The 53146-nt window shown below is 29.6% G+C and carries 43 protein-coding genes and 2 tRNA genes; 20 read left to right on the top strand and 25 right to left on the bottom strand.

Annotated elements, in window-relative coordinates; all coding sequences use genetic code 11:
- Positions 1-422 precede the first annotated feature (422 nt).
- Positions 423-1310 (top strand): hemolysin family protein, encoded by an 888-nt coding sequence (locus EHF_RS04505; protein WP_044195710.1) that lies wholly within the window; start codon positions 423-425, stop codon positions 1308-1310.
- Here EHF_RS04505 and EHF_RS04500 read toward each other — a convergent pair.
- Both EHF_RS04500 and EHF_RS04495 read right to left on the bottom strand, forming a co-directional pair.
- On the bottom strand, positions 1293-1826 hold the full coding sequence (locus EHF_RS04500; protein ID WP_044195708.1) for an HK97 family phage prohead protease: 534 nt from the start codon (positions 1824-1826) through the stop codon (positions 1293-1295). The genes EHF_RS04505 and EHF_RS04500 overlap by 18 nt on opposite strands.
- A gap of 147 nt (positions 1827-1973) precedes the next feature.
- Positions 1974-3155 carry a phage portal protein gene (locus EHF_RS04495; protein WP_044195706.1) on the bottom strand — a complete coding sequence of 394 codons (1182 nt, stop codon included), beginning with the start codon at positions 3153-3155 and terminating at the stop codon, positions 1974-1976.
- 269 nt (positions 3156-3424) lie between these two features.
- On the opposite strand from EHF_RS04495, the gene EHF_RS04490 reads away from it, so the two are divergent.
- Both EHF_RS04490 and nadA read left to right on the top strand, forming a co-directional pair.
- Positions 3425-4174 (top strand): methyltransferase domain-containing protein, encoded by a 750-nt coding sequence (locus tag EHF_RS04490; RefSeq protein WP_044195703.1) that lies wholly within the window; start codon positions 3425-3427, stop codon positions 4172-4174.
- Between the two features lie 21 nt (positions 4175-4195).
- Positions 4196-5137 (top strand): quinolinate synthase NadA, encoded by a 942-nt coding sequence (gene nadA, locus EHF_RS04485; protein WP_044195701.1) that lies wholly within the window; start codon positions 4196-4198, stop codon positions 5135-5137.
- Positions 5138-5301: 164 nt separating this feature from the next.
- Here the strand turns inward: nadA and EHF_RS04480 are convergent, their stop codons facing one another.
- Entirely contained in the window at positions 5302-5679 is a 378-nt protein-coding gene (locus EHF_RS04480) for a ferredoxin family protein (RefSeq protein ID WP_044195698.1), read from the bottom strand.
- 282 nt (positions 5680-5961) lie between these two features.
- On the opposite strand from EHF_RS04480, the gene EHF_RS04475 reads away from it, so the two are divergent.
- Entirely contained in the window at positions 5962-7716 is a 1755-nt protein-coding gene (locus EHF_RS04475; protein WP_044195696.1) for a hypothetical protein, read from the top strand.
- Between the two features lie 676 nt (positions 7717-8392).
- On the opposite strand, the gene EHF_RS04470 is transcribed toward EHF_RS04475, so the two are convergent.
- The 11 genes from EHF_RS04470 to EHF_RS04420 form a co-directional block, all read right to left on the bottom strand.
- Positions 8393-10534 (bottom strand): type IV secretory system conjugative DNA transfer family protein, encoded by a 2142-nt coding sequence (locus EHF_RS04470; RefSeq protein WP_044195693.1) that lies wholly within the window; start codon positions 10532-10534, stop codon positions 8393-8395.
- Between the two features lie 37 nt (positions 10535-10571).
- The gene (gene virB11, locus EHF_RS04465; protein ID WP_044195690.1) at positions 10572-11570 is read right to left on the bottom strand and encodes a P-type DNA transfer ATPase VirB11; all 999 of its coding nucleotides are present in this window, start codon (positions 11568-11570) and stop codon (positions 10572-10574) included.
- A 14-nt stretch (positions 11571-11584) separates the two neighbouring features.
- Complete coding sequence (locus EHF_RS04460) at positions 11585-12895, bottom strand: TrbI/VirB10 family protein (protein ID WP_044195687.1); 1311 nt, start codon at positions 12893-12895, stop codon at positions 11585-11587.
- 21 nt (positions 12896-12916) lie between these two features.
- Positions 12917-13732 (bottom strand): P-type conjugative transfer protein VirB9, encoded by an 816-nt coding sequence (gene virB9, locus EHF_RS04455; protein WP_198015092.1) that lies wholly within the window; start codon positions 13730-13732, stop codon positions 12917-12919.
- Positions 13719-14423: a VirB8 family type IV secretion system protein gene (locus tag EHF_RS04450; RefSeq protein ID WP_044195963.1), complete on the bottom strand. Its 705-nt coding sequence runs from the start codon at positions 14421-14423 to the stop codon at positions 13719-13721. The genes virB9 and EHF_RS04450 overlap by 14 nt, the downstream gene beginning before the upstream one ends.
- Before the next feature lie 139 nt (positions 14424-14562).
- On the bottom strand, positions 14563-15663 hold the full coding sequence (locus EHF_RS04445) for a GTP cyclohydrolase II (RefSeq protein ID WP_044195682.1): 1101 nt from the start codon (positions 15661-15663) through the stop codon (positions 14563-14565).
- A 19-nt stretch (positions 15664-15682) separates the two neighbouring features.
- Positions 15683-15771, bottom strand: a tRNA-Leu gene (locus tag EHF_RS04440).
- A 407-nt stretch (positions 15772-16178) separates the two neighbouring features.
- Complete coding sequence (locus EHF_RS04435) at positions 16179-17246, bottom strand: methyltransferase domain-containing protein (protein ID WP_044195681.1); 1068 nt, start codon at positions 17244-17246, stop codon at positions 16179-16181.
- A 74-nt stretch (positions 17247-17320) separates the two neighbouring features.
- Positions 17321-17800 (bottom strand): hypothetical protein, encoded by a 480-nt coding sequence (locus tag EHF_RS04430; protein WP_044195678.1) that lies wholly within the window; start codon positions 17798-17800, stop codon positions 17321-17323.
- A gap of 84 nt (positions 17801-17884) precedes the next feature.
- Complete coding sequence (gene dapF / locus EHF_RS04425; protein WP_044195675.1) at positions 17885-18691, bottom strand: diaminopimelate epimerase; 807 nt, start codon at positions 18689-18691, stop codon at positions 17885-17887.
- Positions 18692-18960: 269 nt separating this feature from the next.
- On the bottom strand, positions 18961-19392 hold the full coding sequence (locus EHF_RS04420) for a hypothetical protein (protein ID WP_044195671.1): 432 nt from the start codon (positions 19390-19392) through the stop codon (positions 18961-18963).
- A 760-nt stretch (positions 19393-20152) separates the two neighbouring features.
- Here EHF_RS04420 and EHF_RS04415 point away from each other — a divergent pair.
- Positions 20153-21337: a phosphoglycerate kinase gene (locus EHF_RS04415; protein ID WP_084475747.1), complete on the top strand. Its 1185-nt coding sequence runs from the start codon at positions 20153-20155 to the stop codon at positions 21335-21337.
- A gap of 444 nt (positions 21338-21781) precedes the next feature.
- On the opposite strand, the gene xseA is transcribed toward EHF_RS04415, so the two are convergent.
- Complete coding sequence (gene xseA / locus EHF_RS04410) at positions 21782-22948, bottom strand: exodeoxyribonuclease VII large subunit (RefSeq protein ID WP_044195669.1); 1167 nt, start codon at positions 22946-22948, stop codon at positions 21782-21784.
- Positions 22945-23613 carry a zinc-ribbon domain-containing protein gene (locus EHF_RS04405; RefSeq protein ID WP_044195667.1) on the bottom strand — a complete coding sequence of 223 codons (669 nt, stop codon included), beginning with the start codon at positions 23611-23613 and terminating at the stop codon, positions 22945-22947. The genes xseA and EHF_RS04405 overlap by 4 nt, the downstream gene beginning before the upstream one ends.
- Positions 23614-23817: 204 nt before the next feature.
- Here EHF_RS04405 and dapD point away from each other — a divergent pair, with 204 nt between their 5' ends.
- Both dapD and mnmE read left to right on the top strand, forming a co-directional pair.
- Positions 23818-24657 (top strand): 2,3,4,5-tetrahydropyridine-2,6-dicarboxylate N-succinyltransferase, encoded by an 840-nt coding sequence (gene dapD, locus EHF_RS04400; RefSeq protein WP_044195664.1) that lies wholly within the window; start codon positions 23818-23820, stop codon positions 24655-24657.
- Positions 24658-25131: 474 nt separating this feature from the next.
- On the top strand, positions 25132-26451 hold the full coding sequence (gene mnmE / locus EHF_RS04395) for a tRNA uridine-5-carboxymethylaminomethyl(34) synthesis GTPase MnmE (RefSeq protein WP_044195661.1): 1320 nt from the start codon (positions 25132-25134) through the stop codon (positions 26449-26451).
- Positions 26452-26640: 189 nt separating this feature from the next.
- Here the strand turns inward: mnmE and EHF_RS04390 are convergent, their stop codons facing one another.
- A complete protein-coding gene (locus EHF_RS04390; protein ID WP_044195660.1) occupies positions 26641-27192 on the bottom strand; it encodes a phosphopantothenoylcysteine decarboxylase in 552 nt (183 codons plus the stop codon).
- A gap of 140 nt (positions 27193-27332) precedes the next feature.
- Between EHF_RS04390 and EHF_RS04385 the strand changes: the two genes are divergently transcribed.
- Positions 27333-29342: an ATP-dependent DNA helicase RecG gene (locus tag EHF_RS04385; protein WP_044195957.1), complete on the top strand. Its 2010-nt coding sequence runs from the start codon at positions 27333-27335 to the stop codon at positions 29340-29342.
- Between the two features lie 399 nt (positions 29343-29741).
- A complete protein-coding gene (locus tag EHF_RS04380) occupies positions 29742-30704 on the top strand; it encodes a complex I NDUFA9 subunit family protein (RefSeq protein WP_044195657.1) in 963 nt (320 codons plus the stop codon).
- A gap of 112 nt (positions 30705-30816) precedes the next feature.
- On the opposite strand, the gene EHF_RS04375 is transcribed toward EHF_RS04380, so the two are convergent.
- On the bottom strand, positions 30817-31275 hold the full coding sequence (locus EHF_RS04375) for a TraR/DksA family transcriptional regulator (protein ID WP_044195653.1): 459 nt from the start codon (positions 31273-31275) through the stop codon (positions 30817-30819).
- 110 nt (positions 31276-31385) lie between these two features.
- Here EHF_RS04375 and EHF_RS04370 point away from each other — a divergent pair, with 110 nt between their 5' ends.
- From EHF_RS04370 to EHF_RS04355, 4 genes are all read left to right on the top strand, one after another.
- Positions 31386-32048, top strand: coding sequence for a heme exporter protein CcmB (locus tag EHF_RS04370; protein ID WP_044195651.1), 663 nt, complete (start codon positions 31386-31388; stop codon positions 32046-32048).
- 308 nt (positions 32049-32356) lie between these two features.
- Positions 32357-32430 (top strand) — tRNA-Val (locus EHF_RS04365).
- Between the two features lie 28 nt (positions 32431-32458).
- A complete protein-coding gene (locus EHF_RS04360; RefSeq protein WP_044195648.1) occupies positions 32459-33379 on the top strand; it encodes a cation diffusion facilitator family transporter in 921 nt (306 codons plus the stop codon).
- Positions 33380-33755: 376 nt separating this feature from the next.
- On the top strand, positions 33756-34337 hold the full coding sequence (locus EHF_RS04355; protein WP_232228942.1) for an MlaC/ttg2D family ABC transporter substrate-binding protein: 582 nt from the start codon (positions 33756-33758) through the stop codon (positions 34335-34337).
- Positions 34338-34714: 377 nt separating this feature from the next.
- Here EHF_RS04355 and rpsT read toward each other — a convergent pair whose 3' ends face one another.
- Together rpsT and EHF_RS04345 are read right to left on the bottom strand one after the other, a co-directional pair.
- Positions 34715-35002, bottom strand: a complete 288-nt coding sequence (rpsT, locus tag EHF_RS04350) for a 30S ribosomal protein S20 (protein WP_044195643.1) — start codon at positions 35000-35002, stop codon at positions 34715-34717.
- A 212-nt stretch (positions 35003-35214) separates the two neighbouring features.
- On the bottom strand, positions 35215-35925 hold the full coding sequence (locus EHF_RS04345; protein ID WP_044195641.1) for a lysophospholipid acyltransferase family protein: 711 nt from the start codon (positions 35923-35925) through the stop codon (positions 35215-35217).
- Between the two features lie 1026 nt (positions 35926-36951).
- Between EHF_RS04345 and def the strand changes: the two genes are divergently transcribed.
- Positions 36952-37509, top strand: a complete 558-nt coding sequence (gene def, locus EHF_RS04340) for a peptide deformylase (RefSeq protein ID WP_044195638.1) — start codon at positions 36952-36954, stop codon at positions 37507-37509.
- Between the two features lie 15 nt (positions 37510-37524).
- Positions 37525-38310: a uracil-DNA glycosylase gene (locus EHF_RS04335; protein ID WP_044195635.1), complete on the top strand. Its 786-nt coding sequence runs from the start codon at positions 37525-37527 to the stop codon at positions 38308-38310.
- A 628-nt stretch (positions 38311-38938) separates the two neighbouring features.
- On the opposite strand, the gene recF is transcribed toward EHF_RS04335, so the two are convergent.
- The 3 genes from recF to EHF_RS04320 all read right to left on the bottom strand — a co-directional run bounded on the left by recF (position 38939) and on the right by EHF_RS04320 (position 42136).
- Positions 38939-40060, bottom strand: coding sequence for a DNA replication/repair protein RecF (gene recF, locus EHF_RS04330; RefSeq protein ID WP_044195633.1), 1122 nt, complete (start codon positions 40058-40060; stop codon positions 38939-38941).
- A gap of 459 nt (positions 40061-40519) precedes the next feature.
- Positions 40520-41431: an ornithine carbamoyltransferase gene (gene argF, locus EHF_RS04325; protein ID WP_044195630.1), complete on the bottom strand. Its 912-nt coding sequence runs from the start codon at positions 41429-41431 to the stop codon at positions 40520-40522.
- Between the two features lie 342 nt (positions 41432-41773).
- Positions 41774-42136, bottom strand: a complete 363-nt coding sequence (locus EHF_RS04320; protein WP_052349286.1) for a hypothetical protein — start codon at positions 42134-42136, stop codon at positions 41774-41776.
- 323 nt (positions 42137-42459) lie between these two features.
- Between EHF_RS04320 and polA the strand changes: the two genes are divergently transcribed.
- The 5 genes from polA to EHF_RS04295 all read left to right on the top strand — a co-directional run bounded on the left by polA (position 42460) and on the right by EHF_RS04295 (position 50282).
- Entirely contained in the window at positions 42460-45039 is a 2580-nt protein-coding gene (gene polA / locus EHF_RS04315) for a DNA polymerase I (protein WP_044195628.1), read from the top strand.
- Between the two features lie 526 nt (positions 45040-45565).
- The gene (gene rpe, locus EHF_RS04310; protein WP_232228941.1) at positions 45566-46252 is read left to right on the top strand and encodes a ribulose-phosphate 3-epimerase; all 687 of its coding nucleotides are present in this window, start codon (positions 45566-45568) and stop codon (positions 46250-46252) included.
- A gap of 593 nt (positions 46253-46845) precedes the next feature.
- Positions 46846-47643 carry an MlaE family ABC transporter permease gene (locus EHF_RS04305; protein ID WP_044195947.1) on the top strand — a complete coding sequence of 266 codons (798 nt, stop codon included), beginning with the start codon at positions 46846-46848 and terminating at the stop codon, positions 47641-47643.
- Between the two features lie 11 nt (positions 47644-47654).
- Complete coding sequence (locus tag EHF_RS04300; RefSeq protein ID WP_044195626.1) at positions 47655-48371, top strand: ATP-binding cassette domain-containing protein; 717 nt, start codon at positions 47655-47657, stop codon at positions 48369-48371.
- Between the two features lie 60 nt (positions 48372-48431).
- Positions 48432-50282: an ankyrin repeat domain-containing protein gene (locus EHF_RS04295; protein WP_044195623.1), complete on the top strand. Its 1851-nt coding sequence runs from the start codon at positions 48432-48434 to the stop codon at positions 50280-50282.
- Positions 50283-50364: 82 nt separating this feature from the next.
- Here the strand turns inward: EHF_RS04295 and EHF_RS04290 are convergent, their stop codons facing one another.
- Positions 50365-51342 carry a polyprenyl synthetase family protein gene (locus EHF_RS04290; protein ID WP_044195621.1) on the bottom strand — a complete coding sequence of 326 codons (978 nt, stop codon included), beginning with the start codon at positions 51340-51342 and terminating at the stop codon, positions 50365-50367.
- Positions 51343-51550: 208 nt separating this feature from the next.
- The gene (glnA, locus tag EHF_RS04285) at positions 51551-52960 is read right to left on the bottom strand and encodes a type I glutamate--ammonia ligase (protein ID WP_044195618.1); all 1410 of its coding nucleotides are present in this window, start codon (positions 52958-52960) and stop codon (positions 51551-51553) included.
- Positions 52961-53146 lie beyond the last annotated feature (186 nt).

Below are 53146 nucleotides of genomic sequence, written 5' to 3'. Positions count from 1 at the left end.
ATCCACTCTCATAGAAATTATATGTATATTATATCCTTATAGATAGTTTTTATAGTTAATCCTGTGAATTATGTTGATAAAACTCATTTTTGAAAAATGCATGTCAAAGTTTTACTAATGTTTTTTTGTGAATAACTCTGTTAATAAAGTATGTATTATATTGATTTTCTAATATAACATGTGTGTATAAGTAATATGTGAATTATGTTGATAACTGTAGTTTTAATTGGGACCTTATACGACAGTTATTGCTAACTTCATCTTCCTAATAACTCTGTGGATAACTATGTAATGGAATGTGGGCAACTTTTATTGACATCTCTCATGCTGGGTTATTAACAAGTTTATTAACACAAACTTTATATAGAAAATAAAGTTTTGAATAGTATACTTAAGTAATAATAAAGAATTATACATTGTATATGAGTGACAAGCTTTCTGATAATAGCGATAGTGAAGATATGTTTTCCTTAGGAGAATCGTTAAGTGTTAGGTTAGTTTCATTTATGTTAAAAAAAATGCCAAAACTAAAAAAGATTATCGAAAATAATTTGATCAGTAGTAACGAGTGTTTTACCAACTCCAGAATGTTTTATAACCTTATAAAATTTAATGATTGCTTGGTAAGGGATGTAATGATTCCTAGGACAGAAATCTACGCTATAAATATTACAGACATGTCTAATAGTAAACACTTGATAGATAAAGTAATAAGTGGACAATATACTAGAGTTTTAGTATATGAGAATAATTTAGATAACATAATAGGATTTATTCACATTAAAGACATAATCTCAAATTTTTATAATGATTTTAATGCAGGGAATATAATCCGTGAGGTCATGTATATCCCTCCATCAATGAAGGCAGTTAACTTATTCATAAAAATGCAATCTTCTCACATACATGTTGCTATAGTGATAGATGAATATGGAGGAACAGAAGGATTGATTACTATGGCAGATCTTATTGAGGAAATAGTAGGTGATATAGATGATGAACATGGTGTTCCTACCGTTCCGAGTATTGTGAATATCTCTGATAACAAGATTGAAGTGAATGCTAGAGTATTAGTTAAAAATTTAGAAGAAACTTTTAACATTGATTTTAGGGATTGTGAGGAAGACGATTATGTAACAATAGGTGGACTCATTTTATCTATGATTGGTAGGGTACCTGTTACAAATGAAGTTTTTAAGCACAAAAATGGAGCTGTATTTTCTATTAAGGAAGCTGATGATAGGTGTATTTATAAAATTGTTATTGATTTAAGTGATGTGAAAAGGACTGACTTAAAAATCGATCATTGAACTCAACTTATCTAAGGCAAATTTAGCTTCTGTAAAAGATATGTCTAAATCTTTATGTATATCCTTAACATTAGTTACCTTCGAATGTATATTAGCAGGGAATGTGACTAAGCTAATTTCCCATAAGGATACTTTTTTTAGTATTCTTACACCTGTGTTGTCATTCATGTGGTCATCTATAACACTATATCCTATTGATAGTGCGTTGATTATACCATTTTTAAGCATTAAATATGCTTCTTTTCCTTTTTGTAAGTCTAGTAATAAATTTGCTGTTATGTAGAGTCCTATGTTATTTTCAACCATACTGGTAATATTGCCTATAGGTTCTGTTGAGTTATGCTGCCATAATAACTTTATTTTATGTATATTTTTTATAGAGCTGCTAAATGCTCCTGGTAATATGACATGTTTTTGCCTGTCAACAACATTAAATACGCTTGCATATCCTGAGAAAGTCCCGGATTGTTTTATATTTTTTTCAGATAAAAGTAAGTTACATGTTTTCTGTTGCATAAGAGAATTTCTATAATTGTTATTAATAAAATTGGTTATAAAATTCTGAGATTTCAAAATATTTCTTATATATTATGTGTTTTTTAATTGATTAAAATTTGCAAGATCTCAGAGATTATTAAAATTGTTGTGTGTTTTGGTAATATGTTATAGAGTATTTCCATTCTCTATTGGTGGTAATCCAAAAGCTGCTCTTTTTTCATTTATAGTCATAAAAGTTGCATTTTCTACATATTGCCAAAGCTGTTTTCTTTTTTCTGTTAATACAGAAATGGAATCTTTATCGTATGATAAAAATATATTATTTCCAAATTTAGGAGCTAGCCAATTGTTGAAATGTGAAATAATATTATCTAGATGAGGCAATATTGTTTGTTCCCATAATGATAGTCTTGCTTCAATAAGATTGCTATAGGTATTATCTCCGGGAATGCCAAGTAATTGGGGGGGTACGCCGAATGCTAGTGCAATATCACGTGCTGAACTGTGCTTTGAATCAATAAAATCCATATCTTTAGGAGATAAGCTCATTTCTTTCCAATCTAATCCTCCTTCAAGTAATATTGGTCTTCCAGCATTTCTTGGTCCAGAATAGAATTCATCTACTTGTGATTTTAAACGAATATATTGTTCTTGAGTTAAACTTCCATTATTGCTACCTTTTGCATTTACAATTAATGCTCCACTTGGTCTAGCGCCGTTTTGTAACATTGCTTGATTCCAAGATCCAGCCTGGTTATGTTGATCTATACTATATGAGGCTGCCTCTATAGGAGATAGACCATAATAATCATTTAGTGGGTGGAAATTTTTTATGTGTAAGATTTGTGAATAATTTGTTAATTTATTAATTTTATAGTTGTAATTGCAGTTATTTATCGAGTAGCGATATGAATATGGTCTATTGTCTTTTCCTGAAATGATTTCAACTCTGTCTGGTCGCAAAAGATGTAATTCCTTAGGCACCATATCGTGATTTTCTATCATTAAAATGTAAGCGTTACCACCAATCAATTTATAAGTGAGGATTCCTTCAATGAATTCTGATTTTGATGTAGTGCTGTTTGGTCTAGATATTAATTTTAATAAGGCATGATTTTTTACTTGAAATGTGTTATTTTTTTCAATTTTATTTAATAGTATAGGAACAGATGCTGCTGCCGACGCAATCATGTGGATAGATCTAAATGCAATTACATTTTTTATATAACCATTTTCTGCAAAATTTGCATAACTTCTGTTTTTCCATACAGCTTCTGTAAACAATTGTATAGGGATTGAAAAAGTGTAAGAGTTATCTTGTGTTGATTTTTTTTGAAAGAAATTCATTGGTAAAACTCTTTGTATGTAATTTTTTATTGAGTTGGATTTATTTAGTAGTATGCTGGTAGTATAAAACTTACTAAGTAATTTACAGTATAAGTTACATGTAGATACTAAGATAGTTATCTGTTTTAAACTGTGTATAACATAATACATCCTATATCGATAGATGTGGAAGCTATTTTTTATAATGTACAGTACAAGTGTGTTTTTTTTGTCAGTTTATAGTGACGTTTTTGTCTATGCTATTTTTATTGTTATAGTGATTATGCAGTATGGATCTTGTTACTCAAAAAATACAGAAAGCATTTGATGGTGCAGCAAATTCGTATGATAAATTCTCTGATATACAAAATGTGATTTTGCGTGAATTGTGTAGTACTGTGACATTGAAAGATTGTGATAAGAAAAACATACTAGATGTAGGATGTGGTACTGGAAATATAGGTAAACTCTTAGATATTACACACCATAATTTTATTCAAGTGGATTTATCTCAGGAAATGTGTGTTTTGGCTAAAGAAAAAAATAATGCATTATCAATAAATTGTCATATGGATATAATGCCATTTTGTGAAAACTTTTTTGATATTATTATTACCTCAATGGTTTTACAATGGTCTTGTAATATTAGTGTTTCTCTGTTGGAATTACTTCGAGTTGTGAAATCAGATGGTGTATTGTATATATCAATACCAATATTTGGAACTCTAATAGAATTGAACAATGTCATTGAAAAAGCAGGAGGGTCTTTTAGCAAATTTTATCAAATGGATGAACTAATAAATATTATAAATTCTTTTAATGTTAAAATACAATATGTATTTTGTTGTAATTATCGTCAATACCATAAGTCATTTCGTTCTTTCCTGTTAAGTATGAAATTGACAGGTGTATATACGAAGAAAGTTAGTGATAAACAGCATGATATATTTAATATAAGCAGGGTTTATAAGGAATTATATTCTTTTCAAGATTGTATTTTTAGTTCATGGAACATTATGTATTTGATTGTTAAAAAGTAATTTTTTTGTCATAATAATTACATGAAAGAACTTGATATTATGAAGCTGCTACAAGAGATACGTCATTTAGCTCAGGAAAGTAATGCTATAATTCTTGCTCATTACTATCAAGATCCAGAAATACAAGATGTTGCTGATTTTATTGGTGATTCGTTGGAGCTTTCTCGAAAGGCAGCCACAACAACAGCTGATGTTATTGTATTTTGTGGTGTATATTTTATGGCTGAAGTTGCAAAAATCATTAATCCTACAAAAAAAGTTTTGTTACCGGATTTAAATGCAGGATGTTCTTTAGCTGATTCTTGTGATGCTGAAAGTTTTAAAAAATTTCGTGAATTGCATAAGGATTGTGTATCAATTACTTATATTAATTCTTTAGCAGAGGTTAAAGCTTATTCTGATATAATTTGTACATCTTCAAGTGCCGAAAAAATAATAAGACAAATACCAGAAGAAAAACAAATTCTATTTGCTCCAGATAAATTTCTAGGAAGTTTTTTAGAAAAAAAAACAAACAGAAAGATGATTTTATGGCCTGGTACTTGTATGGTGCATGAGAGCTTTTCTGAGCGCAAATTAATTGACATGATGGTTAGACATAGCAAAGCATATGTTATAGCTCACCCTGAGTGTCCTGGTCATTTATTAAGGCATGCTAATTTCATTGGATCAACAACTCAGTTATTAAAATTTTCTTCTGAAAGGCCTAATTCAGAGTTTATAGTTCTAACTGAGGAAGGCATTATTCATCAAATGAAAAAAGTATCCTCTGGCAGTACTTTTTATGTTGTCAATTCTTCAGATAGTGGATGTGTTTCATGTAGTAAATGTCCACATATGCGTTTAAATACTTTAGAAAAATTATATTTATGTTTAAAAAATGGTTATCCTGAAGTTACTCTTGATGTTGAAGTTAGTAATATGGCTAGAAAATCTTTGGATGCTATGCTCAGTATGAGTTGATTTTTTAATTAGTGGGTTAATTTAACAAAAGTAGAGGATATCATGTAAATTTTTAGTGCAGCATAAAGTTACATAATGTCGAAGTACAACACCTAAAATGTTGTGTAATATTAAAATTAATATAAACTTGCTAAGTGTAAGTTTATATGATGTAAAAACATATACTATTCGCTTAAGTTTTCATCGAAATAAATAAACTTATTTTTTGTATACTTATAAGATTCTGCTTCTGGATTAGCAGGTTTAGCAGATGTTATGTTTTTCCATTTTTTAGAAAATTTTTTATTTATTTCATAAAATTTTTTAAGATTTTTCTGTTCTTCATTTAAGGCACTATCACTGAATTCTAGTACATCTCTTATGGAGTCATCTGGGACAATTGCATCGATAGGACATTCAGGGACACACACACCACAATCTATACATTGGTCAGGATCTATTACTAACATATTCACTCCTTCATAGAAACAATCTACTGGACATACCTCAACACAATCAGTGTATTTGCATCTTATGCACCTGTCCGTTATAAAGTGTGTCATTACAGAATAATTAATGATAAAGTAACCAGTTCTATTGTAATGTTTTTTCTTGCCAAGTTCAATTAATATTTATTACTTTTATAAGTTATGGATATAAATTACAGTTAAACATATACATCATAATATATATCATGGAATTGAAAGGCTGGTTGGTGTTTAGGTTGTATCCTAATACATATATGAGGTATCAATTCTTATCTAGTAGTATTATTTTATAATAAAGGAACTAGTTTTTTTGTAAGTCGAGTTTGTGCAATACATTTGAAATTAAAGGAGATTTTTATGGATATTGATAATAATATTGATAATAATGAAGTAAGTGTTGATACATATAGTAAAACTGAAGATTTGTTAAGCATATTTGTGCGTGCAATTTTGGGTGATAGTAAGAATAATCCTGTTGTAGAAGCAGGAGATCATTCTGGAACTCATCAAGAAGGTAATGAAATAATATCTCAACCTTCATCAGCACCAGCAGCTTCAGTTATTGCAGAAGAAGAAATTTCTAAAACCCACCAAGGAGAAGATAACCTTAAAGAAGACTTACATTCAGCTGTTACAAGTGATAATCTTGTTACATTAGATCAAACAGTTCCAGTTTCTGTAGGAGGAGAAAAAGAAATTTCTGAAACTCACCAGGGTCAGAATTTGTTAAACATGATTATGCATGCAATTTTGGGTGATAGTAAGAATAATCCTGTTGTAGAAGCAGGAGGTCATTCTGGAACTCATCAAGAAGGTAATGAAATAATATTTCAACCTTCATCAGCACCAGCAGCTTCAGTTATTGCAGAAGAAGAAATTTCTAAAACCCACCAAGGAGAAGATAACCTTAAAGAAGACTTACATTCAGCTGTTACAAGTGATAATCTTGTTATATTAGATCAAACAGTTCCAGTTTCTGTAGGAGGAGAAAAAGAAATTTCTGAAACTCACCAGGGTCAGAATTTGTTAAACATGATTATGCATGCAATTTTGGATGATAGTAATAATAATCCTGTTGTAGAAGCAGGAGATCATTCTGGAACTCATCAAGAAGGTAATGAAATAATATTTCAACCTTCATCAGCACCAGCAGCTTCAGTTATTGCAGAAGAAGAAATTTCTAAAACCCACCAAGGAGAAGATAACCTTAAAGAAGACTTACATTCAGCTGTTACAAGTGATAATCTTGTTATATTAGATCAAACAGTTCCAGTTTCTGTAGGAGGAGAAAAAGAAATTTCTGAAACTCACCAGGGTCAGAATTTGTTAAACATGATTATGCATGCAATTTTGGATGATAGTAATAATAATCCTGTTGTAGAAGCAGGAGATCATTCTGGAACTCATCAAGAAGGTAATGAAACAATATTTCAACCTTCATCAGCACCAGCAGCTTCAGTTATTGCAGAAGAAGAAATTTCTAAAACCCACCAAGGAGAAGATAACCTTAAAGAAGACTTACATTCAGCTGTTACAAGTGATAATCTTGTTACATTAGATCAAACAGTTCCAGTTTCTTTAGGAGGAGAAAAAGAAATTTCTGAAACTCACCAGGGTCAGAATTTGTTAAACATGATTATGCATGCAATTTTGGATGATAGTAATAATAATCCTGTTGTAGAAGCAGGAGATCATTCTGGAACTCATCAAGAAGGTAATGAAACAATATTTCATAATGAAACAATATTTCAACCTTCATCAGCACCAGCAGCTTCAGCTATTGCAGAAGAAGAAATTTCTAAAACCCACCAAGGAGAAGATAACCCTAAGTTCTTAGTAAAAGAAAACTTACATGTTATTATAAATGTAGATTCTATGAACTTACCTGCAAATGAATGTACAATATTACCAGATTCTATAAACAAAATATTGTGTCCTGTATCAGAACTAATCGATGAAAAATATGTTTATGAGTTTCAAAATGTAGAAGATTCGAGCAGTTTATTGGATAATAGTCATGTATGTTGTTGCCTTAATCTTTATTTTGTAGGATATAATCATTTTCTTACTCAAGAAAATGCTGATAATAATGCAGTTAATAGCATTATATAATTATAGGATTTAGTTGTTTTTAGATAGCAGGTGATACTTTTAAGTGTCGCTTGCTATTTTTTTTTTTGTTTGCTTGTTGCTTTTTGTATGTAGAGAAATAGAGTCCTATTCAAATTGGAGGAAGTGAGTTTTTATTAATGTTGAAAAGTAAAGTCTAAAAAATATGTATAGAAGACTTGTGTAATATTTACTTATTGTTTAAATATAAACATCTGAATTCTATTATTTATAGGGTGGACCTTATGTTGTAAGGTATGTTGACTTTTTAGAGAAAGCTTACTCTGGAAAAATCTTTTTTTTGTACTAAAGTAATTAAAATAAAATTGATAGTGTATTGATAAAGTTAGTAACAATTTGTAAGTAATAGCATAAAACATGGATTTTTCAGGATATGGTTATATAACTATTAAATTCAGTTTAAGATATAAAATCAGTCATAACATATAATGTTATAATATCTAAAAAGTTTGGTTCAGGTTGATTTTGCCAGGTTTTAATTATTATTAGTGATGTGAATTTCAAATTACTAATCTGTGTTTGACTTATATTAGTATGTTTCTGTATGTTCCATGTATAGTAAGGTAAATTTCCCTATAATATAGTTTAGTGAATGCTAAGTTTTGGTTAAATCTTTTGTGCTTTGAATAATTTCTGTTGTTATAAAGAAATTTATAAGTTATTTGTCTTCATTTTTGGAATCTTGATTCTCAGATTGTTCTTTATCATTGTAATCATTTTCATAATCTAAATTGCTTTTATCTCTACTTTTATTCTCGTATTTGTCATCTTCATGACTGTTGTTGTTATGATCATCATCTTCTTCCTCTGTAGTGTAGTCATAGTCTTCAGATTCATCATTATACTCCTCATTCTCATCTTCATAGTCTTCTTCATCTATGTATTCATTTAGATCATCAAAGTTGAAGTCTTCGTCATCATTATCTTCATCTTCATCATAGTATGCTTCTGTGCTGTCATATATTGCATCTTCTTCTTTTGTGACGTTCTCGGTATTATCAGATTTGTTTTCAGGAATATCACTTTCAATACTAGGAATGGGATCTTCATTTTCTTTTTTTGTTGGTTTTATGTTATTAGGATCATAAGGTTCTTGAGTAGGTATAAAAGTGCTTTTTAATAATTTTTTTGTAAAGTTTTTGTCTTCGTAGTATTTTATTTTTTTTGATTTTATAGGATAAGTAGATTCTATTAAAAGAATTTGCTCATCTCTAGGTAACATTATCACTTCTTGAGGTAGTAATAAGGCTCTTTGTGTTTCTGATATGTGTAATGAGCGAGATGCAGGATTTAAATCTAAGAATTTAGGCCTGTTTAAGGATTCCTGATTAACAGTTTTATTTCCTATTAATTGTGATATTAAGTTTGCAGTTTCAATATTATTTGCTGCAAAAGTAATTCTATAGGTAGAGTTTGATAAAAATGAATTCATTCCTGCTTCTTCATATATACCTTTAAGCTGCTCAGTATCTTGAATAATCAAAAATAATCTGACTCTGTATCCACGGAAATACGCAATACCAGTCTGGAATTGCTCCATTTTTCCTAGTGTTGGAAACTCATCCATTAGAAATAATACACCGTAAGGTTCGTCATCTGACGGTAAAGTTCTACATAAAAATTCTGTTGCTTGTTGATAAAATACCTGCATTAAAGGTCTAAGACGAGTTAAGTTATCTGGTGTTAGCCCAACGTATACCGTTACTTTTTTCCTTTTAAATTCTTGAATGTTAAAATCACTTGAAGCTGTTGCTGTATCAATTAATGGATTTGCCCATAATTCTAAAGATGAGTTCATAGTTGACACTACACCTGAACGCTCTTTATCAGCTTTTTGTAAAAATGCAGCTATATTCATGTATGCAACTGGGTGGATTTTTTTTCCTATGGTGTCTAATACAACTGCCAAATTATATACTACATCATCACTACGCATTGTGCGTACAACTTCTCCAAAAGATTTTACTTTTTCTGGTACTGCTAATAGATATAATACTACTCCCACGAATAAACTGCGTGCTTCATTGTACCAAAAGTCTTGTTCAGGCATTATTAAATTGGCAATTTTTTGTACATCGTCTACCATTTGTCCTGGTTTAGAACTTATCCAATCCAGTGGGTTATAACAGTGGCTTATCCCATCAGGTTGTGCTGGATTCCAAACGAAGACTTCTTGTCCTCTTTTTTTTCTCCATCCACTTGTAAGATCATAGTTTTCTAATTTTATATCGTGCACTATTACAGAATCTTCCCAGAACAATAAATTCGGTATTACAAAGCCTACACCTTTTCCGGACCCAGTTGGTGCAAATAGTAAAGCATGTTGAAATCCATCAGCAATAAGGTAGCCTCTTTTGTCTTTTCCTAGTAATATGCCTCTTCTGCTGCGTAGTCCTATTTTACGAATGTCTTTTTCTGTTGCCCATCTTGAATCTCCATGTAATGATTCTTTCTTTTTAAATGGCCTCCAATCAAATAGTATATTTCTTAGATTCCATAATATTATACTTAGGATACCTATTGGGGTGCATAATGATGACAATAGCTTGACTAATAATAATGTGTCATATGAAGAAGGATTATGCCACCAATGTTCTACATAATTAAAAATGGTTGGCCAGATTCTGTCTGGAAAATTGCTGAAACTAGGATTTATAGAATTAAAATCTAGATAATCTGGTCCCCATACCATCAAGATAAATAGCACTCCTGATAAATAAAAGCAAAATTCCAGTCCGAAGAATGCACCTAAAACAAGGAATAAAATATTACGTATGTGGTTTGCACTTACACTATCCATAAAAACAACAACTTAATTATAAAAATTTACGTATCATTTAACCATTTTTCTGTAAAGATTTAGTGAATAGTATTTCTGATACATACCTTGTACCTTCTGATCCTCTTTTTAATTGGATTACAATATCTACTATATTGGTAATATAATTAATTATTTGATCTGGAGGTATGCCAAGGCCTGCTTGCATAACCATCAATTTTAATTGTTCTAGCGCCATCATTGGTGTGTCAGCATGTAATGTAGATATGGATCCAGGATGACCTGTATTAATTGCTCTTAAAAAACTAAATGCTTCAGATCCTCGTAATTCTCCTACTATTATCCTGTCTGGACGTAATCTTAGACATGCCTCTATTAAATCTTGAGTACTCACTTTAGCTCTACCTTGTCCTCCTTTCGAGGCGATTAAATGTACTCTGTTACGGTGATGACTTAAGACAATTTCTCTCGCATCTTCTACTGTGATTAATCTTTCATCTTTAGGTATACTTCGTAATGCTGCATTAGTGAAAGTAGTTTTTCCTGTTGATGTACCGCCACTTATTATTATATTTTTTTTGTTTATTACAGCATATTCTAAAAATTGTTTAATTTTTTTTTGTTTTAATAATTCTTTTAATTGATTATCTATATTGTTTTCTTGAGTTTCTGTTATAGCTTGATTAAATGCGCCCATTTTTTCATAGTCGTCTAATGAGAGTTCCATAGCTGATGGTTTTCTAATCGACATAACTACTGTAGTTGCTTCACAAGCTGGTGGAAATACAATTTGTATACGATAACCGTTAGGTAAAGTTGCTGATAACAAGGGGTTTTCTTCACTTATTTTCTGTTCTGTTGCTTGAGCTATTAACCTTCCTAATGCTTTTAAATGTGATAAATTAAGGGTTGGAATAGATTCACAACGTATGTTCCCTCTATTCTCTATCCATACTTCGCATTCCTGATTTATAGATACTTCATTTACTCCATCTTCATGAAAGATAGATTGTAATGGTTCAAGATACGTATCTAAAGCGGCATAACTTGTTGTCATATAAACCTTTATAATTAATTAACAATATCTACTCCATAAACTGTTGATTTTGGAAATATAATGTCTTTGTTAACAAATACTTTTAGCAGAGTACCTTGGTCTACGTATACTGTAGGATTGTTATTAGAGTATTTCTTTATTATATCTTTTATAGAGTTTGAAAAATCATCTACTGCTTGGGATAAAATTTTTACAGGTAATGTAGTTTTTGTGGATTTAGATTTATTAGTTGAATCATCATCTTGTTGATCTGCTTTGTCTTTACTATCTGATTCTAGAATAGGGTTATTATTTATCTCAGGGATTTTTGATGTAGCATAAGATGTCGCTATAGATACGCCAGCTAATAATATTGTAGAAGTTAATATGTTTCCTATTTTTGTATCGACGGTGCCTGAAGCTCCTTGTCTTCCTAGCTCGTCTGTTCCATTAGAATCAATGGCTATGTCAATACCATTAGGTAGGATAACCCTAGTCCAAGATATTTGAACTCTAGTTTTTCCAGGGCTGGCATTAAAAGAATAAGTTCCTATTAATCTCGATCCTTTTGGAATCATTACTGTATTGTTGGCTTCAGCATAAACATCTCGTGCTACTATTCCTCTCAATGTACCCTGTAGATCTGAATTAATAGCAGTTTCTAGTACGACATCAATTATTTTGCCTTGTAAAATTGTAAATTCTAAATTATTTACTTTTGTTGCAACTACATTAGGAGAAGATGTAGATTGTAAAGAAATAACGGAATTGGTCTTGTTAATATTTGGTTCTCCTTCTGCGCTTTCAGTAGTAGAAGATGTAAGGTTTTGTCCGTTTGAAATTGCTAACATTGATGTAGTTCTTCTTTCTTTGTCATATCCTGTTGGTGCATGTGCAATGGGGGGGGTAACTATATCTATTTTATTTTGAGTAGGTAAAGGTATTTTTGGTAAAGGCTTAGAAGGTTTAGTCTCAACAGATTGCTTTGGTTTTGTTTTTGGTACCTCTAATGTTTTAGGTTTTTCAACTGTTGGAATAGATGGTAAAGATGGTGATACTAAGGGTGGTAACTCTGGTAATTGAGGTGGAATATTTATAGGTGGAGATACTTCTTGAGTTGGTGGTACAGATTCTTTTAGTAATTTTTCTATGTCTGCTTCTTCTATTACTTGTGGTTTATTAAGATTGTCATCGGATTTTTTGTTTGTAAAGAAATAATAATAAGCAAACCCTAGTCCAACTATCATTACTCCTATTGTAATGAATTTTTTTCCTCTATTTACTCCAACAACATTTACACTATCTTCAATTTCTGTGTATTGGTTGTTTTGATGCTCTTCTGACATAGTGTACCATGGTAAGTTTTATTATAGTTTTTTATTAGTGATTTTCACAGATTCACTCTTATATTCTAGATATAGGTTCTTATGTACACCCTCTATTATTACATAATCTTGTAGTAATAACATTTTGCAAGGTATTTTTTTATTAAGATGATTATATATATAAACTTGAGGAATAATTTGATTGTTATTTGAAAATTTAAAGTATGTAAGTTTTCCGTCATCAAATAATTCTACAGGTGATGTTTTCTTGTTTTCTGATTTTGTATTTATAACATAGTGATCACTTGTATTATTAGGTTTTATTACAACGTGTTTTTTTGGGTCTTGTACTGTACTAAGAATAGAAATATCTGGTAGATTTGCCTGCTCCAACTTAAAATCTTCTTCAGTCTTTGGGTAGTAGAAGCGTACTATATATGCTAAATCTCTTAATTCAGAGTATCCTGCTTCATCATTATCATCACCAGATTCATTTGTGCTGCGGCATATAAGGTCAAAAGCATAACTTCTTCCCTTGTTTGTTTCTATTAACATGTTTGTTTTACCATTCTTTTCTAATGGCATTATAAAGAGCTTATTATCAACCGGTTTTACTTTCCATCCTACATTGTTACCCATTGCCAACATTTTTATAGTTTCACCTTTTGAAAACTCAATGTATGAGTGATAACCGTAGTTAAAGACCACATTATAAATTTCATTATTACTATATACAAAAGTTTTGATCCTACTATCTACTGTAATAGGATTATCAACTCTGTTGATGGCATACGCGCTGCCATTAAACATCATCACTAAGACTAGTAGTAATGTTATATAAATTTTATAGAAATTCATCATCTGCCCTATAGTAAGTTATCTGGAATCCTAAAGGATTAATTTGTCTTTCCTGTTCGTTCATTTCAAGAGTTGCGTATTCAAATGATAATGTAGCTATTCTATCTTTTTTTATTGTGCCGTTTGGATGGTTAAATTCTAAGGAAAATCTGATTTGTACATTTCCTGGACGTAAATGCTGTAAAGATCTGATTTTTAAGTGTCCTGATGTTACATTTGCATATAAATTTAAAGGACTTGCAGGGTTACTTAACCTTATCCAGTTGCGGAACTCACTGTATATTGTTTGGTTAGAAAATAAACGAACTTTTGTATAATAGTTATATTGAAAATTATTAGGATCAAAAAGTTCTCTAGATCTTACATATTCTATTATGAAATGGTTATTTAAAACCTCATCTGCTGAATATTGTTTTACTGATATAGGATTGACTAGAGTTGTGATCCCAGATTTTTTTTCTATTTCTACCACAAATGGTTCAATAGTTCTGTTTTTGCTGATATTAGAAATGACAAAAACACTAATTCCTACTGCGCTTAGTGCTAACGTAGTAAAAAACAGCAACATATTCCTTTGTACAACGACTGAGTTATAACGGCTAACATGCCAACTGTATGTTGTTTCTAAATTTGTGTCTGATGGTTTGTTGTTATCATTCTTATTATTGTTTTTTCTGAATTTACTAAACATACGTATCATCAACCTTATACCTTTAAGCTATGCTTACAAAAATAAAAACTTTTGTCAATCAATGGTAATTCTAGAGTGTATACCTTATTTATTTACATCAGATTAACATTAGTATGTAAAAGTAGCATAAAAAATACTTCTAGCAAACATGGCCTAATCTTTTAGCTTTAGTATTGATATAATTAATATTATGTTGGTTTGTGTCAACAAAAATAGGTAATATTTTTGTAACTTGTATGCCATTATTCTGAATTTCTGAAATTTTATTTGGATTGTTTGTAAGTAGTTGTAGTCTTGAAATTCCCAATTTCTGTAGTATTTTTACAGCTGGAGTAAATACTCTTTCATCATCTTCAAATCCAAAAAACCTGTTGGCGTCTACAGTATCAAAATTGTGCTTGATCTGCAATTGATATGTTCTTATTTTATTAGCTAATCCTATACCACGACCATCTTGAGCTAAGTATAAGATTATTCCACCTTTATTTTCTATCATTAATTTTATAGCTGTGTGCAATTGACATCTACAATCGCAAGATAAGCTATTCAGTAAGTCACCAGTATAACACGAAGAATGAATTCTAATGATAGGGTTGTTATAATCTGGACTTCCTATAATGATTGCATAATGTTCAAGCTCTCCGGTATGTGATCTATACACGTTTATTTTAGCGTTGGGACAGTCTTTTAAAAATAAAGGAGAACTGCATACTTCTTGAATTTCATATTCTTCATTATAGTTATCAATTATTTCTTGTTTTATAGGTGTTATATTATTTTCAGTACACCATTGTAGTATATTAGAACTGCTGATATCAATCGCAATTGCTGAAGGTAATAGCTTTGTTAGTTTTATTAGAGAGATAGCAGTTTTATCTAAGGGATTTGTACTTGTAATGAGATTGTCAATGGCAAAAGATCCTTTATTATGAAATTCTTGGCCTATTAGTAAAGAGGATATATATTCTAAATCATGAGATTCTTTGATTTTAATCCTAGAGAGTTGATTTCCTGAGGATTGAAAGATGAAATTTAACCTATTACCAGTTACTAGTATGTTGATATCTTTAAAATGTTTTTTGAGTGTGCTTAATAATAGATGATCTACTAATTCACTAGGAAAAATTAGTAAATTATTATTGCTATTATATAGTAATACTGGGATACCACACCTTAATTCTGTAATAGACTTTTCTGTAATATACTTATTGGAGTGAAAGCTGTTAAATAAATTTTCCATATTATACTCAAATATTACATGGTGCGGTCGAGAAGACTCGAACTTCCAAGGTCTTTATCAAACCACAGCGACCTCAACGCTGCGTGTCTACCATTCCACCACAACCGCGTATAACCTTTAATCTTAAATAAATTTACTGTGCATGTCAACGTAACTTGTTAACCATAAATTAATAGCTTTTTTTTGATTTTTTAAAAGATATTTTATACATACATAATGCCTATTATAATTGAAATTGAATTTATTGTAAAAGAATTTATTCTTAATGTAAGTTAACTATTACTTTGTTAATAAAGTATCATGCATAATAGTAAGCTTTTTTAGGCTGTAAAATATTTAGAAAAATGTATGAATGTAATGTTGATAACGTACAAGGTTGTACAATATGGATTTGTTGTGTAATGGTAAACTTTGATTGTAAGTAAACTATACATATACTTATAACTTTAAATTAATGTAAGAATTTTTCTTTGATCTTATAGATGTTTATATTGGCTAATTATATAATAATGTTACTAACTGCTGGTGTAAGATTGTGCTACGAAAAGTACTCCTTCAACTTGTGATCCATATATTTTGCAATAACTGGAATAGCTACACTGTAACCCTGATTTTGTAATGGAAGATTTTATGTACTCATCTGAATGGCAGAAGAAATCTCCTTCGTTGATAAATTGAAACCCTGATCCTTTCTTTCTTCTTGCAAGTCCAATAATAATACCGTTTGTATCTAACATTGTTTTCAATAATTTAAAGATAGGATTTAAGCTACCGGTGTACTGCAGTACTTCTGTTAAGATAATAACATCATATTTTTTCTTATCTTGATTTTTCTTTAGAAAATCAAAAATGTTTATATTTATTAGTTCATTGTAAGCTTGTTTTCCATTTACAAAACAACTTCTTGCTATATGGATCATTTTATTTGATAAATCGATACCTGTTATGTGATTACCTATGTTCTTCATTTTTAGAAATTGACCACATATACCAGTACCGCATCCTAGGTCTAAGATATTCAGATGTGACGATTTATTACCGAAAAAGTTTATTATTAAAGATTTGACATATTCGTGAGCTTTGTATTGTTTTGCTATGAGCCAATGCTCCACAAAATGTTCACTAGTGTAATCAAAGTATTGCTTTATGATATTTTCAGGTACATATACAATGCTTGCTGGATTTGTTATTTTGTTTAAGCAATATAAAGCATCTGCATAATTGTTGTCTAATTCTATTGCCTGTATAAAATTTTGTTGTGCTTTATTTAAGTTTTGTAAAACAAAGTAACATCTTCCAAGGTTATAGTATGCTATTGGTAATTTAGGTTTAAGAATACTAATAAGGCGAAATCTGAATTTTGCATCGGATATATTTCCTTTATAAAAATGATATAGACCAAGGTCGATATTAGTTTCGAGTAAATTCTTTAGTTTGTTTTGTAATAAAATAGCTTCATTTTTCATAGAAATGATTTTGTTTTTTATGGATTGAGAAATATCCTGTAGTTTTGGTATGGCTTTGTTAATGTTCAATATCAAAGACGATAAATTACGCTTTGCTATGAAGAAATTACTTTTCATACACCACTCGTCAAATTTTTGTTTGATACTAATATAGCATAGATATTTTATAATGAATAAACATAAACATATTCTTAAATTGGTAAGATAAAGTTTTCATATAACTTTCTATGATGCTCTATTGATTTAATTATTATGTCAGTCTTGTAGGCAAGATCCTGGTACATCTCATATTTATTATTTAATTTGTTTTTATAAGATATATGCTTCAGAAATTTTGAATGCATATGTAATATTATAAAATGTATTATACGTACATCTATAAGTCGGGAAATTAGATTATTAAGGGCTTTAAAATTTTTCCTTGTGATTTTTGATAATAAAAATAGCATTAACTTAATGTTAAAATGAATTAGTATCATTATATATATTACGCAGCATAACACTACACTCAAGCAGCCAATCATTACAGCACGCAAATAGTTAGATTCGTCACTTTCACCTAATGAAAGAACTCCTTTTGCACAAAGTACTTGCATTCTATGGTATAGTACTATTATAGGTGCGAAACAAAGAACTAAGACACCATTTATGTTTGCTTCTTTTAGTTTCATAAAAACTCGTTTATTATCGTTAGCATTGTAACATAACTATATACTGTATAAAAGTTTATTGATCTAAGAAAGTAGGACAGTGACTTATTGAGCACAATAGGTACCATTAAATATATATGATACCGTTCCTTCCATTAAAATAGTATTATCACTCTGGTATGATATTGATAAATTACCACCTTGTAAGTATATAGTTGCTGTGTTGTCAGTATACTGACGTCTTATTGCTGCAGCTAATGCTGCGCATGCACCGCTACCACATGAAGCTGTCTCTCCGGTCCCACGTTCCCAAACTCTAAGTTTAATTTTATCTCTAGACACAATTTCTGCAATACTGATATTTGCCTTTTCAGGGAAAAAGTCATGGTTTTCTAATTTCGGTCCTAGTTTATCTAATGGAATTGCTTCTATAGAGTCAACGAAAAATATTGCATGGGGATTCCCTACATTTACTCCTACAGGATCACTTAACATTTCTAATTCTATGGGTAAGTGTAAAGTATCACATTCTTGAGATGTAGGTATATCTGTCCAATGGAATCTAGCTATTCCTATGTTAACTTGTACGCTGTTTTCTGATGTTCTTAAACATGATAGTATACGATCAGATAGTTCAATTGTTACATTGTTATTTTGTGTTTCGTTACTTAATAAATAGCTTACACACCTTGCAGCATTTCCACACATTCCAACTTTGCTGCCATCTGCATTATATATGTGCATGAAACAATCAGCTTTTTCAGATTCTGTTATAACAATAATTTGATCACAGCCAATTCCTGTTTTCCTGTTAGCAATGGCTTTATAGTTAATGTTATTATAAGATCTTTTTCTACAATCTATAATTACAAAATCATTAAGTGTGCCATGCATTTTTATAAAGTCTATCATCATAATACTAAAGGAAAATGGTAGCATCATTATTGTGATCAATTTTAACAGATTTTCAAATATTTATTTTGTAAATAAAATGTTTTTGATAAGTACTGACCACTATCTAATTGTGTGTAGGGATGTATTTGTTTCTATAAATATACCAATATTGTTGGAACTATTATATATTTAAAAATATGAATAATCTTACAAATTAAGTTTTGTAATAATAGTTGTACAGAACGGCAAATGTTTGACCGTACATGATTTATGTAACAGTATAACAATTATATACTTATAGAACCTTTTAACAACTGTACTGCTTCTTTGTGTTCAGCAATAAAGCTTTCTTCTATGCTTTTTGGAAGTTTTATATTGAAACTAGAGCTAAAAAATTGAGATATATCCTGTAGTCTTGCTATATTATTCTTTTTTTTGCTAATGAATTTATAAGAAGAAATACCTTTTAGTATTTCAATGCTGAGAAGTTTATTTAACAGTACTGATTCCATTGTTGTATTGATTCTTAATAGTATGTTACTCATGACATTGTCTTCTGGTAAAGATATGTTATAGTGCTTAGAATATATTGTTATTATATATAAACAGGATATTTGTAATAAATGTGTTTGTTTGTATTTCTGATTTTTTACTATTTCCCATGTTATTTTAGTATATTTTGTGTCGTTCTTATTATTTATAGATGGAATATCTGACATTTCTTTACCTGAAAGAATCAATTACGACATTATAGATACTGATAGTTAAATAATATATAATAACAGCATTTATTTTTAGATTAATTTTTTGATGGATGGTGTGTATACATCTTTTATAAGTCTATGTTTACTTAAGTTCTGTTATTTATTACAAGATACTTTATCTGGCTGAATCTTTGGATGGGGTATTGTGAAATGGTTGTTGGCAAATAGCTGTATTTCTTCTTCGGATGTTTTCTTACACTTAAGTTTTAGAATGTTAAGTTATTATAATTAACCTTATGATAGAAGTTGGGTTTTTTCTACTCAAGGTTATGTGTTTGTATATAGATACTTGTAAAATTTGTCTAGAAATACATAGTCTTTAGTAGTGTTGAGCATAATGGTTTCTAACATTGTATGTTCATTAAATATTTTATGACATTATTAAAAACAGGAAATGTGACGGAGTATTATAACACTTCCCAGTGTTTATTATATATATGGTGTAGTTTTAATAATTGACATAATATTAAAGATGTTAATATTTTTTAACAAGTTAATAAATATAAAAGTTTAATATTTTTTCCTGTTTATAATATAGTTTAGGACTGTATTCGTTTATATGTTAGTTTTAATGTGTAATATAATGATAGAGTTTTATGTTGCTATAAGAATAGATTTGATTTTGTAGTAAAAAACACCTAATAAATTTTCTATAGTTTATAAATATACTTAACTATTTTAGTAATTTATTAAGTTGTTAAACAAGGTAACTTATATGTTAAAGTCCCATGATTTTACTTTTTGTAATATGAAAAAAATACAAGATTTTAGTTGTAGTGGTAAAACTGTGTTACTGCGTGCAGACTTAAATGTACCAGTAGATAATGGGCTAGTCTTGGATGATACGAGAATTGTTAGATTAACTACGACTATTAAATATTTATTGAGTAATAATGCGAAGATTATAATAATGTCGCATTATGGTCGTCCCAAATCTTACGATAAAGAATTTTCCTTGAAATTTTTGGTTGAGTATTTAAGTAAAGTATTTGCAACAAATGTAATATTTATAGATGGTGTAGTTGGAGATTATGTAGAGCGAATAATACAATCTGCTCCATCAGGAGCTGTATTGTTGCTAGAAAATTTAAGGTTTTATGCAGAAGAAGAAAAAAATGATTTAAATTTTGCGAAACAACTTGCGTTGTTGGCTGATATATATGTTAATGATGCTTTTTCTTGTTTACATCGTAAACATTCTTCTATAGATGCAATTACGAGAGTAATACCTTCTTTTATTGGTTTTAATTTTCAGGAAGAAATGAAATACTTGAATTGTGTTGTTTCAAATAGTGAAAAACCAGTAGCAGTAATAGTTGGTGGTTCAAAAATATCAACAAAAATTCATATGTTAAAAAATTTAATAAGAAAGATAGATTTTTTGATAGTAGGAGGAGCAATTGCAAATAATTTTTTATTATCACAAGGTTTAAAAATAGGAAAATCATTGTATGAAAAATTGGAAAAAGATCTTGTAACAGAAATTATGGATCTTGCTAAGAGGTATGAATGTAAAATTATTATTCCCGTTGATTACGTGGTAGCTAAAAATTCTGTTTATGAAAAAAGTATGATAAAAGACAATGATACCTTAGAATCTGATGATGTAATATTGGATATAGGTCCCCAAACTATTAATATAATTGCTGCTACGGTAAATAAATGTAGGACAGTTCTATGGAATGGTCCATGCGGGATGTTTGAAAAGGAATCTTTTTCTAAAGGGACGTTTAGTGTTGCGAACTTATTGTCAAGGTTGACTAAAGTAGGAAAGCTTAAAAGTATTGTTGGAGGTGGAGATAGTATATGTGCAATAAAATTATCTGGTCTTTCAAATGAAGACTTTACTTATATTTCTACAGGGGGAGGAGCTTTATTGCATTTTTTAAGTATTGCATAATTTTAAAGATAATATAAGTTCTAAAGGTGGTATCTTTAAAAATGTGTGTGAAGATTGATTGGACACTGATTGAAATATATCTTTTTAAAAGCATAGTAGTTCTTATAAGTATGCTTATTTTATCTTGCAATATTTACCTATATGTGTATTTAAATCTGTAGTCTTTTTATTGTGAATAATGTCGGTGTTTTATATTAGGTTTAATTTTTCTTAGGGAATTTTTTATTATAAAAGACATAATGTGCAATAGATGTAAATCCAGATATTATTTTAACAGTAGTTTTGTCATATGATTTTGAATGTTAAATATCTGGGATGAGTTAAACTAATTGCTTCTTGTAACGTTATTTAAAGACACTATAATTGACGATGCATAATTTTCAATTGTTAATTAACTTGCTGGTTAATATTGATATATTAAAAAAATAGTAAAAATATAATTTCCTATTTTATTATAGCTTCTATTGTTCCATCTTCTAGCTCAATTAATATAATATCATTTGGTTGTAGTTTTTTTATACTATTAATATGATTAAGATTCTTATCATATAATACAGCATATCCTGCTTCTAATGTTTTTTGTTTATTAAATTTGTTGATTTTATGATATAAATCACTTAAGGATTTTTTCTTATTTAATAACAATATTTTTAGTAATACTTCTATTTTGTTTGTATATTCAAATAGCTGGAGTTTTAATACTTTAATTTGGTGTTTAGTTTTTATTAAGTTGTTGTGTAGGTAAAACAATTGTTCTTTTTTTGTATTTATCTTATAGTGTAAAGTTGCTTTTATTTTGTTGAATTTACTGTCTATGAGGTCTATTAATTGAGTTTTTGTTGGTAGAACAATTTCTACTGCAGCTGTAGGTGTAGGGGCACGTATATCTGCTGCGTAATCAATTAAAGTAAAGTCAGTTTCATGTCCGATTGCAGAAACTATAGGAATGCTAGATTTGGTTACTGCTCTTACTATTGATTCGTCATTGAAAATCCACAGATCTTCTATACTACCTCCTCCTCTAGCAATGATTATTACATCTGGTTTGTTTATATCAGAATTATTTAGTTTTGATATTGCACTTATAATTTGATTAATAGATTCATTCCCTTGTACAGATACTGGAGATATGACTATATGGCTTGGAAAACGACTTTTTACTCTATTGAGTATATCGTTAATCACTGCTCCAGTGGTAGATGTAATCACACCTATAATTTTAGGTAATAAGGGTAAAGGTTTTTTGTTTAATTGATCGAAAAGTCCTTCTTTTTCTAATTTTGCTTTTCTTTGTTCAAGCATTATTTTTAAGTTACCTATTCCAGCTAATAACATTGTTTCTGTTATCAGTTGATATTTTGATTGATAGGTTGTTAGAAATCCAGAGCATATGACTTCTAACCCATTTTTTAGATCAAATTCAATTTTAGTATTATTCCAGCATACTGCATTAAGTACAGCAGCAGAGTCCTTTAGTGTAAAATATGTGTGTCCAGAATTTGGACGTGATAAATTACTAATTTCTCCTCTAACTTTTATGTGAGTAAATGTTTCATGTACGAAATTTTGAAAAATTCTTGTGACTTCACTGACAGTAAACTCTGGTATCATAAAAAGGCAATCTCAAATAAATTTCCTATTTTTATTTGTATACTGTCAGTATCTTTTGGTACGTAATGTATTATGTGTTCAAATTTATAGTCTTTTTTACTAGGAATAATATCAGTTTTGTGTTGATTTAATTTTTCTGCAGAAAGGGCTTTTTTCTGTTTGTTATAAAATACAAAATGTATACCAGGTATGAATCTTTCGTGATTAGATTGATTCTTGATAACTCCTTCAACTTTTATTGCAATGTTATTTTTATCATTTTTTAAGATTTTAACCTCAGAATGTGCTAACTGTATGTTTGTTGTATCATACATTTCTATTATACGATAAAATTTCCTGATTTTGTATGGCATATTGTTTTGAAGCATAACAGATATGGAAAATATCAATAATGCCATTACAATTATTGATAGTGTTTTCTTAAAAAGAAAATTGCTCTTAGTAGAATTATTATGTGAAGTGTTATTACTATCCTGTAAGTTGGGATTGGCTGTGAATTTTTTATTTGTGTATTTCTTTTCAGAGTGATCTACAATTTTATCCCGTGTATAGATATGTGTCCACGTATTATTACAGCTTGTGCATCTAACTTTTTTTCCACTAGTAGGGAATTTTTTACTGTCTACTCTATAAACTGCATTACAATTTTTGCATTCTATTCGCATTAACACAAGTTGCTAATTATATGATAATAACATATATAGTGTATTATTACAAACATGTCTATAATGTATGTGATTTACAACCCTTGATAATTTTAATTAGGCTAGATATTACAACATGTGAGATAGTTGTAATAAGATAAAACCATTTGTGTTTTATTGTCTGTGTTGTTAAACTAAAATTTTTTGTAAGAATTGGGTATAAATGTGGTAAATGTTTGTGATTTTCAAGAAGTGATTGAGGATGCCTGGAATAATTTAGCTGATCTTTCTGGTAATGCTTCAGTTAGAAAAGTTGTTGATGAGGTTATGGATCTTTTAGATCAAGGTAAAATCCGCGTATGTGAAAAAATAGAAGGTCAGTGGATAGTGAATGAGTGGGTAAAAAAAGCTATATTACTGTGTTTCCGTTTATATGATATGAGCTTTGCAGAAATTAGTAGTGCAAATTCAATTCTTGGTAGTTTGTGTTGGTTTGATAAGGTACAGTTGAAATTTGGTAAATGGGGTGCTGATGATTTTAAACAAGCAAAGATTAGAGCTGTCCCTGGCTCAATGGTTCGTAAATCTGCTTATATTGCGCCTAATGTAGTACTGATGCCTAGTTTTGTGAATGTAGGTGCGTATATAGATGAAGGTACTATGATTGATACTTGGGCATCTATTGGAAGTTGTGCTCAGATTGGTAAACATTGTCATATTTCTGGAGGTGCAGGAGTAGGTGGTGTATTAGAGCCATTAAATTCTAGACCTGTTGTTGTAGAAGATAATTGTTTTATTGGTGCTCGTAGTGAAATTGTTGAAGGTGTAATAATAGGTGAAGGTGCAGTAATTGCTATGGGCGTTTATATTGGAGCTTCTACTAGAATTATCGATAGAGCGTCTGGTGAAGTATTTTATGGAAGAGTTCCTCCATATTCTGTAGTAGTACCTGGTTCTTATGGTAGTGGTAATTTATCATTGTATTGTGCTGTTATTGTTAAAAAAGTTGATAATAAAACTAGAAATAAAGTGTCTATCAATGAACTTTTAAGGGATAATTCTTAACACACAATCCTTACAATTTTTCTAATTACATTAGAATGTTTAGAACGAGAAAAAGCCATTTATAGGTTATAAGTAGTTTCTATGAGTACTTTGATTTAAGTATATGCTGATGAATAATCAGCCCTTAAGTATATATGCCTAAAGGGCTTGAGTTTATGTTTTTGAATATGAGAAAGTGTGAGCATATGAACTATAAATTGTATATGTTATAAATGATAATAAGTTAGTTATCTGTACAGTTTTAATACAAATCTGAGAAGATTTTTTATATTATGTTTTTCTGTAAATACAAAAGTTAATTGGTATACTTTGAAAAAAAAGTTAATGCCCATGCAGTTATTCAGTAACATAATAACTTTTCATATGTTAGAAAATTTATGCTTTTTAATGGGAGTATAATTTTCTGTTTATAATATAGTGAATTTTATTTTAATAATGCTAAAATCTTAGGATAATTTCTGCTATTTGATAATAATGACTACAATTTTTGCGTTATGTACTCCATGGGGGAAGTCTGGAGTAGCTGTGATTAGGATCTCTGGTAAAGATGCTGCGAAAGCATTTGTACATTTTGGAATTAGTAATAATATTAAACCAAGAACTGCAACATTTACTCCTTTATACAATAAGAATGGGGAAGTAATAGATGAAATAATAGTAGTATATTTTGTTGCTCCGAATAGCTTTACTGGAGAAGATGTTATTGAATTTCATACTCATGGTAGTCTTGCTGTTATTAAAATGATATTAGCTGAGCTTGGAAAAATTTTTATTCCTGCTGGGCCAGGCGAGTTTTCTTTGCGTGCTTTTTTAAATAATAAAGTTGATTTGACTAAAGCTGAAGCAATAGTAGATCTTATAAATTCTGAAACAGAGATGCAGGCTAAACAAGCTATAAGGCAAATGTCTGGGGCTTTAGAAAAATTGTACCAAAATTGGCGGCAACAGTTGATTGATATGTTATCTAATATAGAAGCTTATATTGATTTTCCAGAGGAAGTTAGTAGCTCTGCTATGGCTAATATTGGTGATTCATTAAATAATTTGCAGGAGTCTTTAGAAGATCATCTTAATGATGATCGAAAGGGTGAAAGATTACGCCAAGGTATCTATGTTGCAATTGTTGGAGAACCTAATTCTGGAAAATCTACTTTATTTAATCATTTAGCGAAAAGAGATATTGCTATTGTTTCTGAATATGCTGGTACTACTAGGGATACTTTAGAGGCACATATAGATGTAGCTGGATATCCAATTATTATTGTCGATACTGCAGGCATTAGAGATAGTAGTGATCCAGTGGAGCAAGAAGGAATAAGACGTACAAAGTTAAGGGCTGAAGATGCTGATTTTAAAATAGTGATGCTTCCTTACGAGAAACGAGATGTTTTTAATAGTGAGATTATGAATTTAATAGACGATAAATCTATATGCATTTTAAGTAAAGCTGATGATGTTACAGATCAGAAATTAATATCTGTTTTTAATTTTAGTTTTGTTCCAATCTCTATATATTGCAACACTGGAATTGAAAATTTATTGAACTCAATCAAACATAAAGTAGAAAAAGATTTTCACTCTTGTAGTGCTAACCCTTTTATTACCTCTGAAAGGCAAAGAACGCATATTCAAAATACTTTAAATATTATAAAAACTATAGATTTAAAGTTACCTATTGAGATAATTTCAGAGGACTTAAGATTGTCTGTAAGGGAGTTAGGAAAAGTAGTGGGTGTTATTAGTGATGAGGACATATTAGATAATGTATTCAGTAAATTTTGTATAGGAAAATGATATGTATTTTGCATCATTAATTTGCATATGTATGAATATTTAAATTCGTAATGTAGTGTGAATATGCATAACTATTATGTTTGTTCTTTGTAAGCTTATTTCAAACTTATAGGAAGTTGTATAAAGTATTTTTAATAGATATAAAAATTGATACAATGTGTTCTTGCATAATTGTTACGTTTAGTAATTTTATTTTTTGTCTGTATGTTGAGTTTTTTGAAGATTTTCTATAAATGAGACTATTTCTTGGATTTCAGCCATTTTACCTAATCCGTGTTCATTGCAAATTGCTAATCCTTCTTTAGGTTCAATAATTATTATATTATCGCTTTTCAAACAGTTAATATTACGTTGATTTGCTTTTGAACTCCACATTACAGGGTTCATAGCTGGAACCATGATAATGGGAATATTTGAAGCAATTAAAACAGTTGTAGCTAGCTCGTCAGCAATACCGTGTGCTGTTTTTGCTATTATATCTAGTGTTGCAGGTGCTACTAGTAAAATATCTGAATTTCTTGTTAATGATATATGATGCATACTATTATGAACGTTAAAAAAATCTGCATCGGTGTATACAGGATTTCCAGATAATGATGCTATTGATAGTGGGGTAATAAACCTTTCTCCAGATTTACTTATTATGCCAGTAACTGTGTGATTATTTTCCTGTAATTTTCTTATCAGATCTAAAGATTTGTATGCTGCTATACTTCCTGATATTACTAGTAAAATTTTCATAAGATAAAATTAGGTAAACATTCAATTTCTATCATATATTTTTGTATATTCAAAATTTAATATTTATAATAACTTGATGTATTAATTTAATGTAGGATTATAGTTAAATGTGCAACTTAAGCATATTTTCTAGTATATATATGTTACCGGGTGTTAATAATATAGTAGGTAATTTATTAAAAAAGTTATGTGGTGGTGATAAAATTATAGATTTGTTATTTCATATACCACAAAGTTATGTTGACAGAAGAACTGGGTTATCTGAAGATGCTGTGGGTAAAATTGTAACTTTTATTGGTACTGTTAAATACCATGGTTTTATTGGTGGTAGAAGAAAATCCCAGTATAAAATTATACTTAATACATGTATTGGTGAAATATCATTAATTTTTTTTAATTACTCATTAAAGTATTTGAGAAATGTGTTAAAAGTAGGGTCAGCATGTGTAATAAGTGGTACCTTGGTAAGGTTTTTTGGATGTTTGCAGATTACGCATCCAGATTATATTATAACAGATATTAAAAAATTTCAGGACATTAGTATTATAGAACCTGTTTATCCACTAATTAGAGGATTAACTTCTAAAAGAATTTCAAAGTTAGTAAAGCTAAGTGTAAAGTTGTTGCCTGATTTTCCAGAGTGGATAGATGAAAAATTGTTAAGAAAGAATAAGTGGGATAGCTGGAAGGAAAGTTTAATAAAAATACATCATCCAGATACACTTGAAACTGTGTCTTTACATAGGGTAAGATTAGCATATGATGAATTATTGAGTCATCAAATCTCTATAAAAATGGTAAGGAAATTTGATTATCAGAAAGGTATCTCTATTGTAAGTAAGCAGATATACCACAATGATATTTTAAATAAACTACCTTTTAAGTTAACAACAGGGCAGGAAGAAGTAATATCTGAGATTACAAAGAGCCAAGCATCAGAAAATAGGATGGTAAAACTATTGATAGGAGATGTGGGTAGTGGAAAAACAGTAGTAGCTTTATTTGCTATTTTAAATGTTATAGAAAATGGAGGTCAGGTGGCTTTTATGGTTCCTACTGAGATATTAGCAGAGCAACATTATCGTTGGATGCAGGAAATACTGTCTGATATTCCAGTGAATATTGAGTTATTAACAAGCAAGGTAAAAAGGAAACAGAATATTAGAAAAAAATTGCAATTTGGTGAATGTGAAATAGTTGTTGGAACTCATGCTTTGTTTCAAGATAGTGTTGATTTTAACGATCTTAACTTAATTATCATTGATGAACAGCAGAGATTTGGAGTCTTACAAAGAATGAGGCTAGTTCGTAAGGGGGGTAATATGGCTGATATTCTTTTTATGACAGCTACGCCTATTCCCAGAACATTAGAACAAGTAGTGTATGGAGATATAGATTGTTTAAGGCTTAAAGATAAGCCTCATAATCGATTGCCTATACAAACTAGTGTTGTAAACATTGAAAGATTATCTGAAGTTATATCAAAATTGCAACTGGCTTTACAAGAAGGTAATAAGGCATATTGGATTTGCCCTTATATTGAAGATTCAGAATTAGTAGATATTGCAGCAGCTGAAAAACGTTTTGCTACTTTAAAAGAAGTGTTTGGCAAGGAAGTAGGTTTGGTACATAGTCGTTTATCTAAAGTTGAAAAAGATGAAGTTATGGTCTCTTTTTATAATGGGAATATTAAGTTGTTGGTTGCAACTACTGTAATAGAAGTAGGAGTTGATGTGCCTGATGCTACTATAATTATTATAGAGAATGCCGAACAATTCGGTCTATCACAGCTTCATCAACTACGTGGTAGGGTTGGCCGTAGTGATAAATCTTCATTCTGTATTTTATTGCATGGAAATATACTGAGTAAGATTGCCTATAAAAAGCTGTGTATATTACGTAAATTTCAGGATGGATTTTACATAGCTGAACAAGATTTATTGTTACGTGGTAGTGGAGATGTTTTAGGAGTAAAACAGTCAGGATTATCAAATTTTAAATTTGCAGATATTTATAAAGATCAATCCCTTATTTCTATTGCTACTAAGCAAGCAGAAGAGATTCTTAATATGAGCAAGACAGAATTAGATGATCATTTAACTCAGTTATTGTACATGTTTGGTTATGAGGCTTCTGTTATAAATTATTGACGAATAGTTTTCATTTTTAACAGAATTGTTTGTGTAGGTGAGAAATTTTTATAGATTTCGAATATTCTTAAGGAAGCAATTATAAATAAAAGATTATGAAAGATTTGAGGTAGTACGTTATACGTTGAGTGATGTCTATGGATTTCTTGCTTTTTAAGAAATGGTCTTTTTATTAGATGTAGATAGTTATCTACTTATGGATAATACCAATTTTATTTTTTGTGATTTTTGATATTATATAACAGTGCAGTTATGAAAAACTGCATAGGAGTTTATAATTTTGCTTGTATAAAAATGTTGATTTGAATGCAAGTTGTTTTTTTAAGGCTTTTATATAAAAAGACTATTAAGTTATCTCTGTAATATAATTATTGTTACGTATAAGGTTGAGGTATTAACATGTCTATAAAGCGTGTCATTATGTTTGGAGGGAGTGGTTTTATAGGTAGATACTTGGTAAAATACTTTGCTGATGATGGATATGTGATTAAAATTTTTACTAGATATCCAGAAAAGGCAAAGCAGTTAAAATTATGTGGAAATTTGGGACAAATAGAAGTTATAGGAGGCAATGTTGTTAACAGTGAAGAGATAGTAGAACATATACGTGGTTGTAATATTGTTATAAATTTACTTGGTACTTTATATAATGTAAAGAAATCTACTTTTTACGATATACATGCTAGAGCGGCAGAAAATATAGCTAAAGCTGCAAAAAGTTGTAATGTAAAGTTAATGATACATTTTTCAGTGATGGGAATTACTGAAATACAAAAATCTGATTATGCAAAAAGTAAATTAATGGGGGAAAGTCTCGTGAAGTCAGCTTTTCCTGACGCAGTGATTATAAGGCCCAATTTAGTTTTTGGTCCAGAAGATAAGTTTTTTAATAAATTTGCACAGTTATCAATGATTTGTCCATTTTTGCCGGTTATAGGGGGTGGGCGTGCCGTTTTCCAACCTATTTATGTTGATGATCTTGCTAGGTTTGTATTTAATGTTATTGAAAATTCAGTTACAAGTAAATTATATAATGTTTGTGGGCCTTATACTTATTCATTTAAAGAGTTATTGAGTTTTATTCTAAGCGTTACAAATAGAAAAAGTAAACTTATTAATATTCCTTTTAGTATAGCAAATGGATTAGCTTTTTTTTGTGAATTGAGAATTGTTTCTATTTTTTTAAAGCTTATTACTGGAACTACAGATCCAATGCTAACAAGAGATCAGATTAAATTTATTAGAGATATGACTGAATCTCATGATATATATCCTGTAGATAGCTTAAAAAATATGGGAATCGAATTTTCATCTGTTGAAGATATAGTTCCTAAATATTTACAGATTTATAAGAATTTTTAATCTTATATCCATATGTAAACTAGGTTGCTGTCTAACTTTTATAATGCATATAAATAATCTACATCCAGAATTTTAATGTCATTACTTTGTAAGTTGTAGGTTAAATTTACATTTAATTATCATTTAAGAAATTATTGCTGTAATCATTTTCTTGGTCATTACTATAAAGTTTTTGTTGTTTTTCTCGCCTTTCTTGTTCTTCTATAGAGTATAATGTGATAGGATTTGCTTCAAGTCTTGCAAGGCCAATCTTTTCTCCTGTTTCTTCACAATAACCATATAATCCATCATCTATTCGTTGGATAGCTTTATTTATCTCTATTATCAGTGCATCATTTCTTTTCCTAGTATTTAAGAGTAGTACGATATTATGCTCTCTTGTTGCCATATCTGTTAAATCTGCATCAGCTTGTGGTCGTAATAATTCTGCAGCTAATTCTTCAGACTCTTTTTGTAATATCTCACGCCATTTAAGCAGTTTTTGCCGGAAGTATTCTAATTGTTTGTGATTCATGTAATTGCTGTCATCTTCATCTTCAGGGAATTTAGTATTATAGTTTTTTTTCAACATTTGTATTCCTTATTTGTGATACAACTAGCAATAATTTAAATATAGTTGATTAAAAATTCATGTATGATATGTGATATAATAATAATGTTTTTATCAGTTGTGAGCTGAATATGCGCAATAGTAGCATGTTAATGCATGAGTTAAGGTTATTAATAAGTAGGAAAGGTAATCTTTTAAATGCAATTATTCTTTTTATATTAATAGTTAGTACAGCATTATTTACTATGAAGAATACTGGAATAGAAAAAGCTCTACCAACTATTTTATGGATTTGTAGTATTTCTACTATGCATATGTCTATGTGTAATTTGTTTGACAGTGATTATGCTAATGGATCTTTAGAACAAGTATTAATACAGGATAGTATGATAGAACTAGTGATATTTTTTAAAATTTTGTCGCATTGGATTTGTATAGGAATACCAGTAAGTATTATTTCCATGTTCATAGATTTTGTAATTTTAGAGAGTGACATATATGCTACTTTAGGTTTAGGTTTATCTTTAGGAATTAGCTTACTAGTAATTAGCTTTATATCAGCCGTAGGTGATACTTTAGTATTGGGAAAAAGTGTTGGTGTGATAATAGCGCAAATTTTGACATTGCCTATTATGATTCCGGTATTAGTATATTTTAGCCTTGTATTTGACGGCTTAAGAAATGGTTTATACGAGGCAAATTTAATGTTACTTGGATTAATTGTTGCTGGGTTAATACCTATTAGTGTGATATTTGTATCGTTTGCAATTAAGCTTGCTGTTGAGTATGATTAAACTTATAAGGTATTTCTCATTAATATTTAACAGTCTGAAAAATGGTTTATACAAGGCAGATTTAAATGTTACTTGGATTAATTGTTGCTGGGTTAATACCTATCAGTGTGATATTTGTATCGTTTGTAATTAGGCTTGCTGTTGAGTGTGATTAACTTTTATAAGATATTTCTCATTAATATTTAACAGTTTGAGAAATAGTTCATACAACAAGAAGTCTAATATTACTTGATTCCTATTGCTCAGCTGGCTTCTATCAATCATGTATGGTTGACTTTTACAGGATATTCCTTATTATGTTAATTGGTGGGTAATTAGCTCATTTGGTTAGAGCACTTGCTTGACGTGCAAGAGGTGACTGGTTCGAATCCAGTATTGCCCACTAAATCTGACGTAAATTTGGTGATAAAATGTCACTTATTCATAAAAATAAGCCTTCCAAGCATGAAAATAAGCTAATATATGCTATTCTTGTTATAATTATTACGATGATTATAGAAGTAGTTGGAGGGGTAATATCAAATTCTTTAGCATTGCTTTCAGATGCTGGACATATGTTTACTGATTTTATTGCTTTGTTGTTGAGTTGGTTGGCTTATAAAGTTGCTATGAGAAAGTCAGATTCATGTCTTTCCTATGGTTATCATCGTTTTCAAGTTGTTGCTGCTTTTATTAATGGACTGACTTTATTTGGTATAGCTATTTTGATCATTTTAGAATCAATAAAACGCTTTTTTTCTCCAGAGCAAGTTTGCTGGGAAATTATGATGTCTGTTGCAGTATTAGGATTAATAGCAAATATTGTGTCATTTTTTCTATTGTATAGAAAAAATGAGAACAATCTGAATCTGAAAAGTGCAGTTTTACATGTTGTTGGTGATTTATTAGGGTCTGTTGCAGCAATTGTTGCTTCTATTGTAATTATGTTTACTTCATGGCAGATAATGGATCCTCTTTTATCAGTGTTTGTCAGTATTATAATACTTGGTGGTGCATGTAGGATTATTAAAAATTCTGGTCATATTTTACTTGAAGGTACTCCGGATACTGTGAATCCAGATAAAATTAAACAAGCTATTTGTGAAAGCATTACTGAAGTTTTAGATGTTCATCATATTCATATTTGGTCGTTGACTACAGATCATCCAATTATGACAATGCATGTTAAACTCGATAAAGCAGCTGTAACTAATAATTTAAAATATAGTCAAGTTTTAGTGTCTATAAAAAAGTTGCTGAGCAAAGATTTTTGTATTATTCATGTTACTATTGAAGCCGAATATGATAATTGTGCTGATGATAGTGTTATGATTGAAGCAGCTCATAATTAATGAGTGGGGCTATAGGGTATGATTAAGGATTTATTCTCTGACAATGACTTAGTTGGATGATTCCTAATTCTTTACCGTAAAAGTAGGTAAGTTCAACTCTTCTTTAGTTTTGATTTTTAAATATTAAATAATAATTTTTTGATTGTATTGTCCATTATATAATATTGAGTATGACAATATCACATAACATTAAATGTATATTTATTAATTTGTGTTATATTCTATATAGACGGTTGATTAGAAGTGATAGTGTGTGTGTTGATGTATTGTAGTTAATGGTAAGATAAGCAGCCTTAATTATATATAGGTATAAATTAAGTAGATTGAAATGATTAATAATTTTGTCTGTAGGTTATTTTTTATTAGCTTGTTTTTTATGTTTAATAGTGCTTTTGGTTATGATGATACTGAAGCATGTAGAGAATATATTAGACCATGCTATTTTATTGTTGCATTAAAAAATCAAATTGAAGTTAGTATCCAAGAGATTCAAGATAAAGCTGAAATGTATTCTAGTATTCAATCCATAGTTGATAGAGTGCTTAATATAAAAGATATTTCAAAATTTGTTGTAGGATCATATTGGAACACTATGTCTACTGATGAACAGGAAAAGTTTGTTAATGAATATAGTCAATATATTAGACGAATGTACAGTGAGCAATTATGTAAGTATTCTGTTTATAATATGAGTGTTCTATCTATTAAGAATCCAAAAAAAGATCATTACTTGATTAATACTAGGTTATCACATGAAAGAGATGTTAATAATTTTGTAATAGTTGAATTTAAGTTAAGTGATGTTGATGGTAGATTTCTATTGTCTGATATAAAAATTAATAATGCAATTAGTTTTGCTATAGTTCAGCGTTCTATGATTAAAAATATGATAAGTAAACAAGGTATTGATGGAATGATATCTTATTTTCAGTCAGAAAATGCTTCTGCTAAGTATTAATTTGGTTCTGTTGTTTATAAATTAAAAGTAATATTTATCAGTTAGGGTTATTGTGTTTACAACTAGAATTATATGTTATTTAAACTATTCGGAGTAATAATCACCTATGTAAGGGTTTTAATAGTAATCCTTTTTATGTTCATCTGAGGCAACTAAATCTATGACAAACACTAATTGTTGGTTGCTTTAATGATATTTGATACGAAGTAAAGTTTTATTAATTAACAAACTTAACAAAATCTAAAGCCTGTATTTTTGATAGGCTCTGTACACTCTTAGAAAGCCAGCCTATGGATTATAAGGAAATGAAAATGCTATAAAAATCTAGCATACCATAAATAAGAAAAGCATCAGCTTTTGCAAAAACTGAATATAGTTTACACAGCTCTTGCTTGTTGTTGTAAGTCAAATGTTTTTAACTTTAGAGCCATACGACTAATTTTTCTTGCTGCAGTATTTCTGTGTATAATTCTTTTATTGACACACTTATGTAAGTTTGATTCAGCTTTTTTAAATGTTTCAACCATTAACTCCTTGTTTTCTGCAGCTAAAGCAGCCATAAATTTTTTTACGTAATTATGTGCTTTACTTTTTCGCATACGATTAACCATAGTGCGCTTCTTTATTACCTTAATCATTTTTTTAGCACTTGGGTGATTTGCCATACCTAAATAACCTATCTTATCGTTTTCTATATAAACTCTATAAGTAAATTTCAATCAATGCAAGAGTTTTATATGTTTGTGATATTTAACAACAAGGTAGCAAGGAAAAGTATAGTTTAAAACGTTATTTTTTTCATTTGTAATTATGGTTGAATTAGTACGAACAACCACACATAATTAAAGAAGTATTGTGAATGATAGGGATGGGCAGGTTATTGTAAAGCCTCCTTAATTAGTAAATTGCTTGCTGTTGAAATTCTTCTTTCAAGTTCATTTGTAAATTCTTGTTTGGTTAATCCAGGATAGATAGGAGGTAAAACTTGTAAGATAGCTTTGCCAGGTCTTTTTCTTAAGGAGCAAATACTAGCTGGCCAGAATAGACCAGTATTGACTGCTATTGGTACTATAGGAATTGATAACTGACTATATATGGCTGCAACACCTGATTTTATAGTTACTTTTGTTCCTGGTATTGCTCTTGAGCCTTGAGGAAAAATTATAACTGTTCTTCCTTCCTTTACATATAGGCTTGTTGTTTTTAATATATGTTTTAAAGCTTGAATTTTTTGGTGACGGTTAATGAATATCATTTTTAGTAGCATGAAGTATATGCCAAAAATTGGTAGATACCTTAACTCTTTTTTTAGAATGTATGCTGGATCTTTAAATATAGTAAACAGTATTAACGTCTCCAAAGGAGATTGGTGTTCCGATGCAATAATATATGGAGAATTGTTGGGTAGGTTTTCGTACCCACGTATTTCATAGCCTATTTTGTCTATGGTTTTACATAAAAATAATATTACTTTTATGCCATAAACTGAACATTTTATTTTTAATGAGATCGGAAGTATCAAGTATAATGGTAGAAATATTATAGCATGTAGTGCTGTAAAAAGTGTTGATAATATATAAAACAGCATTGTGAATCTAATGTCCTAGTGTTGGCTTTATATGAATATAATATAATCTATAATTCTAAAGACAACCTATTTTTAATATTATAAAATGGGTATTAGTTTTACAATTATCACTCTTCTTGTAGGAAATTGTTGTTATAGATATGGGAAATGTGGATAGGTAAATCAGTTTGACAGATGTAGATTATGTAGGTGGATGTACACAGCTGTTTTTATATAATCTAAGATAAAACTATGTAGATATTAAAAAATAATACATATAGCAAGTGTTTGTCTAAAATTCTTTGCACACGGTATAACAATATATGTTAATAAGCATTATAAACGTCAAAAATTTACAATACTTACAGTAAATAATATAGAAGTGTACATATGTGTAAGTGAATAAACTTAGGATAAATGATAATGATTATTTCATAAATTGATGTTCTACTTTTTCAGATTCAGAATCCTAGATTTTTTAGTAATGTATAATAATAGAGTAGGTGTGTAGTAAAACTTAGAGGTAGTTTGTAAAGTAGTAACATAAATACCTAATGAAGAAGTATTTATATAATATCTTCCCTTAAGGTCCCAAACTATTATACAGGTGTATTATTGGAAATACCCTTATTAATAAAAAAGCTGTGATATAGGAACATATGAAAAATGCTTAAGGTTTTTGTAAGCATACTCAATTTATAAGGTGCAGTATTTAGTAAGTTGGAATATTAATAGAAGTAATATGTATCTTTAAGGACAAAAATGAAGATTTTTAGGTTAATATTTTGATATGATAATCAACAGGTTTTATTGTTAGGTACTCCATAGTCCACTTTATCCAATAGCTTTGTAGAATAGATGGTATTACATTTATTCACAAAATAATATTTATAATGAGAATCAGATACAAGTATAGTAAAAATATCATATATAGTACTATAAATGGGTACTGATGAGGTATACAGCGACGTTGTAAATCTTGAATTAATATTTGTTTCGTGTAATATAATAGGTTAGTTCTAATAACAAACAGTTATAAGGAAATCAATGTCAGTTTTACCAATTGTTACTGTTCCTGATAAAAAATTGTCATTATATTCTGAAGAAGTTAAAGAAGTAGATCAATCTATAAAAAAGTTAGTTGATGATATGTTTGAAACAATGCACGCTAATCAGGGGCTAGGGTTAGCTGCTGTTCAAGTTGGTATTCATAAACGTATTCTTGTTGTGAATGTTCCGGAAGAACTTGGCAATTCTGAGGATATTAAAAATAAAATAGAAGGATATGAACTATATGGAGGACCTTACTGTATAATTAATCCTAAGATTGTTGATTTATCTGAAGAGAAAATTAATTTAAGAGAAGGATGCTTGTCTGTTCCTGGTTATTTTGATTATGTAGTGCGTTCTCAGTATGTTACTGTTCAATATCTAGATTATAATGGTAATGAGTGTATAATTAGAGCCCAAGGATGGCTTGCTAGGTGTTTAGAACATGAAATTGATCATTTAAATGGGATTGTGTTTTTAAAGTACCTATCTAAATTTAAGCGTGATTTTGCAATAGAAAAAGTGAGAAAAAAAGAACAAACTGACCTATTATAATTGTTGGTGTTGATAGTGAATAACTTAGACTTGTTGGAAGTATTAAAGTTTTATCATGAAAGTGGTGTTGATTGTACGTTAGAAGATGTAGAGTGTAATACTTTTGCAAATAAAAATCTATCTTTACAAAGTAGTAATAGTACAGGATATGGTATGGAAGAGAAAAAGGCAAGTATTAAAGAAAATACAGAAGGGTACTATTTATTAAAAGCTCAAAATCTTGCTGAACAATGCAATACCATAGAGCAGTTGAAAAGTGCTATAGAATCTTTTGATGGATGTGATATAAAAAATTTAGCAACAAATACTGTATTTGCTGATGGAAATCCTAAAGCAAAAGTAATGTTAATAGGAGAAGCTCCGGGAGCGAATGAAGATTTAAAAGGTATCCCATTTTGTGGTGCTAGTGGTGTGCTACTTGATAAAATGTTACAGGCAATAGGCTTTGACAGAACTACTGTGTATATTAGCAATGCTGTTTTTTGGCGTCCCCCTGGTAATAGAAGACCAACAGATTTTGAAATAGCGGTATGTAAGCCTTTTGTAGAAAAACATATAGCTTTGATTATGCCTAAAATATTAGTATTGGTTGGAAGTACTGCATGTTATTCTATGCTTGATTCTAAAAATCCTATATCTAAACTTAGAGGGAGATTTCATTCATATAGTAATCAATTTTTTCAGCATAGTATTACTACAGCTATTATATTTCATCCATCATACTTATTACGTCAACCAATGCAGAAACGTATTGCTTGGGAAGATTTAAAACAAATTAAGCGTTATTTTGATACTTTATAATGCGGAAATAGTGTGCTTTTTATACAAAATATTCTGTTGGGGGTATGCTAAGGCTTGATTCATGTTACGAAGTAGTGTTGTAGCTGTCGAGTGTTTATGTTGAGAAACTGTTTAGAAAATTTGTAATAGATCAAGTTTATAATGTAAAAATATTTTACTTTTATAAATATACAAATATCCTCAGAAATCTGAGACTTTAAATGATGTTCTAAATGAATTTGTAATTCATGTTTGAACATATGTTGTGGTGTACTATAAATAAGCTAGCAATTAGTTTTGCATATACAGAGATACTGATAAATCAGTTTTATACAATTCTATAAATCAAGACTACAAGCAGTTGTAAGCTATTATTAATTTTATTATTTAGAATATAAGTTAATGATGTGTGTGACATTTATTAAAATGCACAAGAAGACTATGGAGGTTTTTGATTATTTTGTTATAGGAAATCTTATGTGGATACAGTAATTATGTGTATAAGGCGTGAAATATATTTCTACTGTGTTTAATTGATATTATTTGTAGAATATTTTATGTATAAGTATCATCTTCTAAAAAAATTATTTAGATTTATATTTAATAGAAATTGTTATTGCTTGAAAGTGCAAATATATTTTATGGTATATTAAATATTGTTGTGGGTTATTGTATTGTTTGCTACATGAAAAAACTTAAAATGTTCTCTATATTTTATAAAATTTTGTTGTGTGAGATCGATATCTGTCAACCATACCTGGCATTTTATGTCTCTTATAGTTTCTAGTAATTTTTCTTGATGATGTGCGTCTAAATGGGACATTACGTCATCTAGTAATAATATTGGATATTCTTCAATATTTTGTTTTGCTAAGACAGAAGATAAAATTAATGATAATAATAGAATTTTTTGTTCTCCGGTTGAACAATGATTGGCTATTAAGTTTTTTTCTAAATGAAATATTTGAAAATTATCATTATGGACTCCGAAATTTACTAAATTACTTAATGAATCTTTAGTTCTATTTTTTTTTAAATGTTCTTTGTATAGTTCAACAGAATTTTCTTGATCCAATAAATCAGATACTTGGCTTTGGATTTTTATAATTGCTTTAAAAAAAGCATGGGATCTACTGTTTTGGGATAAGATATTTTGTAATATTCGTAAAACATTGAATCTTATGCGTGCAATATTCATTCCATTATCTGCAATGATACTTTCTAAACTGGATAACCAAAAATTATCTATGGAGTTGTTATGCAACAACTTGCTGCGTTCTTGTTTTGCTTTGTTGTATTTTATAATGTATGTAGCGTATTTTGTATCGAAGATATGTGCTATTCTGTCGAAAAATCTTAATCTTTCACTTTGTGATTTTAAAAAAATATGATCTAATTGTGGTATCAACCATATGACACTTGTAATTTTATGCAATGTGATGTAGCTTTGGTTCTTATTACTGATTAGAATAGTGCGTTTATTATTATTTCGTGAAATTGCAATTGGATAGATACCATTTTGTGTATGAATTTGGTACGAAATGCTCCATGGAGAGTGAGATGCACTGTTTTGCATACTTTCTGTGTTAACTCCCCTGATACCAGTACCTTTTGATAGTAGAGAAATTGCTTCTAATATATTTGTTTTTCCTACACCATTTTTTCCAAGTAATACGACTGACTTACTAGAGGTATCTAACTCAAGGTTTAAGTAGTTACGAAAATTTACTAGCCGCAAATTGTGTATGTAAGATTTTTCTACAGATGACATCTAATAATATTCCTTTTTTTACTTAGAATGGAAATTTTATACTTATATCAATTTTTTCTGCAAGGACTACTCATTTGTTATATATAAATTGTTATGTTAAATACTATAGAAAATTTCATATTAGTTTTTAATGTGTAAAGCTGTATTGGTTGAATATTTATTGTCTTATAGTTTATAAAGTTAGATATTTATGAGGGTATAGTTCTGTAATTGATTTTATTCATGAATCAAAATCTTCTTATATAATAATGAATCCCATATGTTTTTATAAGGAAGCGGAAAATAGTTTATCATGTAAGATTTGTGACCTATTTGCGATATTATTTGACTTTAGGTATAGTGTTAATCTGTTACTTCTGAAGAAGTTGTCATACTGCAAGAGATTTATTTTATTATTTTAAAAACTTCTGTTTTAATTGTATGAACTTAACTTAAAGTATGTAACAACATAGGCTTATGTTATAACAGGTTTAAGCACCATAACATAATTGCTTTTTGAATATGTAATCTGTTTTCTGCCTCGTCAAATATATATGAATTTGGTCCGTCTATTATTTCAGATGTTACTTCTTCTTCTCTGTGTGCAGGTAAACAATGCAAAAACATATAGTTGGGTTTAGCTTTTTTGAGAAGATTAGCATTAACTTGGTATTCAAAGAATTCAGTTTTGATTTTATTTTCAAAGCCCATTGAAACCCAAGAGTCTGTAGTAATGATGTCTGCATCTGAAATGATGTTATAAGGATTTTTATCGTATGTAATATTGTTGCCTTTCTTTTTTGCCCACTTGAGTAGTAAGTCAAGATTTTTTGAGTATTCTAAAGTTGAAATGTTTAATCTGAAGTTTAATATTGCTGCAGCATGTATCCAAGATACTAGCATGTTGTTGAAGTCTCCAATCCAACTTACTGTAGAATTTTCTATAGGGCCCATTTTTTCTTCGTAAGTCATAATGTCAGCTAAAACTTGGCATGGGTGACTATGTTGTGTAAGACTGTTAATTATTGGAACTGTGCTGTGCTTATCTAATTCAAGTAGAGAATTATGTTCTAGTATTCTTATTACTATTAAATCAACATATCTTGATAGAACTTTAGCTGTATCATAAATGGATTCACCTCTTGCTAATTGAGTGTCTTTTTCATTAAGAACAATAGCATTTCCACCTAATTGATTGACTCCAACTTCAAATGATATTCTTGTACGTGTTGATGGCTGAAGGAATATTAAAGCTACATTTTTATCTAGTAGATGCTTTCTATATGGGTTAGGATTTTTTTTAATTGTAGAGCCGTAATTTAAGATTGTTCTTAGCTCTTCTTTCGTATGTAAATTAAGATCTGTAAAAGAATAAGTACTTGATTTATTCATGACATTTTATAACCTAACTCTAGAATTTAACTCTTACTATTGATGTAAAAAACAATATGACTACTAAAATTATTAGTAAGACTAATAAGATGTAATTTTTGCTTTTTTTATTATTTGACGTCTTCACTGGAAAATGCCTTCTTATGTAAACGAGATAATAAGGAAAACGGCATTTCAACATAAAATATATTTTATGTCAATAGTTTTTGCTTGTGCATACTTGGTACTTTATATTTACTACTGCCCATTGATTTTAAATTTGTTATATAAAATGCTTATATATACACAAGCTTGAATTTAATGTATGTTTAGTAAAGAATTCCCTGACCTAAAAGATTTGGATTATTGTGTTGATGAAAAATACTCCTTGAGTGAATGCCATAAATCTTTGAGAAAACTAGATTGTTGTGGAGTATTTGGTTTATATATTATTTCTGCTTCATCAGATTCTACTTTTTTAAGATTAATTAAATCCATATTACTTAAAGTAGCATCACTATTCTGTACTTGTGAGTCTAATGTTGCAGCTTGAGTGATGTTATTAGTATCAAGGCTTTCAGATTTCTGTACTTGTGAATCTAATGTTGCAGCTTGAGTGATGTTATTAGTATCAAGGCTTTCAGATTTATTCTTATTTGTAGTGTTTGTCTTCCGAGTTCTAGTTTTCGTTTTTTGTGTTGTGTCAGTGTTTTTTGTGCTTATCATATTTAGTATACCAATAATTGTACTTACTAAAAATATTAATGTGATTTTATTAAATAATAGATAATTTATGTTATCGAAAAAACTTTTTCTAGTTAATTTTGTGGTGTTTATATGTAAACATGGTTTTTGTAGTATGTTGTTCTATATTGATGATATAACGGATTTTATGTCTATATGATTGATTGTTATTGTGTAAAATTCTACTATACTTTGAGTTTAGCAAAAGCTGCATGAGTTTTATAATCCGTTTGATTATGGAATTGTGTGTACTAATAAAATTGTAAAGTGTAGAATTTGTAGATTTTATATAGCATGTTTAAATAATGCGTGTTTTTACAATTATAGATGCTTATGGATTACTCTTCAGAGCATACTATGCTTTACCAAATCTTAGAACATCTTATGGATTGCCTATTGGTGGAGTTTATGGTTTTATAAATATTTTTTTAAAGTATATAGAAAAACATGAAACTGATTATTTAGTTGTTGTATTTGATACTGGTAGTAAGAATTTTCGTCATGATATATATCCAGAATATAAAAGCAATCGTCCTAAGCTTCCTGATGACTTAATATCGCAATTTTCATTGTTAAGAGAAACCGTCAGTGCTTTTAACATAGCTTCTGAAGAAGTGGTGGGGTATGAAGCGGATGATGTCATAGCGACTTTGGGTAAAAAATATTGCAAATTACAAGATATTAAAGTGACAGTTGTAACATCGGATAAAGATTTATTACAACTTCTAAAATACGGTATTTATATATTTGATCCGATGAAAAATAAATACATTGAGGAAGAGGATGTACGAAGTAAATTTGGCATATCATCAAGTCAGTTGTTGGATTTCTTATCTTTGACAGGGGATGCATCAGATAATATACCTGGGGTTCCAGGTATTGGAGTCAAAACAGCAGCGAGGCTGCTTAATGATTTTAAGTCATTAGATGATTTGTTATTACGTGCACATGAAATTAAAACAAATAGGTGTCGTGAATCAATAGTTCAGTATAGTAGTCAGGCGATATTATCTCGTAAATTGGTAACTTTGTATGATAAGATAGATATATGTGAGGATATAGAAAAATATGTTTTTCAGGTTTCTAAGATACAGGAATTAATGGAATTTTTCAAGAAATATGAATTGCATTCTTTAGAAAGCAAAGTTAATAAGATTTTAAAAACAAGCACATCATCTACTAACCAAAATTCTAATGATAGTAGTGATACTATGGTTAATAACAAGGTTATACACTACTCTGCTGAGTCATTTAAAGTATTTGTTGAAAACTGTAAAAGTGAAGGAATAATGGCGTTACATATAGAAGTAACCGATAATGCTATTGATAGCATTTCTTTATCCTATAGGAAAGACGTTTTGCTCCATATTGATAAAGATCATATAGATAATGCATTAGGGCTTATTAAATCAGTACTTAGTTTAAATTATGTGTTAAAAGTAATATATGATGTAAAGACATTGTTGAAAATTATTCCTGATGTGAATATTATAGCTTTTGATGATATTATGATAATGTCATATGTTTTAAATCCAAGTGCACATAATCATTCATTACGAAATCTAGTTAGTTATAATGTTAAGCAAGATGTTACTAACATAGAAGCTACAACTTTATTGTTGTTGCATAAGCTACTTAAGAAGGAGCTATTTGCAAATCAATTGTATACTATCTATGAAAGGATTGAGAAACCGTTGATTCATGTGTTAGATAGCATGGAAAAGACGGGTATATTGATTGATATTGATATTTTAAAAACATTGTCATCTACTTTTTCAAAAAACATCAATATGCTAGAAAATGAAATATATAGACTTTCAGGAACAGAATTTAATATTGCATCTTCAAAACAGTTGGGAAGTATCTTATTTGATAAGATGGGTATAAAGAAAGGTAAAAGATTAAGTTCAGGTAGTTATAGTACAGATGCTGAAGTTTTAAATGATCTTGTATTTAATGAAATTGAAATAGCGGATAAAGTATTAAAATGGCGTCATTTTACAAAGTTAAAAGGTACTTATACTGATGCTTTGGGGAAGCAGATAGATAGTAATAGTGGGAGAATACATACTTTTTACTCTATGATATCAACTGCTACTGGTAGGTTGAGTTCAAGCAATCCAAATTTACAGAATATTCCAATTAGGAGTGAGGAAGGTAGTGCTATAAGAAGAGCGTTTGTTGCAAAAAGAGGATACAAGCTAATTTCTGCTGATTATTCACAAATAGAACTGCGAATAATAGCACATATAGCCAATGTACAGGCATTTAAAGATGCATTTTCTTTAGATCAAGATATACATTCAATAACAGCAAGACAGATATTTGGGACCCAAAATTTAGATAAAAACTTAAGAAGAAAGGCAAAATCAATAAATTTTGGTATCATTTATGGTATGAGTGCATTTGGTCTAGCTAAACAGCTTGGTATTTCTAAGTCCGAAGCAAGTGCATATATTGATAACTATTTTAAGTCATATCCGGAAATTCAATCTTATATGGATAATATTAAGATTTATGCAAAAACTCATGGTTATACTAGGACTATTTTTGGTAGAAAATGTTTTGTAAAAGATATTAATAGCAGTAATATTACGGCGAGAAATTTCTCTGAAAGGGCAGCTATTAATGCTCCTTTGCAAGGGACATCAGCTGATATAATAAAGATGTCAATGATTCACTTGTTTGATAGAATTACAAATGGTTCACTTATACTTCAAGTGCATGATGAATTGCTATTTGAAGTTTTAGAAGAATATGTAGATTACACAGTAGAAGTCATAACAGAAGTAATGGAAGGTGTGATTAAATTGTCAGTACCATTAAAAATTGATGTCTCTGTAGGAGATAATTGGGCTGATCTAGTTCCATATAGTAAAAAGTAGTTTTTAGTTCATAACTGATATTGACGCTAGTTATGGTTAGAACAGTGCCATTGAAGTTGATTAGTATTGATTTAAATACTATATAGTAAAAATAGGTTTAATATAATTGTGATAATACTGTATTTTGTTAGCTTAAAAAATGTGATGTTATTACTAAGATAATGGTGATATAAAATAACTTGATATTCTAGTGTCATGAATTAAAGTTATGTTGCTGTAATTTTCGTAAATTATAGATTAAGAGTATTTATTTGCATGGATTGTATTGAAGAGTGAGTTAAAAATATTTAGTCACTAATTTTATAAGAAGCTTGCTTTAAAAAACATTTTTAGCTTAGATTATTAGGATAGTAATTATAGGTGAATTGTGTGTGTAATTTTACTGAATTTGATGTAATTTCTTTATAGTATATGTAATCTTAATTCCATCAAGAAAGATCAAAAATACTTGTTGTTTTTCTACATGCTTGAAAATTATGTGAAATTCAATAGACTGTAAACTGTATGTTTCATTATCAAAATTCACGTGTTAACAAAAAAGAATAATTTTAGTAAAACAAAAATTATAGAAGTATCTAGTTCTATACTATCAGCAGATTTTGCTAATTTAGGTAAATCAGTAGAGATGCTGGCAGATGCAAGTGTAGATTATATCCACATAGATGTGATGGATGGTAATTTTGTACCTAATATTACTATAGGGCCTGTTGTTATTTCTGCAATAAGAAAGTATACAACTATTCCGTTTGATGTGCATCTCATGATTAATTCTCCTAGTAATTATATAGAAGCTTTTGTTGATGCGGGAGCAGATATGATTACTGTTCATGCGGAGTCTGATATACACTTAGATCGTGTAATAAGGAAGGTTAAATCTTATAAAAGAAGTGCTGGGTTATCTCTTGTTCCAACGTCTCACTATAATATTTTAGAGTATATTATTTTTGAACTTGATCTTGTGTTGATTATGACGGTAAATCCTGGTTTTGGGGGACAGCAATTTATTGCATCTCAGTTAGATAAAATTTCATGTGTTCGTGACATGATAGAGAAGTATTCATTAAAAACTAAAATAGCTGTAGATGGTGGTATTAATATTGGGAATGCTAAAAGTGTAGTCGAAGCTGGTGCAGATATTTTAGTTGTTGGGTCTGCAATTTTTAAGGCAGGTAATATGTTAGATTATATACAGCAACTTAAGTCTTGTTTATAGGTTTTCTATATTTGAAACGTTAATATTTTCTTATGTTTATTTTTTTAATTAGATTATAGATTTTCCCATATTATTTTTATTGTAATTGGTAAGATATGTGTTTAGGTCTGATACTGTATAGTCTTTTATGTTTATATTCTATTATTATCTTGAAAAATCAGAATATACAGGTAATATCTGATAATATAATATTGCACTAAATAAGCTAAAACAGATATATTATACCATATAATATGTGAGTAACTTTATAGAATCTTAAATTTTTTATATTAATGTATTATATGATCTAGTGAGCCTCATATAAATCACTAGAGTGATTTAAGCTATGAGTATAGATATTTAGTGTTGTAATATTTATTTCAAATGTTTGTGGTTTGTAAAATTATAGTTTTATAAAAACAGGTTTTTTGTTACACTGATTTGCTTAAGGAGTTTATCTAATATATTAATTAATTAGATATATCTCATTTCAATAAGGTTTAATATAATTTTGTGCTTAATTTACAGCTGAAGGTTTTGTTGTGACTAATAAAGTAAGTTGTGTGGTATGAAGTTTGTTTATGTTGCTACTTGAAAAGATGTGGTGTATTGTCATGCAGTTTTTACGTTTATATTTAATGCCAGTTTGGTTATTGCAAACTATTGGCAGGTACGTAATTGGTGTAATTTTTAATATAGGACATTCTTTTGTTTTTTTTGTAAGGTTTGTATATAATTGTTTTGTGCCTCCTTATTACTATGGGGTTATATTAAAACAATTTATAGAGATATTCTTTTTCTCACTACCCATAGTTGGTATTACTGCAATATTTACTGGTGCAGTGTTAATTTTACAGAATTTTCTAATAATACGTAATGATGTTTCAAGTGATTTTGTTTCTGGAGTAGTAGTTGTTGCTATTGTAAGGGAATTAGGGCCAGTATTGATTGGTCTTATTATTGCAGGACGTGTAGGAGCAGCTATTGCTGCTGAAATAGGTACTATGCGTATTACTGAGCAAATAGATGCTTTGTTTACATTAGATACTCATCCATTTAAATATTTGATTGTTCCTCGTATTGTTTCTGCGATGATTGCTATGCCTATATTGATTGTATGTGCTGATTTAATTGGTGCTTACGGTGGATATATTATTGGCTCATATCAGTTGGGATATACTTCTGAAATGTATATAAGGGGAGTGATGAAGTTTTTGCATGTTCGAGATATTACTTTAGGTTTAGTTAAAGCAACAGTGTTTGGTTTTATAATATCCTTTATGGGGTGTTATAGCGGTTATTATTGTAGTGGTGGAGCTAGAGGTGTTGGATTGGCCACTACTTATGTTGTTGTTGTCTCATCCATGTTTATCATCTTATTCAATTATATTATTACTGTATTTTATTCATAGTAGTTGATTTTATGAATTATATTTCTTTATCTGATTTACATATAGATTTTCATGGACATCAAGTACTGAAAGGAATAAGTCTTGATATTGCATATGGGGAGTCATTAGTTATTGTTGGGGAATCAGGTAGTGGAAAGTCTGTATTAGCAAAAACAATATTAGGTTTGATAACTCCTACTTCTGGTAGGGTAATTGTTAGCGGTGTTGATATTAGACATAATAAAAGCTTGATTAAAAATTTTGGGGTTTTATTTCAAAATTGTGCGTTATTTGATAGTTTAACGGTATGTGAAAATATTGCTTTTAACTTACATTATAGATTTAATCGTGATAAACGGTTGTCAAGGGAAATTGCTGCTTCTGGATTGAATTTGGTAGGATTGAGTACTGATGTACTGGATAGATATCCTATTGAGTTATCTGGCGGCATGAAAAAGAGAATAGCATTGGCTAGAGCTATTGTTAGTGAACCTAAAATTATGATCCTTGATGAACCGACTTCAGGGTTGGATCCAATAATGTCTGATGTTGTGAATGAAATCATAATAAGATGTCATAAAGAATTTAATTTAACAGTTATTACTATTACTCATGATATTAGTAGTGCTTTTAAGATTGCGAGTAAAATAGCTGTGTTATATAACGGGAAAATTATTGCATGTGAATCTGCTCAGAATATAAAGAACATAGATAATCAGTATGTCAAAGATTTCATATGTCGAAATTAATGAATTGATACTTTTGATTTTTGAATACAATGAGTGAGTTCTATATTAGAAGGTATTAGTATGTTCATTGTTCGTAAAATAGCTATAACGAAATATACTCGGCCTATCTTATTTAGTGAAATATTAGCATATGATATGTCGTTTTTAAAAACGCTAGAATCTTTAGAAGCTGAGGATGTGCTGTTGTTGAAAGATGAGGTTGGTTCAGTATTCTATTATTTAATCATGTCATTGTATGATGTATCTGAAATTCAAAGTGATTCTAGTAATGCTATAAAAGAGCGACTTAAAGCAGTGCTGCTAGAGGCAGTTAGGCAATCTAGTGTAGATGAAGATCAAACTGTAGATTTGCAAGCTACTGAAGTGAAAGAAATGTCTAATAAGCTGAGACGTGCGTATAAGTCTGTTTCTGGTAAAGTATGCAAGACTTTATTAAATGTGCTTGATAATGAAACTTCCCAAGAAGAAACAGATCTGGAGGTTGTACAGCAAAATAAAATAAAGCTCAGAACAGAGATGTTCAAGTCTGTAATACACGCTGTGGAGATAGTAGCTGATAAAATTAATACAGCTGTTGCAGAGCAGAGGATTTCTGCGCAGCAGGTTTCTGAATTTTTATCTTGGTCAAATGGGTTTGGTGATGCTAGCCTTCCTGGGGATATGATGAGTGCTTTGGTTAGATTGTATTTTCTAACCGGTGAGTCTGAGTGTGCGGACTTATCATATTTACTAGTAAAAACACTTTTAATGAGTTTCTCTCAATATAAGCTTGATGCTCGAGGTAGGAATGCTGTGCATTATGCTGTAAATATGTGCAATCAAAAAAAGCAAGAAAGTTTTTTGTGTGAAATAATACAATTATTAGTCTATGAAAGAGTTGAAATGGTTAGTGAACCAGATAATTATGGTAATAATCCAATGCATTATGCAGCATGTGCCCCATATATGAATTATGTGGTTATACGATACTTTGCGAAAAATGCACCCTTGATATTGACACAACAAAATTCTCATGGAGATACTCCATTACATGTTCTCTCATATATGTATTTTATAAGTTTTGCAAAGGTGCTTTCATATTATAACATACTACATAAGAAAGATTTAGATAGGAATCTGAAACCGATTGTAACCAATGAAATGGCTATTGCTGAAATGTCAAATAGGATTAAAATATCCTTAAAAAATAACCAAGCATTAGTGAAAGAAATTGAAGCTTACATGACTGAATGTATAAAGTCTTATCGATTATTGCTAACTATGGTGTCTTTTGAGCAGTTGTGTGATGTCAAAAATAATTTAGGGCATACTGTGTATGATATAATGAATGCTAATATGACAAACATATGTAGTAGAGACCTTGAAGCTTTATTGCAAAATTTTTCTCAAGTGAGTAGTAGATTACCCATATATGATTCTAGAATCGATTCACAACATGCCCTATGTGTAAATTTCTGTTTTTCAGATGAGTATAAAGTTGTTGGTCACAGTAAATATGGTCACGTATTATATTCGCTTATAAAACGTATGTATGACTTAATGTATTCTAAATTTACTGAACTGTCTGATGCTAGAGAGCTCTATATGAGCGTTAAGAATGAGCGTGATGATTTTAAACTTTTGTTTTTACTTGTCTTTATGGTATTTTTATCATTGTGTGCGCTAAATATTGTTTTAGGATTCAAGACCAAGCCTGTTTTCGGGTTTGAGCAAAGTTTATATAGGACTGTGTTAGTCTCAGTGGTATCTATTGTGTTTTTTGCAGTTGTTAGTTTGTGTTGTTTTCTGTATGTTCAACATGTGAGTCGTATCGATAATGAGGTGATGAATCAAAAGGAACAAATTATGAAAAATATATTGTTATCACATTTAGATATTGAAGAAATAGATGTTGTTAAGAAAATGATGTAAATTTAAAATAGTTATATTATCAGCCTTACTTGTCTTTAAATCCTCAATCTATTTGAATATAACTGCAAAATATTTGGCTAATTTAATATCCTCTATGTAGAATACAATCTAGTAGTTTGTTTAGATGCATTTTATAGTTTGACTCTGCAAAAATATTCAAACATGATTTTGCCTGATTTACATAAATTGTTGCAATATCTATTGATTTTTCAATCGCATTATGAGATTTAATATAGGATATAGCTTGTTCTAAGTTTGCATTTACAGATATTTGATCCCAGAATTTTTTTTCTTTTGATGTTGCATTTTGATATGCAATAATAACAGGCAAGGTAGTTTTGCCTGTAAAAAGATCATTTCCTAGTTTTTTACCGAATTGTTCTTCTGAGGCTGTATAATCTAAAATATCGTCCATGATTTGAAAGGAAATACCGAAGTTGTTTCCAAAACTTTTTAGCGCTTCTTTTTCCTTATTGGTTACTTGGGCTAGATTTGCAGCGGATTCACATGTTGCTCCAAATAAAGAGGCTGTTTTTGCAGAAATGATTTCTATGTATTTTTCCTTAGAAATGTTTATATTGTGACTAGATATCATTTGTTGTACTTCTCCAACTATAATAGTATTAGATGTTTGAGATAGTATAGATAATATATTCAGATTCTTACACTCTATAAGCCATTGAAAAGATACAGCAAGTAAGAAGTCTCCTACTAGGATACTTGCTTTGTTTCCCCATATAAAATTGGATGTTTTTGTTCCTCTTCTTATCTCACTTTCATCGATAACGTCATCATGTAACAATGTAGCATTGTGTATGAATTCAATAGCTGCTGCAATTAGTATTTTATTTGCATTATTACAATTTAGCATCTTACATATGATGAAAAAAATTATAGGACGTATCCTTTTGCCTCCGGATTTAATTAAGTGATGTATAATTTCTGTAATTAAAGCAATGTGTTTATCATTTTGGTGTGAAATTAGAAATTCCATTTCGTCTAAGTCTTGTTGGACTAGTGACTTTAATTGTAGAAATATATTGTTAAAGTTGTTTATCATGTTTAATAGGTCTCCAAATTTTTATAACTGCATGTATTGAGTTAGTATGTTACATTGGGGCTTGAATATATATTATGGAGCGGTGAATACAAATAAAGACCTTCTATAATAACCTAATGATTTATTCATTGCATTTCCCCCCATTCTGAAATTTGGTATATAAACATGATGGCTCACTAACCGTACAACAAATACAACGTTGATTTGTTTAAGAGTTGTAATAATTTATAAATTCAATGGGATGTGGATGTAACTTTAGATCTTTTACTTCTAGCATTTTAAGGTTTATATATGAATCAATTTGATCATTAGTAAATACGCCTCCTACTAACAGAAATTCTCTATTATTATCTAAACATTCTAATGCTTCTTCGAGAGAGCTGGCTACAGAGGTTAATTGTTGTAGCTCTGTTTTATCTAGTGAGTATAAATTCTTATCTATTGCTGGCCCGGGATGAACTTTATTTTGTATACCATACAATCCAGCCATTAACTGTGCAGAAAAACACAGGTATGGATTTGCAAGCGGATCGGGAAAGCGTACTTCTATCCTTTTAGCATTAGTATCACTTTTTGATGCGTATGGTATGCGGATAGCAGAGGATCTATTTTCATATGAGTAAGCCAACCAAGTTGGTGCTTCAAAATGTGGTACTAACCTTTTATAACTGTTTGTTGAAGGATTTGCAAATGCATTGATAGCTTTGCCATATTTAATAATCCCACCTATATAATATAAGCAGGTTTCTGATATGCTGCCATCAGGATTGACAAAAAGGTTAACATTATCTTTCCATAAGGACTGGTGACAATGCATACCGCTCCCATTGTCCTGTATTACTGGTTTTGGCATAAAGGTTGTAGTTTTACCATAAGACGATGCAACTCCATGCACTATATACTTACACTTTTGCACGTTGTCTGCGCTAGATAGTAATTCATCATGCTGGAATCCAACCTCACACTGTGATGCAGCGACTTCATGGTGATGTATTAAGGGTATGATACCTACTTCTTTGAACATTGTTAACATTTCTGAGCGAATGTCATGTAATGAATCAATAGGAGGAGTAGGCATGTAACCACCTCTAGCCTTTGGACGGTGACTGTTAGAAAGTTCTTTCTTTTGGAATGGAGTATCGTGTTCTGCAGAATCTATCTTAAAGTAAGAATTATACATTCCTGTGTGAAATTGTACACTGTCAAATATAAAAAATTCTACTTCTGGTCCAAAATAACACTTATCAGCAATGCCTGTAGATAACATATATTTAGATGCTTTTTGTGCTGTATATCGTGGGTCTTTAGAATATTGGGATTGGTTATATGGATCTACTATATAGCATATTATGACTAATGTTGATTGGGCAGAAAATGGATCAATAAAGGCTGTACTTACATCCGGTAATAATATCATATCTGATTTTTCTATTGACTGCCATCCAGGAATCGATGAACTATCGAAATTAATTCCTGCTGACAACACTTGTGCGTCTGTAGTCTCTGCACTGCGTGTTATGTGGTGCCATTTGCCATTGGAACCTGTAAACCTTAAGTCAATAAAATTTATTGCATTTTTTTTTATGTAGTCTAAGGTATCCTCTATAGAAAGGAACATAATAAAATTACCCAGCTTAAAAACAGTTAGGATATCAAGTTTTTTATTGTTTTGCAATATGCATAATTTATAATTTATAGTTTATCAGAGAATTAATTTGTTCTGCTTGTATATTTAGTTGAATTGTATTGATATTCTATTAAGAAAAACCTTTACTTAATTTTAGGAAAATGCTTCAATATACAT

This window comes from Ehrlichia japonica (assembly GCF_000632845.1).
Classification (GTDB): Bacteria; Pseudomonadota; Alphaproteobacteria; order Rickettsiales; family Anaplasmataceae; genus Ehrlichia; species Ehrlichia japonica.
Note: the sequence above shows the minus strand (reverse complement) of the source record. Positions and strands in the feature narration are given on the sequence as shown.

Bases quoted from the DNA above. Each gene is read 5' to 3' on its own strand.
- EHF_RS04505 (WP_044195710.1), top strand. From the start codon at position 423: ATGAGTGACAAGCTTTCTGATAATAGCGATAGTGAAGATATGTTTTCC.
- EHF_RS04500 (WP_044195708.1), bottom strand. From the start codon at position 1,826: ATGCAACAGAAAACATGTAACTTACTTTTATCTGAAAAAAATATAAAA.
- EHF_RS04495 (WP_044195706.1), bottom strand. From the start codon at position 3,155: ATGAATTTCTTTCAAAAAAAATCAACACAAGATAACTCTTACACTTTT.
- EHF_RS04490 (WP_044195703.1), top strand. From the start codon at position 3,425: ATGGATCTTGTTACTCAAAAAATACAGAAAGCATTTGATGGTGCAGCA.
- nadA (WP_044195701.1), top strand. From the start codon at position 4,196: ATGAAAGAACTTGATATTATGAAGCTGCTACAAGAGATACGTCATTTA.
- EHF_RS04480 (WP_044195698.1), bottom strand. From the start codon at position 5,679: ATGACACACTTTATAACGGACAGGTGCATAAGATGCAAATACACTGAT.
- EHF_RS04475 (WP_044195696.1), top strand. From the start codon at position 5,962: ATGGATATTGATAATAATATTGATAATAATGAAGTAAGTGTTGATACA.
- EHF_RS04470 (WP_044195693.1), bottom strand. From the start codon at position 10,534: ATGGATAGTGTAAGTGCAAACCACATACGTAATATTTTATTCCTTGTT.
- virB11 (WP_044195690.1), bottom strand. From the start codon at position 11,570: ATGACAACAAGTTATGCCGCTTTAGATACGTATCTTGAACCATTACAA.
- EHF_RS04460 (WP_044195687.1), bottom strand. From the start codon at position 12,895: ATGTCAGAAGAGCATCAAAACAACCAATACACAGAAATTGAAGATAGT.
- virB9 (WP_198015092.1), bottom strand. From the start codon at position 13,732: ATGAATTTCTATAAAATTTATATAACATTACTACTAGTCTTAGTGATG.
- EHF_RS04450 (WP_044195963.1), bottom strand. From the start codon at position 14,423: ATGTTTAGTAAATTCAGAAAAAACAATAATAAGAATGATAACAACAAA.
- EHF_RS04445 (WP_044195682.1), bottom strand. From the start codon at position 15,663: ATGGAAAATTTATTTAACAGCTTTCACTCCAATAAGTATATTACAGAA.
- EHF_RS04435 (WP_044195681.1), bottom strand. From the start codon at position 17,246: ATGAAAAGTAATTTCTTCATAGCAAAGCGTAATTTATCGTCTTTGATA.
- EHF_RS04430 (WP_044195678.1), bottom strand. From the start codon at position 17,800: ATGAAACTAAAAGAAGCAAACATAAATGGTGTCTTAGTTCTTTGTTTC.
- dapF (WP_044195675.1), bottom strand. From the start codon at position 18,691: ATGATAGACTTTATAAAAATGCATGGCACACTTAATGATTTTGTAATT.
- EHF_RS04420 (WP_044195671.1), bottom strand. From the start codon at position 19,392: ATGTCAGATATTCCATCTATAAATAATAAGAACGACACAAAATATACT.
- EHF_RS04415 (WP_084475747.1), top strand. From the start codon at position 20,153: ATGTTAAAGTCCCATGATTTTACTTTTTGTAATATGAAAAAAATACAA.
- xseA (WP_044195669.1), bottom strand. From the start codon at position 22,948: ATGATACCAGAGTTTACTGTCAGTGAAGTCACAAGAATTTTTCAAAAT.
- EHF_RS04405 (WP_044195667.1), bottom strand. From the start codon at position 23,613: ATGCGAATAGAATGCAAAAATTGTAATGCAGTTTATAGAGTAGACAGT.
- mnmE (WP_044195661.1), top strand. From the start codon at position 25,132: ATGACTACAATTTTTGCGTTATGTACTCCATGGGGGAAGTCTGGAGTA.
- EHF_RS04390 (WP_044195660.1), bottom strand. From the start codon at position 27,192: ATGAAAATTTTACTAGTAATATCAGGAAGTATAGCAGCATACAAATCT.
- EHF_RS04385 (WP_044195957.1), top strand. From the start codon at position 27,333: ATGTTACCGGGTGTTAATAATATAGTAGGTAATTTATTAAAAAAGTTA.
- EHF_RS04380 (WP_044195657.1), top strand. From the start codon at position 29,742: ATGTCTATAAAGCGTGTCATTATGTTTGGAGGGAGTGGTTTTATAGGT.
- EHF_RS04375 (WP_044195653.1), bottom strand. From the start codon at position 31,275: ATGTTGAAAAAAAACTATAATACTAAATTCCCTGAAGATGAAGATGAC.
- EHF_RS04370 (WP_044195651.1), top strand. From the start codon at position 31,386: ATGCGCAATAGTAGCATGTTAATGCATGAGTTAAGGTTATTAATAAGT.
- EHF_RS04360 (WP_044195648.1), top strand. From the start codon at position 32,459: ATGTCACTTATTCATAAAAATAAGCCTTCCAAGCATGAAAATAAGCTA.
- EHF_RS04355 (WP_232228942.1), top strand. From the start codon at position 33,756: ATGTTTAATAGTGCTTTTGGTTATGATGATACTGAAGCATGTAGAGAA.
- rpsT (WP_044195643.1), bottom strand. From the start codon at position 35,002: ATGGCAAATCACCCAAGTGCTAAAAAAATGATTAAGGTAATAAAGAAG.
- EHF_RS04345 (WP_044195641.1), bottom strand. From the start codon at position 35,925: ATGCTGTTTTATATATTATCAACACTTTTTACAGCACTACATGCTATA.
- def (WP_044195638.1), top strand. From the start codon at position 36,952: ATGTCAGTTTTACCAATTGTTACTGTTCCTGATAAAAAATTGTCATTA.
- recF (WP_044195633.1), bottom strand. From the start codon at position 40,060: ATGTCATCTGTAGAAAAATCTTACATACACAATTTGCGGCTAGTAAAT.
- argF (WP_044195630.1), bottom strand. From the start codon at position 41,431: ATGAATAAATCAAGTACTTATTCTTTTACAGATCTTAATTTACATACG.
- EHF_RS04320 (WP_052349286.1), bottom strand. From the start codon at position 42,136: ATGATAAGCACAAAAAACACTGACACAACACAAAAAACGAAAACTAGA.
- polA (WP_044195628.1), top strand. From the start codon at position 42,460: ATGCGTGTTTTTACAATTATAGATGCTTATGGATTACTCTTCAGAGCA.
- EHF_RS04305 (WP_044195947.1), top strand. From the start codon at position 46,846: ATGCAGTTTTTACGTTTATATTTAATGCCAGTTTGGTTATTGCAAACT.
- EHF_RS04300 (WP_044195626.1), top strand. From the start codon at position 47,655: ATGAATTATATTTCTTTATCTGATTTACATATAGATTTTCATGGACAT.
- EHF_RS04295 (WP_044195623.1), top strand. From the start codon at position 48,432: ATGTTCATTGTTCGTAAAATAGCTATAACGAAATATACTCGGCCTATC.
- EHF_RS04290 (WP_044195621.1), bottom strand. From the start codon at position 51,342: ATGATAAACAACTTTAACAATATATTTCTACAATTAAAGTCACTAGTC.
- glnA (WP_044195618.1), bottom strand. From the start codon at position 52,960: ATGTTCCTTTCTATAGAGGATACCTTAGACTACATAAAAAAAAATGCA.